Source organism: Pseudarthrobacter sp. SSS035, from assembly GCF_023273875.1.
Lineage (GTDB): Bacteria > Actinomycetota > Actinomycetes > Actinomycetales > Micrococcaceae > Arthrobacter.
The window spans coordinates 1,826,622-1,884,292 of record NZ_CP096882.1 but is presented as its reverse complement, the minus strand read 5'-3'; the positions used below and the strand labels follow the sequence as shown (position 1 = coordinate 1,884,292).

Genomic DNA, 57,671 nt, shown 5'->3' with positions numbered 1-57,671 from the left:
CCAGGTAATCGGCGGCAACGTCGCCTTCCTCTTCGAGGCGGCTGGCAGCGGATCCCTTGGGCGAAGCATCGGCGTCCGTTGACGCTTCGTCCTGATCGTCAATGACCTCGTCGGAAAGGGCGTGTTCGGTGCTTTCGGCTGACATTACTTTTTCTTCCTGTTCTTACGCTGGGGCTGGACGCGCTGTGCCTTGTGCTCGATGACCGCAGCTGCGGCAGCCGCCTCCGCTTCGGCGTCGGCCTTCTTCCCGCCCAGAATGGACAGGGCCGGCAGGCCCTTGGCAGCCCTGCGCTCGGCGAGGGCCTTGGCGGCGGGGGATCCCGGCGTCGGCATGCGGCGGATGACGAAGAACTGCTGTGCCATGGTCCAGAGGTTGGTGGTGGTCCAGTAGATCAGGACGCCGATGGGGAAGTTGATGCCACCCACACCGAAGACGACCGGCAGGATATACAGCATCATCTTCTGCTGGCGCATGAACGGGCTGGCCATGGCCTCTTCAGACATGTTCTTGGCCATGATCTGCTTCTGCGTGATGAACTGCGACGCTGTCATGGCCAGGATCATCACGATCGACAGGATCCACACGGCAACCGCATTGCCCTCAGGGTTATGCAGCAGCGTTGCAGACAGCGGCGCCCCGAAGATGGTGGAGTCGTCAAACTGCAACACCTGTTCGTGGCTCATCGCCCCCATGCCCTTGCCCTGGTCACGGGCCGTGCTGATGCCGGACAGAACCTGGAAGAGCGCGAAGAAGAACGGCATCTGGATCAGCATAGGCAAGCAGGCAGAGAACGGGTTGGTTCCGTGCTTCTTGTACATGGCCATCTGTTCCTGCGCCATTGCCTGGCGGGAGAGCTGGTCGGTCTTGCCCTTGTACTTGTCCTGGAGTTTCTTCAGGTCCGGCTGCAGCAGCTGCATGCCACGCTGCGCCTTGATCTGCTTGACGAATACGGGGATCAGGGCGGCACGGATCACCAGCACCAGCCCGATGATGGACAGCGTCCACGTCCAGCCTGAGGCCTCAGGCAGCCCGATGCTGCTCAGGCCTTCGTGGAAGCCCACCATGATGATGGAAACCAGCCACTTGAACGGAAACATGATTGTTTCAAAGAAGTCCATACGATATCCCTATTCGTCAGGCCGCAAGGCGGCCTTCTCCATCAGTCTGAGCAGCCAGGTACTTGTCCGGGTTGTTCAGCACAACAATTGTGGGGGTCCGGTGATCGGGCCAGTGGCGGTGGCCGGCGGGGACATGGTCCACACCGCCGGCATTCCACGGATGGCAGCGCGCAAGGCGACGGGCCGCAAGCCAGCTGCCCTTCACTGCCCCATGGACAGTGATCGCCTCAAGGGCGTACGCCGAGCAGGAAGGAAAGAAACGGCAGACCTGGCCATACAAGGGAGAAATCACCTTGCGGTAGGCCATCAGCAGCAGAATAAGAATGTTTCTGGGCAGGTTCCAGAGGAAGGTACCCACGGCGGCAGCACCAGGATGAAGGTAGTGGACGACGGCGGCAGTTACCTTACGCACGCTGTGTCCCTTCCTGTGTTGTACCGGTTGAACCGTTTACAGCAGCCCGCGGAAGGCGGCTGCCCAACCGGCTCATAGTTGATTCCAGTGCGGCGTTGTAGTCCGCCAGCAGTTGATCCCAGCTGGCGGCAGCGGACGCAGGCAACGCCCGGACCACTATGGCGAACCCGGTACCGTACTCGCGCAGCGAGGCAGCACCGGCTTCTCTCAGTCTCCTCTTAACGAGGTTCCTGACCACAGCGTTCCCGACACCTTTGGAAACGATGAACCCGATCCGGCTGGGTTCGTCGGCAGCAATAGCTGCCGCATATAACACTACGTTCCGGCGTCCATTGCGGACACCGGAACGTACAGTTGTTGAAAAATCGGTTGCAGTCCTCAAACGGTTACGGGTGGCCAGCACCTTAAACTCGCAAAGAAAAGTTGAACCGACGAGTCAGTTATCTAGGCCGACAGTTCGGTGCGGCCCTTGCCACGACGGGCTGCCAGGATGGCACGGCCGGCACGGGTACGCATACGAAGGCGGAAGCCGTGCTTCTTGGCTCGACGGCGGTTATTCGGCTGAAAAGTCCGCTTGCTCACGTTAGTTACTCCAGTGGATCAAAGGTGCGCCCACCCGATCAGTAAAGGGGAAGAACTGGCCGACGCTAAGTTTTGTGTATGCACGCCTCCCCCGGCTGCTCAAACGCGGTGCGTCAGAGAGATTCAGATGGGGCCAAAAAGCGTACACAAAGGACTTCACAACACTAGGGCAATCTGCCTCCGAGAGTCAAACCGGGGTACCCCTGGGGCCCTGTCCACGGCTGTGGTTAACCTGGCCCCACAGCCTGTGGATGAAGTGGCTCACAAGTGCTGTTTTCGAACCACAACCGTGTAATTATCCACAAGCTACTTCCCAGCTATCTTCTGGTCTTTTGATCCCCTAGAGTGGCTCAGTAGCCGATTATCCACGGACTGTGCATAACCCTGTGGATGAAGCTGAACCAGCATCCTGGTTCGGGACTTGGGGCTGCACGTAATGCAGGCACGCAAGTTTTGAGGAACTGATTGATGACAGTAGACGAAGCCAACCACGCCAATACTGTCGGAAGTTCCTGGCGTCGGGTTGTGAGCCTGCTCGAGCAGGACGACCGCGTTTCACCACGGCAGCGGGGCTTTGTCATTCTGGCGCAGGCCCAGGGCCTGATCGGATCCACCCTCCTGGTGGCCGTTCCCAACGAGCTGACCCGTGAAGTCCTTCAGACCCAGGTCAAGGACGCCCTGGATGACGCCCTGCATAACGTTTTCTCCGAGGACATCCGCTGCGCGATCGACGTGGACACCGATCTGGTGCCGCTCCACACGGAGCCGGAACCCGTCGTCGAACCTTCCTACTCGCCGGACCAGCTGATCGAACAGAAGCCGCAGCCGATGCTGCCGAGCACTTCCCACGAGTTCGGCCGGCTGAACCCCAAATACGTCTTCGATACGTTTGTGATCGGTTCGTCCAACCGCTTTGCCCATGCAGCTGCCGTGGCCGTAGCCGAAGCGCCCGCCAAGGCCTACAACCCGCTGTTCATCTACGGTGATTCCGGGCTGGGCAAGACCCACCTCCTGCACGCGATCGGCCACTATGCCCGCCGCCTGTACAGCGGAATCCGGGTCCGGTACGTGAACTCCGAAGAGTTCACCAACGACTTCATCAACTCCATCCGCGATGACGAAGGCGCCAGCTTCAAGACCACGTACCGCAACGTGGACGTGCTGCTGATCGATGACATCCAGTTCCTGGCCGGCAAGGACCGGACGCTGGAGGAGTTCTTCCACACGTTCAACTCCCTGCACAACAACAACAAACAGGTGGTCATCACCTCGGATCTGCCGCCCAAGCAGCTGGCAGGTTTTGAGGACCGGATGAAGTCCCGCTTCGAGTGGGGCCTCCTCACCGACATCCAGCCGCCCGAGCTTGAGACCCGCATCGCCATCCTGCGGAAGAAGGCCCTCAGCGAAGGCCTCTCCGCCCCGGACGATGCCCTGGAGTACATCGCTTCCAAGATCTCCAGCAATATCCGCGAACTCGAAGGCGCACTGATCCGGGTGACGGCATTCGCCAGCCTGAACCGCCAGCCGGTCGATGTTGCGTTGGCTGAGATGGTCCTGAAGGACCTCATCACGGACGACGGCGCCCAGGAAATCACGTCGAGCCAGATCCTGATCCAGACGGCGGAGTACTTCAAGCTCACCATGGAGGAACTCTGCAGCAAGTCCCGGACCCGCACGCTGGTGACCGCCCGGCAGATCGCCATGTACCTCTGCCGCGAGCTCACGGACATGTCCCTGCCGAAGATCGGCCAGGAACTCGGCGGCCGCGACCACACCACGGTGATCCACGCGGACCGCAAAATCCGTGAGCTGATGGCTGAGCGTCGTGTGATCTACAACCAGGTCACCGAACTCACCAACAGGATCAAGCAGCAGCAGCGCAACTCCTGAGCCGTCGCCTCTATACCTTATTAACAGGTGCATGTGGATAACCCTGTGGATACTTAAGGGGACAACCGAGCTTAATGGGCTTAAAACCCTTAAGCCGCCTGTGGATCAGCGAAAACCCAAAAATTGTTATCCCCATCCACAGCCTGTTTAAAACCTGCGTCACCCACAATCCATGAACAGGGCTTAACCGCTGGATCCTGCGGCCGGATCGAGTTATCCACAGTATCCACAGCAGTTATTAACACTACTAATCCCAAGAAATTGATTTCCCTCAAATAACAATCTCGATCCGCACCCCGAACCGGCCCAGGCCCAAGGGCCTCCGGACCCCAGGCGTCCTGACCGGGGATGGGTTAATCAGCAGTCTTGCGGCTAAGCTGTCAGCAGCGCTCCCATCCTCGGGTTTCTTTGTGGTTCAGCACTCGATGAACCATGCAGGTTCCGTTGTTGGGGCGCCACTACTTTTGGGCTCCCTGTGGGAGTTTCCGGTTCAGACAAGGCAGCAGCAATGAAAGGCGGCACCCTTCCGTGAAGTTCAGAGTCGAACGGGACGTCCTGGCAGAAGCCGTCACCTGGACAGCCCGGTCGTTGTCTCCGCGGCCGCCGGTTCCAGTGCTGTCGGGCCTGCTCCTGAAGGCTGAAGCCGGCACGGTCAGCCTCTCGAGCTTTGACTACGAGACCTCCGCACGGCTGGACATCCCCGCGGACATCACCGCAGAGGGAACCATCCTCGTTTCCGGACGCCTCCTCGCAGACATTTGTCGAAGCCTGCCTTCCGCTCCGGTGGTCGTGGAGACCGACGGCAACAAAGTGACGCTGACCTGCCGCCGCAGCAGCTTCCACCTGGCCACCATGCCCGAGGCCGAATACCCGCCGCTGCCCGCGTTGCCTGCCATCAGCGGCACCGTCCCGGGTGATGCATTTGCCCAGGCTGTGTCCCAGGTGATTATTGCGGCCAGTAAGGATGACACGCTCCCCATCCTGACCGGCGTCCGGATGGAGATCGAGGACGACCTCATCACGCTTCTGGCCACCGACCGCTACCGTCTGGCCATGCGCGAAGTGCCGTGGAAGCCCACCACGCCGGGAATTTCCACCAGTGCGCTGGTCAAGGCAAAAACCCTCAACGAAGTGGCCAAGACCCTTGGCAACAGCGGCGACATCAACCTCGCCCTTGCTGACGATGACAGCCGCCTGATCGGTTTCGAAAGCGGCGGCCGCACCACCACGTCGCTGCTCGTGGATGGCGATTACCCCAAGATCCGCTCGCTGTTCCCGGATTCCACGCCCATCCACGCAACTGTCCAGACGCAGGAGCTTGTGGAAGCCGTCCGCCGTGTGTCGCTGGTGGCCGAACGCAACACACCGGTTCGCCTCGCCTTCACCGAAGGACTGCTGCACCTGGACGCCGGCACTGGCGAAGACGCTCAGGCCTCCGAAGAACTCGAAGCCCAGCTCTCCGGTGACGACATCACCGTCGCCTTCAACCCGCACTACCTGGTGGAGGGCCTCAGCGTCATCGAAACGAAGTACGTCAGGTTCTCCTTCACCACGGCGCCGAAACCCGCGATGATCACGGCCCAGGCAGACGCCGACGGTGAGGACCAGGACGACTACCGTTACCTGGTCATGCCCGTCCGCCTTCCCAACTAGTCCCCACCGCCACCCTCGCCTCGCAGGCTCGGCCAGGGAACCCTGGCGGCGTGGGCCCGGACAGTTGTCGTTCTGGGTCCCCAAAACGACAACCGTCACCCCGCGCAGAAAAGAGACCCACGTGCATATTGGACTGATCGGCCTTGGCAAGATGGGTTTCAACATGCGCGAACGCCTGCGCAAGGGCGGCATTGAGGTCACCGGCTTTGACCGCAACCCCGAGGTCACCGATGTTGCCTCCGTGGATGAGCTCATTGCGGCGCTTCCGGCCCCGCGGCTGATCTGGGTCATGGTCCCGTCAGGCGACATCACCGATGCCGTCGTCACCGAACTCGGGGACAAGCTCGACGCCGGCGACCTGGTGATCGACGGCGGCAACTCCCGCTTCACCGAGGACCAGAAACATGGTACCGCTCTGGCTGAGAAGGGGATCCGTTTCGCCGACTGCGGTGTTTCCGGCGGAGTGTGGGGCCTCCAGAATGGGTACGGGCTCATGGCTGGCGGCGACGCCGCCGATATTGAGCGGGCACTGCCGGTTTTTGATGTGCTCCGTCCCGAAGGCGAGCGGGCGGACAGCTTTGTCCACGTCGGAGGAATCGGTGCCGGACACTACGCCAAGATGGTCCACAACGGCATCGAATACGGCCTGATGCAGGCTTATGCCGAAGGCTACGAACTGCTGGCTGCCAAGGACATTGTTGACGACCTGTCCGGTACGTTCCGCGCCTGGCAAAAGGGCACCGTGGTCCGGTCTTGGCTCCTGGACCTCATGGTCAAGGCCCTGGACGAGGACCCGGGACTGGAATCCATCGATGACTACGTCGAGGACTCGGGCGAAGGCCGCTGGACCGTTGAGGAAGCCATTGCCAACGCTGTCCCGGCACCGGCCATCACGGCTGCACTCTTCGCGCGCTTCTCCTCCCGCGAGGAAAACTCGCCCGCCATGAAGATGGTTTCAGCGCTGCGCCACCAGTTCGGCGGGCATGCCACCCGTCCCGCCAAGTAACATCCACCCCGGGACCCGCAGGTTCCGAGAATTGTCGAACACCGCGTGTACCTAGAACACCTTTCGCTCACTGATTTCCGCAGCTACGCCCAGGTTGACCTTCCCCTCGAACCGGGTGTCACCGTGCTCGTCGGGGCAAACGGCATCGGCAAAACCAACCTCATGGAGGCCATCGGGTACCTGGCCACCCTCAGCTCGCACCGGGTCAGCTCCGACGCCCCGCTGCTGCGGTTCGGTACGGACCGCGCGCTGGTCCGGGCCCGCCTGGTCCGCGGCGGGCAGACCACGGTCCTCGAACTTGAGATCAACGCCAGTCGCGCCAACCGGGGGCGGATCAATCGCAGCAATCCCGTCCGCGCCCGGGATCTCCTGGGAATCTGCCAGACGGTGCTTTTCGCCCCCGAGGACCTGGCGCTCGTCAAGGGAGATCCGTCCAACCGCCGCCGGTTCCTCGACGAGCTGCTTGTCAGCCTCATGCCCCGGCATTCGGCGACGCGCACGGACTATGACCGTGTCCTGAAGCAGCGCAACGCCCTGCTCAAATCCGCCCGGGCCGGAAAATTCACTGTCGGGCACGAGGCCACCCTCGATGTCTGGGACCAGCACATGGCCCGGGCGGGCGCCGAGCTGCTGCACGCGCGGCTGGAACTGGTGGAACTGTTGAGCCCGCACCTGGCCAAGGCGTATGCCAAGCTCACGGATGGGTCCAAGGACGCCAACGCCGTCTACCGGTCCACCCTCCAAAACCTGATGGACGACGACGGCGGCGCGGCACCGGGTGCCGGTGGCGGTTCGTTGACGGAAGGGTCCGCCGCTGCCGAAGATCTGCGGGACCTCACCGTTGAGGACCTCACCGGCCGCTATGTCCAGGCCTTTGCGGCCTCCCGCCGCAAGGAACTTGAGCGCGGAATTTCCCTGGTGGGGCCGCACCGGGATGAGCTCGAACTGATCCTCGGCGAAGCGCCCGCCAAGGGGTACGCCTCGCACGGCGAAACCTGGTCGATGTGCCTCTCCCTCCGGCTTGCCTCCTATTACGTCATGCTCGATGATGCGAGGACCGGCGGATCTGCCCCGATCCTCATCCTTGACGACGTTTTCGCCGAGCTGGATGTGCAGCGCCGGCGTAAACTGGCGGCAATAGTCTCCGGCGCGGAACAGGTCCTGGTGACCGCCGCCGTCGACGCCGATATCCCGGAGGAGCTCTCCGGCCGGCGGGTGAAGGTCATCCCGGGAGGAATCGATGAATAAGGATGAAAAGGGCGGGCTGCAGCCTGGCCGGGATCCTGACAACATCGACGCGCCGCAGGCCGCGCTGAACCGCATGCGTGAGGCCGCGGCCGCACGCGGCGAAATCCGTCGGAAGGCACCCCCCAAGGCCGGCGCCGCCAAGACAAAGGGTGGGATCCGGGATACTCGGGGTTTCAGCCAGTTCCATTCCACCGGCCGTGATCCGCTGGGGCTCGGCAAAGTGGTGGGACGCCTTGTGGCCGAACGTGGCTGGAGCTCTCCGGTAGCGGTGGGCTCGGTCATGGCAGAGTGGGCCACGCTGGTGGGCCCGGAAATTTCAGCGCACTGCATCCCGGAGAGCTTCACCGATACCACCCTTCATGTGCGCTGCGACTCGACGGCCTGGTCCACGCAGTTGCGCCTGCTGAGCAACAGCCTGCTGGAGAAGTTCCGCACGGAACTGGGCGATGGCGTGGTCACCAGCATCCAGGTACTCGGCCCGTCAGCACCCAGCTGGCGCAAGGGCGGACGTACCGTCAACGGCCGCGGGCCGCGCGATACTTACGGCTAGGCACGGCCGTCGACCCTTGAATATTCGTCCGGCGGCGTGTAGGGCGGGCTAACGCCCTTGGGGCGTATAGGAACCCGGAGGCGGGACCTTGAGGGCGCCCTAGGCGGGGTCAATGGCCTCGCATCGGCACATCAAGGTCCCGCGACGCCCGCCGGAATGCGGGTTTGCAGCCCAATTCACGATAGAATCACAGCAGATAACTGGGCGCCGGTGAAACGTTGACTGAGTCCGTTTTCCGCACGCTCTCCGCAGGCGGACTTCGGTCCTGCACGTCGACATATCCGTCAGCGCCATCAGCTTGTGCCTGTTGGCGGATGCTTTCCCCTGGAAGGCTGCCGCCGGCCATCATCGAAAAAGAGGAGTCGACAGCACCTGTGGCTAACGACAATACAGATACCCAGGCAGTGGAACGCGCAACGGAGGACGTCCCTACCCCCGATACGCCGGCGGAGGCCGTGACACCCCGGGAATACGGCGCAAGCGACATCACCGTACTTGAGGGCCTCGAAGCCGTCCGGAAACGCCCGGGCATGTATATCGGCTCCACCGGGCCGCGCGGCCTGCACCACCTGGTCTATGAAGTGGTGGACAACTCTGTTGACGAGGCGCTGGCCGGGTACTGCACGCACATCGAAATAGTCCTGCAGGCCGACGGCGGCGTCAAAGTCGTAGATGATGGCCGCGGCATCCCCGTGGACATGCATCCCACCGAGCACAAGCCCACTGTTGAAGTTGTTATGACTATCCTTCACGCCGGCGGTAAGTTCGGCGGCGGCGGTTACGCAGTCTCGGGCGGCCTGCACGGTGTGGGTATCTCCGTGGTGAACGCGCTCTCCAGCAGGGTGGACACTGAAGTCCGGCGGCAGGGCAACGTCTGGCGGATGTCCTTCGCCGACGGCGGCAAGCCCCAGGGCGGGCTGGTCAAGGGCGAAGAGAGCGCCACCACCGGCACCACCCAGACCTTCTACCCCGACGCGGGAATCTTCGAATCCACGGAGTTTGATTTCGAGACGCTCCGCGCCCGCTTCCAGCAGATGGCCTTCCTGAACAAGGGCCTGCGGATCACGCTCACGGACGAGCGCACCGCAGCGTCGAACGCGGACGCCAATGAGGACCTCAACCTTGACATCGTGGTCACCGAAGGTGAAGTCACCGCTGAGCACCGCACCGTGGTGTACCAGTACGACGACGGCCTGCTGGACTATGTGAAGCACCTGAACTCGGGCAAGAAGGTTGATGTTGTCCACGAGGACGTCATTTCCTTCGAAACCGAGGACACGGAACGGCACATCGCGCTGGAAATGGCGATGCAGTGGACCAACGCGTATTCCGAGAGCGTCCACACCTACGCCAACACCATCAACACCCACGAGGGCGGCACCCACGAAGAGGGTTTCCGCGCCGCGATGACCTCCCTCATCAACCGCTACGCGCGGGAGAAGAGCATCATCAAGGAAAAGGACGACAACCTCACCGGTGACGATATCCGTGAAGGCCTCACGGCGGTCATCTCGGTGAAGCTGGCAGAGCCGCAGTTCGAGGGCCAGACCAAGACCAAGCTCGGCAATTCCGAGGTCAAGGGCTTCGTCCAGCGCGTTGTCACCGACGGCCTGGGCGACTGGCTGGAACGCAACCCCGGCCCCGCCCGCGATGTCATCCGCAAGGCTATTTCCGCGGCCCAGGCCCGGATGGCCGCCCGGAAGGCCCGTGACAATGCGCGCCGCAAGAGCCCGCTGGAATCCTTCGGGATGCCCGGCAAGCTGTCGGACTGTTCCTCGAAGGATCCCGCCCGCTGCGAGGTGTACATCGTGGAGGGCGATTCCGCCGGCGGTTCCGCCAAGCGCGGCCGCAACCCTGAAACCCAGGCCATCCTGCCGCTGCGCGGCAAGATCCTGAACGTGGAGCGGGCCCGGCTGGACAAGGCCCTGGGCAACACCGAGGTCCAGTCCATGATCACCGCGTTCGGCACCGGCATCGGCGAGGACTTCGACCTCAGCAAGCTCCGGTACCACAAGATCGTGCTGATGGCCGACGCTGACGTTGACGGCCAGCACATCACCACGCTGCTCATGACGCTGCTGTTCCGCTACATGCGCCCGCTGATCGAAAACGGCTACGTGTACCTGGCGCAGCCCCCGCTGTACCGGATCAAGTGGTCCAACGCGCCGCACGACTACGTCTTCAGCGACAAGCAGCGCGATGCCAAGCTCCTGTCCGGGCAGGCCGCCGGCCGCCGTATCCCGAAGGACAACGGCATCCAGCGGTACAAGGGCCTGGGCGAGATGGACTACACCGAACTCTGGGACACCACCATGGACCCGGACCACCGGACCCTGCTGCAGGTCACCATGGACGATGCCCTGGCAGCGGACCAGACCTTCTCCACCCTGATGGGTGAAGACGTGGAGTCCCGCCGAAACTTCATCCAGCAGAACGCCAAGGACGTCAGGTTCCTGGATATCTGACCGGTTCACCGAGTAGATATTCCAAGTCCGACATATACCTGAAACGGAAAATATAAACGATGAGTGACGAGACACCCGAGAATCCGGCGGAATCCGCCGATCTTCCGGAAACCGTTCTTGAAGGCGACGTGCTGGTTGACCGCGTGGAGCAGGTGGACCTGCAGACGGAAATGCAGCGCTCGTACCTGGACTACGCCATGGCCGTTATTGTGGGCCGCGCCCTTCCCGACGTGCGCGATGGCCTCAAGCCCGTGCACCGCCGCGTGCTGTACGCGATGTTCGACGGCGGTTACCGGCCGGAACGGTCCTTCAACAAGTGCGCCCGTGTGGTGGGCGAGGTCATGGGCCAGTACCACCCCCACGGCGACACCGCGATCTACGATGCGCTGGTCCGCCTGATCCAGGACTGGACCATGCGCTACCCGCTTGCCCTGGGCCAGGGCAACTTCGGTTCGCCGGGCAATGACGGTGCCGCCGCCCCGCGGTACACCGAAACGAAAATGTCCCAGCTGGCCATGGAGATGGTCCGGGATATCGACGAGGAAACGGTCGACTTCCAGGACAACTACGACGGCAAGAACCAGGAACCCACCATCCTGCCGGCGCGTTTCCCCAATCTGCTGGTCAACGGTTCGTCCGGCATTGCCGTGGGCATGGCCACCAACATTCCGCCGCACAACCTCCGCGAAGTGGCTGACGGCGTCCAGTGGTACCTGGCCAATCCGACGGCCAGCCGAGAGGAACTGCTCGAAGAGCTGCTGCTCCGTATCAAGGGACCCGATTTCCCCACCGGGGCAACGATTCTTGGCCACAGGGGCATTGAGGACGCGTACCGGACGGGCCGCGGCTCCGTCACCATGCGCGCCGTGGTCAACGTCGAGGAACTCCAGGGCCGCACATGCCTGGTTGTCACCGAACTGCCCTACCAGGCCAACCCGGACAACCTGGCCATCAAGATCGCCGAACTGGTCAAGGACGGGAAGATCTCCGGCATTGCGGACCTCCGCGACGAGACCTCCGGCCGCACCGGCCAGCGGCTGGTCATTGTGCTCAAGCGCGATGCCGTGGCCAAGGTGGTGCTGAACAACCTCTACAAGCACACCGACCTGCAGAGCAACTTCTCCGCCAACATGCTGGCCATCGTGGACGGGGTTCCGCGCACGCTGAGCCTGGACGCCTTCATCCGCCACTGGGTAACGCACCAGCTGGATGTCATTGCGCGCCGTACCCGCTACCGTCTGCGCAAGGCCGAAGAAGAGGCGCACATCCTGCGTGCCCTCCTGAAGGCACTGGACGCGCTGGACGAAGTCATCGCGCTCATCCGTGCGTCCAACACCACCGAAGCCGCACGCGACGGACTGATGCAGCTGCTGGACATCGACGAGCTGCAGGCCCGGGCCATCCTGGACATGCAGCTGCGCCGCCTGGCAGCCCTGGAACGCCAGAAGATCCAGGACCGCCATTCCGAACTCGAGGCCCTGATCGCCGAGTACAACTCGATCCTTGCCTCCGAAGAACGCCAGCGCGAAATCATCAGCACCGAGCTGGGCGAGATTGTGGCCAAGCACGGTGATGACCGCCGCACCAAGATCCTGATGGGCTTCGACGGCGACATGTCCATGGAGGACCTGATCCCCGAAGAGGAAATGGTTGTCACCATTACCCGCGGTGGTTACGTCAAGCGCACGCGCAGCGACAACTACCGGTCGCAGCAGCGCGGCGGCAAGGGCATCAAAGGCGCCCAGCTCCGCGGCGACGACGTGGTGGAGCACTTCTTCGTGACCACTACCCACCACTGGCTGCTTTTCTTCACCAACCTCGGCCGGGTCTACCGGGCGAAGGCGTACGAACTGGTGGAGGCCGGCCGTGATGCCAAGGGCCAGCATGTCGCGAACCTGATGGCCTTCCAGCCGGACGAGCACATCGCCCAGGTCCTGGACATCACGGACTACCAGCAGGCGCCGTACCTGGTGCTGGCCACCAAGCGCGGCCTGGTCAAGAAGACCCGCCTGGAGGACTACGACACCAACCGTTCCGCCGGCGTCATCGCGATCAACCTGCGTGACGAGGACGAGCTGGTTTCCGCCCAGCTGGTCTCCGAAACGGATGACCTTATGCTGGTGTCCCGCATGGGCCAGTCCATCCGCTTCACCGCCACCGACGATGCCCTGCGTCCCATGGGCCGGGCCACGTCCGGTGTGACCGGCATGAAGTTCCGCGAGGACGATGAACTGCTGGCGGCGGACGTCGTTACGGACGGTTCGTTTGTCTTTGTGGTCACCGAGGGCGGGTACGCCAAACGCACCGCGGTGGAGGAATACCGCCTGCAGGGCCGCGGCGGCCTCGGCATCAAGGTGGGCAAGTACCAGGAGGAACGGGGCCACCTCGTGGGCGCCCTGATTGTCCAGGAAGAGGACGAGGTCCTGGTGGTCATGGAAGGCGGCAAGGTTGTCCGTTCATCCGTGGCCGGCGTACCTGCCAAGGGCCGCGACACCATGGGTGTTATCTTCGCGAAGCCGGACAAGAACGACCGCATCATTGAAGTGGCCAGGAACAGCGAACGCGGCCTCGAGGGCGAAGAATCCGTGGACGATGACGTAACGTTGGCTGAAGAGGCCGGGTCCCCCGAGGGATCCGCAGGGTCAGCAACAACGGCAGATACGTCACCGGCTGTTGAGTCAGAGGACGCCTCCGGCGACGCTGAGCCGAACGAAGACTACACCGGAGGTAACGAGTGAGTAATCCCGACTCATATCCCAAGCCGAGCAGCAATGTCCCCGGCGGAACGCCGCCGCCCGCGGCCGCACCCCGGGTGAACGCCCCCGTCCGTCCGCAGCAGCGCCCACCGGCCCCTGCGGGCGCGCCGGGGCAGCGGCCGGCCGCTCCCGGCCAGCGCCCTGCGCAGGATCGGGTTCCGGCAGGCCAGGCCGGCCAGCGTGCCAGCCAGGGCAGGCAGGCGGCAGCACAGGCCAGCCAGCGCCCAGTGCAGGGCCGGTCTCCGCAGGCCCAGCCCGGCCTGGTCAAGCCCGCACCCAAGGCCAAGGTCAGGCGTGCACGGCTGCTGGTCAGCAAGGTGGATCCCTGGTCTGTCCTGAAGATGGCATTCCTCCTGTCGGTGGCGCTGGGAATCGTCACCGTGGTGGCCGCCATCGTCCTCTGGACTGTCCTGGACCTCACCGGAATCTTCGACCAGGTGGACAGCCTCCTGGGCACCCTGGCAGGCTCCGAAGGCGGCGGGTTCGAACTGAAGAAGGTCGCATCCCTGGGCCAGGTGGCTTCCTTTGCCACGATTATCGCCGTGGTGAACGTTGTCCTGCTGACGGCGCTGTCCATGCTGTCAGCGGTGCTTTACAACATCTCCGCAACGCTTGTTGGCGGCATCGGCGTCACCCTCACGGACGACTGAAAACCCTTAATTTCACCGGAAATTCTCCGGCGAAATGCCTCGATTTGAGATCGGGCCGGGATGTGCTGTAAAGTCATGTCTCGGCCCGATGAGGCATCGGGGCGTATAGCTCAGGCGGTTAGAGCGCTTCGCTGATAACGAAGAGGTCCCAGGTTCAAGTCCTGGTACGCCCACGGAACCTGTGCAGGTTCGAAGGAAGGTTCGGTTTGCTTCACGGCAGGCAGGATCGGAACGGGGAGCATGTGAAGAAGTTGCTGGTACTTGCAGCTGCGATCGCAGGCGTCCTGCTCTACAGGAAAGCACAGGAATCCGAGGCCCGGAAAACAGTCTGGAGCCAGTCGACCGACAAGGTCGAATAGGCCGGATCCCCGGACCGGGAGCTTGCAAAAGGCTCCACGGTTCTAGGGTATGATTGACGGGTTGCTTCTTATGGGGGCATGGCGCAATTGGTAGCGCACCTGCTTTGCAAGCAGGGGGTTCGGGGTTCGAGTCCCCGTGCCTCCACCATAAGGAAGTCCCGGACAGCCGCAACGCTGTCCGGGACTTTTTCGTTAAAAGCAGAACAGTAGGGTTGAACGGTGAACTTTCTTCTTGCGGCCGTGGGCGTCCTGGGCGTGGCGTCGTCCGGGCCGTTGATCGCCGCGACCCTCGGTGCCACCACCGTCAGTGCCCTCGCCATCGCCTTCTGGCGCAACGCCATCGGGGCCGCCGTCATGGCCACTCCCACCGTGGTCCGCGAACCCCGGCAGTTCGGCCGGATCACCGGCCCCGAGTTCCGCTGGTCGCTGCTCGCCGCCGTCGCCCTGGCCCTGCACTTTGCCTGCTTCATCACGTCCCTCCAGCTGACGTCCGTGGCTGCCGCCACCGCCCTGGTCTGCCTGCAGTCGGCCTGGATCGCCGTCTTCCAGCTCTTCCGGGGCACCAGGCACCGCTGGCAGGTGCTGGCAGGGCTGGGGATCGCTTTTGGGGGCGTTGTCACCATCACCGGGTTCGACATGGGATCCTCGCCGGACGCGCTCGTGGGCGACCTGCTGGCCGTCGCCGGCGGGGCCCTGGCCGGCCTCTACACGCTCGCCGGCGGCAAGGCCCGGCAGACCATGACCACGGGAACGTACACCACGCTCTGCTATGGGATGTGCGCGGCATTTGTGGCGGTGCTGGCGCTCTTCAGCGGCCAGCCGCTGGTGGGGTTCGACGCCGTTGGCTGGGTGGGGATCCTGGCCATCACCGTGTGTGCCCAACTGGTGGGCCACACAGCCTTCAATCACCTGCTGGCCACGATGAGCCCGCTGCTGGTGTCGATGATCATCCTGCTGGAGATCCCCGGCGCAGCCGTGCTGGCCGCGGTCTTCCTGCAGGAGACCCTGCCCGCAGGCACCTACGGCGGGCTGGGGCTCATCCTCGTGGGCCTCGCCGTCGTGGTTCTGGGACAGCGGTCAGGCTTCAGGAAACGGCGCGAAGGTTCCGGCGCGCGTGGGGATGAACCGCCGTCGGACCGTCTGGCTGAACTCGGAACGGACTGAGGCCGGGCAAGGGCCGTAAAGCGGGCCTATTGTCCGCCGCGGCGGACAGACTGGGCGGTGTTGACCGTGTGGATGGCCCGCAGGAGCTTCGCCGGGAAGTAGACCGAGAAGAACACCACCATGGGTGCCTTGAGGGCCATTTTCTTGACGTTGTGCGCCTTGTACGTACGGTCGAAGCGGGTCACGTAGTACCGGTAGTCCCGCGGTGAATCCTCGAGCCGGCGGGCGGACATCCCGGACACCATCTGGGGCCAGTACTGGACCTTGAGTTCGTGGTCGGCGAGGTGCAGGGAGAGGTCGATGTCCTCGTGCATCTCGTCCTTCTCGTCACGGCAGGTTTCGTCCCGAATGGTTTCCCATGCCGTAGCCCGCAGGGCCATGTTGGATCCGAACAGGAAGTGGTACTGGTGCTTGGCGAGCTTGAGCATCAGCTGACGCATCTTGTCGTCGGCCTTGAGCCCGAACCGCCGCATCGGCATGTCGTAGTAGACCACCGGTCCGGTGGCTGCCTGGACTGACGGATCAAAAAAGGCCTTCTGGACCTGCTCCACCCAGTCCGGCTCGACAACCGAATCGGCGTCAATGCGACCCAGGACGTCGCCGGTGGCATGGTTGAGGCCAAAGTTTCGGGTGGGAATCAGGCCCTGGTCCTTGTGCTGGCTGAGCAGGATGACGGGACTCTCCGGATACTCCAGCTGCATCTGCGCCACGATGGCGGCGGTGCGGTCAGTGGAAAGGTTGTCCACCACGATGATTTCGTGGGCCGGCACCGACTGGTATACCGCGGCGATGAGACACTGCCGGATGACACTTTCCTCGTTGTAAGCCGGGATGACAATGGACACGCGCGGCAGCTGTGCTGCGTCGTTCAAGGCATCCCCAGAGGATTTATCGGCTGACATCAGTTCAAATTTAGCACCGATCATGGTTCGTCCCGCCAGCGACTGGGCCCGGCCCGGACAAACACTGGGAAAACACTGAAAGGGCCCCGCACCAGGCGGAGCCCCTTCGGTGGGCGGCGCGAGGGCGCCGGAAGTGCTAGTTGCTGCTCTTGTCCGCGGAACCGTTCATGTTGGCCGCAATGTTCTTGATGGCGGTCTTGGCATCGGTGGACGCCTTGGCTGCTGCGTCTGCCGATTCATCGGCGACGTGCTTGGCCTTCTCCGTTGCATCCTCTGCGGTGTCCTTGGCGTCCCCGGCAACATCCTCTGCCTGGCCGGCCACGGCGTCAGCGGCCGAAGCGGTGGCGGCTGCAGACTTGCTGGCTGCGTCCGCGGCCGCGTCCTTGGCGTCGTTCACGGTGGTGGCAGGAACCGGCGCCGGAGTGGGCGTGACCGGGGAAGGGGTCTTCCACGGGTCTTCCACGGGCTTGGAGGCCTTCCAGGCGGCCACGCCGGCGGCGACGGCTGCGGCGATGATGCCGAACACCAGCCAGCCGCGCTTCTTGGGCTTCTGCGGCTGGGCGATCTCGACCCCTACGGCCTTACCGGCTTCGTGCGCGGCGGCCTTGAGCTGCGTGCCGGCCGTCTGTGCCTGCTCCTGGAGGGAATGCACGACGCCGGAATCGGCAAGCCGTTGGGCGACGGCGTCCACGTGGGACGGCGCGCTTTCCAAGGTGCGGTGCACGGCGTCGGACGCGTGGCCGATCTGGTCCGAAAGGCGCGGCAGGTATTCCACCACCACGCGGTCCCGGGCGTTCTGGATGACGGGAGTGGCCTTGTCCAGGGCTTCGTACAGGCGCGGAGTGGCGACCTCAACGGCGTCGTGGATTTTCGGGGCAAGCTGGGCGAGCCCCTCCTGGATGCGCGGTGTCACTGTTGCGACGCCGTCGGCAAGGTTGTGGGCCGCCGTCTTGAGCCCTTCCTGAATCCTGGGAGAAGCGGTGTCCAGGCCATGCTGCAGGCGGGGAACTGCCCAATCCACTGCTGCTTCCACGCGGGGGGATGCCCAGTCCTTGGCGTTCTCAACCGCGCTGTTGACTGACTGTTCAAGGTCACGGGCAATACGATCCGATTTCTTCACAACTACCTCCCGATTAATGTGACGGTTCTGTTGTTAGCCTACGTGCCTTGACCTGCACGGGCTATTCTTCCCGCGGATTTCCGGCTGATTTCACCCAGCGCGGAACTGCCGGTCCAGCCCCTTTCACGTTGACCTGCCGTGAAAGAATAGGCGGCATGACTGCAATCGCAACTGCAAAAGCAACCATCCACACCAGCCTCGGCGACATCGTCGTTGACCTCTTCGGGAACCACGCTCCCAAGACGGTCAAGAACTTCGTTGGCCTTGCCACCGGTGAGCAGGCCTGGACCCACCCCGAGACCGGTGAGGACAAGACTGGCACGCCGCTGTACGACGGCACCATCTTCCATCGGATCATCAAGGACTTCATGATCCAGGCCGGCGATCCGCTGGGCCGCGGTGTGGGCGGACCCGGCTACAAGTTCGACGACGAGATCCACCCCGAACTCAGCTTCAACGCCCCCTACAAACTGGCCATGGCCAACGCCGGCATCCAGGCGGGCAAGGGCACCAACGGTTCGCAGTTCTTCATCACCACCATCCCCACCGACTGGCTGCAGGGCAAGCACAGCATCTTCGGCGAGGTTGCTGACGAGGACTCCAAGAAGGTCGTCGACGCCATCGAGGGCGTCCGCACCGGAATGGGCGACCGCCCGGTTGAGGACGTCACCATCAACAGCATCGACATCGAGCAGCTCTAACCCATCACATGAGCTACGGAATTCCGGCGGCTGAGCCGTCCGCGCAGGTTCCGGTGTGCCCCAGGCACCCGGACCGGCCCTCCTATGTGCGCTGCCAGCGCTGCGGCCGCCCAGCGTGCCCGGACTGCCAGCGGGCGGCCGCCGTCGGATTCCAGTGTGTTGACTGCGTCAACGAAACAAAGCGCACGACGCCGGCGGTCAAGACTGTCTACGGCGGCGCCGTAGCAACCGGCAAACCAATAGTGACGTTTGGAATTATCGCCCTGTGCGCGGTGATGTACGTTCTGCAATGGGTGGTCCCCGGCGAGTGGATCTACCAGAACCTGGCGTTCGCCAATGTTTTTGCCACTCCCGAATTCGGTGAGTTCGAACCGTGGCGGATGCTGACGGCGGCGTTCCTGCATTCCCAGGGATTCATCCTCCACATTGTGCTGAACATGTACATGCTGTGGATTTTCGGCCAGGCACTCGAACCGCTTCTGGGCCGGGTCCGCTTCCTGGCGTTGTACCTCATCTCTGCCATCGGAGGGTCTGTCGGCTACCTCTTGCTGACCCCCGGCTACGTGCCCGGCGTGCCTCTTGCCGGAGTGGTGGGCGCCTCGGGCGCAATCTTTGGACTCTTCGGGGCGATGCTGCTGGTACAGCGGCACCGCGGCGGGGATACGCGGCAACTGTGGATCCTGATCGCCATCAACGGCGTGATCGGATTTGTGGTCCCCCAGATCGCCTGGCAGGCGCACCTGGGCGGGCTCGTCACCGGCGCCCTTTGCGCTGCCGTGATTGCATACACCCCCCGGGGCCCACGGCAGCGCCTGCTGCACGCGGCCGGGCTGGTCGCCATCGTTCTCCTGCTGGCCCTGGCGAGCTGGCTCCGCGTCACGGCCGGTTGACCGTCCGGGTCCTTGGGCCCGGCTCCAACAGAGCACTTAGACCCCGGTGTCCCAACGGACACCGGGGTCTTTTCTGTGCCTCGTGAGGCCTCCGCACCGCACTGCCCGTTCACGCGCTGGGTGCGTCCCGGCGTGCGAGCAGCCCGTGGTCCGCGTCAGGCCATGACGACGGCGCCGAAGTTATCCACAAGGGTTATCCACACTGTTGGTAACTTACACGGGTGTAGTTCAGGATTTCGATGAGCCCCTGCTCCCGCATCTCCGCCCTTTTGCCGGTTTTGATCATCCGGTTGTCCACAATTGTGGACAACACCTGGGGATGCGCCTGTGGTTAAGTGGAAAAACACGCCATTTGAGCCCGACCTGTGGATAACCTGGCCATTTCCCGCGCCGGGGACCCAGAGGAGGGGATCCGGGCTGCCCGTATCAACAGGGTTATTCACAGTGTTAACAACTTACAGACATGTAGTTAACCTTCGGTGTTTCCCCGGCTGGGGCACCTGAGGGGTCCGCTCGGGCCGTCCTGTGGATTGTTATCCACAACTGTGGATAACTTGTGGGTAGTCCAGTGTTAGTAAGTGGATAACACGCGTGTGTGCGAGGGTGTTCCTACGCAGCATCGGACCCAACAAGCTTCCAGCCAGGAGGACCGCCTTGAGCGCCACCGCCACAACCCAGCACATCTACCTCGACAAGCAGCACCCCGCGGTATGGCGCGCCCTCAACGGTCTGGGGCTGAAAGTGCGCGAAGCCGCCGACGCGGCCGGGATTGACCGCAAGACCATAGAGCTGCTCAACGTGCGGATCTCCCAGATCAACGGCTGCGCCTTTTGTCTCGACATGCATGTGCGGGACGCTGTGGAGGCCGGGGAGAGCCACCAGCGGCTAGCTGTGCTGCCGGCCTGGCGCGAGACGGCCCTGTTCACGGACAAGGAGCGGGCGGCCCTGGCCCTGGCCGAATGTATCACCGAACTGCCGGACCACCGGGCCCGCGAGCTTGAGGAAGGACATGCCCGTCAGCACCTCAGTGACGATGAATTTTCTGCGGTCAGCTGGCTGGCGATCACCCTGAACGCCTTTAACCGGGTGTCCATCACCAGCCACCATCCGGTCCGCCGGGATCGCTGACCGGGCCCGGAGCCGGTAACGGACCACGCAGGACCCGGGCAGGGCAACTGAGATTGCCGCAGGCCTTTAACGGACTGCCGGGTGTGCCTCTGGGTGGTGACTCCAAGGACGCCGTCGCCGGGTCAATGTGAATTATCCACAGCCAATCCACACTGTTAATAACTGTCCGTCCGAGCGCTTTGGATCCGGTCCCGCGCGCCATGGCCTGCACGGGCGGCAGTCGCTTCCGGCGCCGGAAAAGTTATGCACACTGTGGATAACTTTCCCAACAGCTGTGGACAACAGGCCTTGGCGGAGCGTCCGGTCAGTTCCCCGCGGAACGGCAGGTCAGCCGGTCCAGACGCCTGAGGATCCGCGCCGGTGGCTGTCCAGAAGATGGGTGTCCACCATGCCGATGGCTTCCATCAGCGCGAACATGGTGGTGGGGCCAACGAACGAGAATCCCTGCGTCCGCAGCGCCTTGGACAGCGCCGCCGATTCCGGTGACTGCGTGGGGATCTCCGCGTGCGTGACCGGCTGGGGAGTGGCCCGGGGCTGGAACTGCCACACGAAGTCAACCAGGCCTTCCCGCTCGCGCAGCGCGATGGTGGCCCGGGCATTGGTGATGGCGGCACGGATCTTGAGCCGGTTGCGGACGATGCCGGGATCCTGGAGCAGGCGCTCTACATCCGCTTCCGCAAAAACGGCAACAGCGTCCGGCTGGAAGTCGAGGAAAGCCTGACGGAAGGCGGGGCGCTTCCGGAGGATCGTTGCCCACGAGAGACCTGCCTGGAAGCCCTCAAGGCAGATGCGCTCGTACAGGCCTTGTTCGTCCCGGACGGGCAGGCCCCATTCGGAGTCGTAGTACTCGCGCAACAGCGGATCCACGGCGGCCCACGGCGGACGGGCGAGGCCGTCGTCGCCCAGGACAGTTCCGTCCACACCCTCGTTTAGGGGCTGGTCGGCGGACGCGGGAGTCATACGGGTCCTGCGGTCAGGTCAGGAACGCCAGCGCGTGGTCATCAGGAAGCCGATGATGGCAATGCCGAAGCCGGCCACGATGTTCCACGACTCCCACGCCTGGACAGGAAACCGGCCCTCGCTGATGTAGAACGTGATGATCCAGAAGAGCCCGATGATCATCAGGCCGAACATCACCGGCTTGAACCAAACAGCGTTGGGCTTATACGCCTGCGCCCCGGAAGCGGGCTGTGCGGCGCTGGAAGTCTTCTTGCGAGGCTTTGACTCGGGCACGTGCTCTCCTTGGCGGACTGGAGCAAGCTCGGCGCCGCGGGCTTGATATCCTGCAAGAAGGAAGTTGCCAGCGGTCTGCGCGATCTTGGTCAAATCTGGATTCTTACTAGCAGTCAATTCTAGCCGTAGTTCAGGGCATTCAAACGCCCATCGCGGCCACCCGGAGGAGAGCGCGTGGTAGTGCAGGAGAAGGCGAGGCGCGCCGCTACGCGGCCCGCCCGTGCGGCGCCCGCCCGCGGCTCCATTCTGCGTGGCACAGTGCAGGTGCTTGGCGAGCTGCTCATCACGGCCGGCATTATCCTCCTGCTCTTTGTGGGCTGGCAGCTGTGGTGGACCAACATCGAATCCGACGCCAAGCAGAGTGCCGTCATCAAGGAGTTCGCCCAGGGGCTGGGCGGCGCGGTGCCTGAAAGCCCGGAACCGGATCCATCGGCAGCGCCCGTGGATTACGGCACCCCGGCCGTTGCCGCGGCACCAGGGCATGCCGGCACCATCGGCATCATGTATATCCCCCGCTTTGGCCCCAACTACACGCGACCCATCGTGCAGGGAACCACCGGGGATGTCCTGGATACGCTGGGGCTTGGCCATTACGCCAACACCGCCATGCCCGGCGCCGTCGGTAACTTCGCGGTGGCCGGACACCGACAGACGCACGGTGCCGTCCTGGACAATATCCACACCCTTGTCCCGGGGGACAAAATCTACGTCCAGACCAAGGACGGCTACTACATCTATGTCTTCCGCAACAACCAGATTGTGATGCCGTCCCGGACCGATGTCCTGGAACCGGTCCCCACCCGCCCCGGCGTCACTCCCACCGAAAGCTTCCTCACCATGACCAGTTGCAATCCGCGCTTCGGCGCCGAGGAACGCATCATCGCGTACGCGCTGCTGGATAGCTGGCAGCCTGCCTCCGCGGGCCCGCCGGCCGAGATCGCCGCCCAGGTGGCCGCAGCGGTGGGAGGAAACTGAGTATGTACGGCTGGATTTTCCGCCACCTGCCAGGCCCCCTCTGGCTGCGGATCCTCACGTCGCTGGTGCTCATCGCCGGCGCACTGATCCTGATGGTTCAGTTCCTGTTCCCATGGATGTCCGGGTTCACCGCATTCACCGACTCAACGATTGGTTCTGCAAGCCAGCCATGACCACAACCAAAATTCTGGTCGTAGACAACTACGACAGCTTCGTTTACACCCTGGTGGGCTACCTCCAGGAACTCGGCGCCGAGACCACCGTTGTCCGCAACGACGACGTGACCCTCGCTGAAGCCATCGAGATGGCACAAACGCGCGACGGCGTCCTCATCTCACCCGGTCCGGGAAACCCCGCCGAGGCGGGCGTGTGCATTGAGCTGATCAAGTGGTGCGGGGCGAACAACAAACCGATGTTCGGTGTGTGCCTGGGCCATCAGGCCCTGGCCGAAGCCTATGGCGGCACAGTGACCCACGCGCCGGAGCTAATGCACGGCAAGACCTCACTGGTGGAGCACAACGGCACCAGCGTCTTCGCCGGGCTCCCCTCCCCCGTGACAGCGACGCGCTACCACTCGCTGGCAGCGGTAAGGGACACCATCCCCGACGTCCTGGAGATCACCGCAGAGACCGCGACCGGCGTCGTGATGGGCCTGCAGCACCGCACTGCCCCGCTGTGCGGGGTGCAGTTCCACCCGGAGTCGGTCCTGACCGAAGGCGGCTACCAGATGCTGGGCAACTGGCTCGAGTCCCTGGGAATGGCGGGAGCCGCCGCCCGTGCGGCCACGCTGAGCCCGCTCATCCAGCACTGACCGGAACACACGAGCAACGCGGGGTCACTTCGCGCCCATGTTCCCCTTCGGGATGGGCGCGAAGTGACCCCGCGTTGCTTTAAGGAGCGGGTGGAGGCTTAGCCCTTTTTAGTGGGTGTGGGCGTGGCCGTAGGCGATGGTGAAGGCGGAGGGGCCGGTGCCTTGGCCACCACAATATTGATCGTTTTGCCCTGATCGACGGCGGCGTTCACTGGGTCACTTTGATCCGTGACCCGGCCCGCCTCCACCTCAGAGTTCTCCACTTCCTGGACGTTCGGGACCAGGCCAAGTTCCTTCAGCGCCGTTTCCGCCTCGGCACGCGTGCGGCCGCGCAGTTCAGGCATGGACACCTTGCCGGTGGAAATCACGATCTCCACCGTGGTGCCCGGGCCTACCATCTGGCCTGGTGCCGGGCTGGTGGTAATCACCCTGCCGCCGGGAACGGTGGCGCTGTTGGCGGTGGTGGTGGAAGGGGCTCCCACGAGTCCTGCCTGGCGCAGGATGTCCCGCGCCGCGGCTTCTGTCTGGCCCGGAAGGTTCTCCGGAATCTTGACGGCGCTGGGGCCTTCAGAGATATTCAGGATCACCTCCGCATTGGGGTCAAGTGAGGTTCCGGCCACCGGGTCAGTGCCGATGGCCGTCCCGCTGGGTATGGTCTCGTGCTTGTTCCGTTTGATCTGCGGGCGCAGATTGGCACCATAAAGTTCTTGCAGCGCCGCCGATTCCGTCAGAGTCGCCACCGCCGGAACCTCCACCTTGGGCGGCGCGGCAGGGGGCTGGTTCACGACGTTGTAGAGCCAGAGACCGCCGCCGCCAAGAACCAGCAGGGTGAAGATCACCAACGTGGCAATCCACGTACGACGACGGGACTTCTGCCGGGCGGTCCGCTCACGTTCCGGCGCGAAGCCCAAGGGCAGTTCATCGACATCCGACTGTCCCAGGGTGGCGGCCGCCATGACCGGTACGCCGTCAGTCCGGGTGTCGTCCGCGTTGCGCTGCCGGCCGGTGGGGGCATCGTCCAGGAAGCCGGCTCCGGTGAGCCCGAACGCCTCTGTCACGGGCGGGCGTTCCGGCGTCGGGACATGGTCGTTGGGATCGGTGGGGGCTTCGGTCGCGGCCAGCGCGGGCACGGACACGCCCGCCCGGGCGGCGCGGAGCGCACGCCGGAAGGCGGCCGCGTCCTGGAAACGGTCCGCCCGGTTCTTCTGCAGAGCCTTGGCCAGGACACTGTCCAGGGCGGCCGAGACCTCCGGGTTCACGCTGCTCGCGGGCTCCGGGATTTCCCTGACGTGCTGGTACGCCACGGACACGGGACTGTCACCAATAAAGGGCGGGCGGGCGGTGAGCATTTCGTACAACAGGCACGCTGCGGAGTAGAGGTCGCTACGCGCATCCACTGTTTCGCCCCGGGCTTGCTCGGGCGAGAGGTACTGGGCAGTGCCCACCACGGCCTGGGTCTGCGTCATGGTGGCGGATGAATCGGCGATGGCCCGGGCGATCCCGAAGTCCATGACCTTCACGGAATTGGAGCCGTCGCAGTACATCACGTTGGCGGGTTTGATGTCCCGGTGGACGATGCCCGCCTTGTGGCTGTATTCAAGGGCAGAAAGCACGCCCAGGCAGAAGTCGATGGCCCGGTCAATGCTGACTTCCTTGGCCCGGATCAGGTCGCGGATGGTCCGGCCCTCAACAAACTCCATCACGATGTACGGCACCCGGACACTGTCCTCCGAGCCATCCGGAACCGTATGTTCGCCCGTGTCGTAAATGGCGACGATGGACGGATGGTTCAACGCCGCCACGGACTGCGCTTCCCGTTTGAAGCGTGCCTGGAACTGCGGATCACGGGCCATATCCGGGCGAAGTAGCTTGATGGCAACGGTCCGGCCAAGGCGGGTATCCACTCCGCGGTGGACATCCGCCATCCCCCCGCGGCCGATGATTCCGCCGAGTTCGTAGCGGCCGCTCAGGACGCGCTGGTTATCCACCGGGAGGCTGTCCTCCCGGTGGAGCGGGGTGCGGGCCGAATCACTCACTGTCAATCCCGAACGCTACGGCGCGCAGGTAGGAGGCAATCCCGGCAGCTGGCCGGGGTTGCATTTGGGGAGGGTGGACGTTGGTGCAGCGGAGGCCGGCGTGGACGGCGGAGCGGTTGGCGTGCTGGCCGGGACCGGGACGGCGTAGGTCACGGTCACTTCAGCCCCCTTGGGCACGGTGCCGGTGGGGTTGACCTGCAACACCGTTCCGGCGGCGGAGGTACTCTGCTGCGGGATGACCCGGACGGACAGGCCCATGGTTTCCAGCGAACCCTGGACCTGACGGTAGTCCTTCCCGAGGTAGGCCGCCGAAATGATGTCCACCGTGGTGGGGGTGGGCGTCGGCGTGGGCGCGTCGGTGGTCCGAGTGGGGGTAGGCGTAGCGGACGCCGAGGTTTTTGACGGGCTGGGGCTGGTGGACGGCGGGTTGCTGGAAGCCGAGTTCGTGACGGTGCCGGACGGGTTAAAAATCCCCTGCTGCGTCAGGAAGAAGCCCACCAGCGCGAATAGGACCAGCACGATCAGGGCGACCAGTGGCCAAGTCCAGGGGCTCCGGCCGCGACGCTGGGGCTCGTCCTCCGGTTCGTCGTCGTACTTTTCTTCCTCCTGCACCCAGCTGCGCTCCGCGGCAAGGGCGTCCGCACGCGAAAGCGTGCTCCCGGCTCCAGTGGCTGCGCCCGCGGCGGCGGCGCCGACTGCAGCTCCACCGGCAGCGGCACCCAGCACGGGCAGTGCGGACGTCGACGTCGTGTTGCTGTCCTTCTGGGCAATGACGCCGGTGGGGGCGGTGGCAATGTCCACCGGCGCGGTAATGGGGCCCGTGGTTGCCTCGAAGAGCAGCATGCCGGGAACCGCTGCGTGCGCGGCGTCAATATCGCCGTTGCGGATGGCCTCGGCGGCTTCGGACAGTTTGATGGCGTTGGCCGGGCGGTTCTTGGGGTCCTTGGCCAGCATGGACATCAGGAGCGCGCGGACCGGTTTGGGCAGGGTCTCCGGAAGCGGCGGCGGGGCGTCGTTGACCTGGGCCAGGGCAATGGCGATCTGGGATTCGCCGGAGAAGGGCCGGTGCCCGGTGAGGCACTCGTAGCCGATCACGCCGAGTGAGTAGATGTCCGAGGCGCCGGTAGCGGTCTGGCCGGTGGCCTGCTCGGGGGCGAGGTATTGGGCTGTGCCCATCACCTGGCCCGTCTGCGTCAACGGGACCTGGTCGGCCAGGCGGGCGATGCCGAAGTCGGTGACCTTGACCCGGCCGTCGGGGGTGATCAGCAGGTTGCCCGGCTTGATGTCGCGGTGGACCAGCCCCTGGGCGTGGGCGACGGAAAGCGCGCGCGCGGTCTGCGCCATCATGGACAGCGTCCGGTCCGGGGACAGCACCTGCTCGTGCTCGATGATGCTGCTCAGCGGCTGGCCCGGAACGAGCTCCATGACCAGGTAGGCGGAGCCATCCTCCTCGCCGTAGTCAAAGACGTTGGCGATGCCCACGTGGTTCAGCAGTGCGGTGTGGCGTGCCTCGGCGCGGAACCGCTGGAGGAAACCGGGGTCCCCGGTGTATTCCTCCTTGAGCACCTTGATGGCGACAACGCGGCCCAGGACCTGGTCCTTGGCCTTCCAGACCTCTCCCATCCCGCCGATCGCAATCCGCGTGGTCAGCTGGAATCTGCCGCCGAGGGTGATTCCTGTTGTAGGCCTCACTTATTCAACACCGCCTCAAAAATCTTCTTCGCGTTCGGACTGGTTAGCTGTGCGCCGGTGGTGATGTCTACGCCTTCCATGACGATGGTGACACTCACCTCCGGGTTGTTCGCCGGGGCAAACCCGGTGAACCATGAGTTGTTCAGGCCGTTGCCCAGTTCAGCGGTTCCGGTCTTGCCGGCCACTTGGACACCGGGGACGGCCGCCCCGCGGGCTATGCCCTGGCTCACCGCACTGGTCATCCACTCGGTGATCTGCCGGGCAATTTCCGGGGTGGTGGACGTCCGGAGCGCTTCAGGCTGGGGCTCGTCAATGACCCTGAGGTCCGGGGACCGCACGGTCTTGACCAGGCTGGGGCTCATCTGGACGCCGTTGTTGGCGATGGCCGAGGTCATCAAGGCGATTTGCAGCGGAGTGGCGCGCACGTCCTTCTGGCCGATGGCGGACTGGGCCAGGCCTGGCCCGTCCAGGTCATCGGGGAATCCGCTGCCCCTGGCGTAGGCGAGCTTGAGCTGGTCGCCCTGATCCTCGCCGAAGCCGAATTTCGCCGCCTGCTCGGCGATGGCGTCGCGGCCTAGGTCGAGGGCAATGCTGGCGAACGGCGTGTTGCAGGATTGCTGCAGGGCGAAGGCAAAGCTGGCCTTGTCCTGGGTGTAGCAGTTGCCTCCGGCGTAGTTCGGGAGTTTGTACTGGATCCCCGGGAACGGCATCTCGGCCGGGTTGGGGAGCACGCTGTCCTTGTTGTACTTCCCGGATGCGAGGGCCGCTGCCGTATCCACGAGCTTGAACACCGATCCCGGCGCGAGCAGTTCTCCCGTGGGGCCGCTCACATTCTGGTTCAGGTTGATCCCGGGGACCTTGACCAGCTCATTGATGTTGGCTTCCTCGGCGGCGCGGTCCTGGGTGGCGATCAGGTTGGGGTCATAGGACGGCTTGGACACCATGGCCAGGATGGCACCGGTCTTGGGGTTGGTGACCACGATGGACCCACGCTGGCCATCCGGGATGAGGTCGTACGCGAGCCTCTGGATGGCGGGATCGATGGTGAGTTCCACAGAGGCGCCCTTCGGCTGGTTACCCAGGAACAGCTGGCCGATCCGGTCAAAGAACTGCTGGTCTGAGCTGCCGGTCAGCTGGCCGTTCATGGCCACTTCCAGGCCGGTGGCACCGTAGCTCTGCGAGAAGTACCCGGTGAGGCCTGCGTACAGTGCCGGCTGCGCGTAGGTCCGCTGGAACTGGCAGACCTCCGAGGTGCCTTCCACCGATTCGGCCACAGTGTCCCCGCCCACGATGATGGAGCCGCGGTCGTTGCAGTAAGTCTGCAGAATGGCGCGCTGGTTCAGGGGGTTGTCCTTGAGGTCATCTGCACCCACCACCTGGACGAAGCTGATGGCGCCGAAGATCAGGGCGAACATGGCGATGGCTGCCACCCAGGAATTACGGATTGCTTGGTTCACGCTTGTTTCACCGCCTCGGTGGGAGTATCAATTCCTGCAGGTTCCGCAGCGCCGCCGGGAGGAAGTGGTGTGGTGTCCACTGGTCCCCGCGCCGTATGGGAGATCAGCAGGAGCAGGCCCACGATTATCCAGTTGGCCAGCAGCGACGAACCGCCGGCGGCGAGGAACGGTGTGGTCAAACCGGTCAGCGGGATCAGTCGTGTGACTCCACCGATCACCACGAAGCACTGAAGGGCGATGGCAAAGGAAAGTCCGCAGGCAAGCAGTTTCCCAAAGGCATCCCGGGTGCCGAGGGCCGCCCGGAAACCGCGGGTGAACAGCAGCAGGTACAACATAACGACGGCGAACAGTCCGATCAGGCCCAGCTCCTCGCCGATGGACGCGATGATCATGTCGCTGTTGGCGAAGGGGACGAGGTCCGGCCGGCCCTGGCCCAGGCCGGTACCCACCAGGCCGCCGTTGGCCATGCCGAAGAGTCCCTCGATGACTTGCCGGCTGCCGGTCTCGTACACGTCTGGGCTGAAGGCGTTCAGCCAGCCGTAGATGCGGACTTCGACATGGGAAAACACCTGGGCTGCCACGAAGCCGCCACCCAGGATGAGGCCCAAGCCAATGACGACCCAGCTGATACGGCTGGTGGCCACGTAGATCATCACGATGAACAGGCCAAAGAACAGCACGGAAGACCCGAGGTCGCGCTGAAAGATCAACACGCCGATGCTCACCAGCCAGGCGGTGATCATGGGCCCCATGTCCTTGAACCGGGGGAACTGCAGCGGGCCGATCTTGCGGCCGGCCAGCAGAATGAGGTCGCGGTTGGAGGAAAGATAACCGGCGAAGAATATAGCGAGGGTGATCTTGGCGATCTCACCCGGCTGGAACGTCATGGGACCCACCCGGATCCAGACCCGGGCCCCCAGGATTTCGCCGGCCGAGATGCCGGGCACCAGCGGAAGAATCAGCAGAAGCGCGCTCACAGCCAGCGAGATGTAGGTGAAGCGGCGCAGCACCCGGTGGTCCTTGAGGAACCAGATCACGCCAATGGCCACGGCCATGGCGATCAGGGTCCAGCGCAGCTGGTTGTTGCCGGTGTCCTCACCTGGGGCGTCAAGGCGGTGGATCATCGCGAGACCCAAGCCGTTGAGTGCCACCACCAAAGGAAGCATTACCGGATCGGCATATTTTGCCCGGATCCGCAGGACCACGTGGAAGACCAGTGCGGCCACCGCGAGGAGGCTGGACTGGAACCAGAAATCGGAGTCGAACGCCTTCGCCTGGTCAACGCCCACCAGCATGTTGGCGCCGATGCCCACAGACAGGGCAAGGACCAGCAGCAACAGTTCCACGTTGCGCCGGGGCTTGGGGATGGTGCTGAGCTGGCTCACTGGCCCCCCTCACAGACCGCAGTGGGGGTGGGTGAGGCGGCCGGGGCAGGTGCCGCCGCCGGAGCGGCTGGGTCCGGCGATGGGGCAGGCGCGGTGGGTGTTGCAGCGGGCGCAGTTGTTGGCGCCGGAGTGGGCGAGGGGGTCAAACACTCATCCGGCGGAGCAATGGTGCCGGTGCCTTCGAGGTTCTTCACGATCCGCTGGGCGTCGTAGAGGTCACGCGCGGGAACTGTCTGCCGGACGCGCTGCTGGGAGAACTGGGGCAAGGAATCCATCCGGATCTCTGTTACGGCTTCGAGGGTTGAAAGCTGGAGTGGGCCGAGCCGCTGGGACACACCGTTGTAGATGGCCACACGGGAATCGAATTCTCCGATGTAGTAGCGGGTCTGGGTCCAGGCATAGCCGAGCCAGAGGCCCACTGTCAGCACCAGCAGCACTGACGCGGCGATGGACATGGTGACCCAGCGGCGGGGTTTGGGCCGCCCCAGGACGTCATCTACCTCCGCAACGGGCGCGTCGGCCTTGTGTGTCAGGACGGTGGCGGCCCGCCGGGCCACGGTACGGCCGGCGATGGTGGGAATCGAGCCCGACTCGGCCGCGGTGGCCGCAGCACCGACCAGTTCGTGCGGGCGCGATGCGAGTTCCTGCCGCAGCACTTCGGCCGAAAGGTGCTCGCCGAGACGGGGGTCGGTGGAGTGCGGCGGTTCTGCGGCAGCTGGCTTTTCGGGGGCTTTGTCGGCGGCGGGCTTTTCGTCGTCGGCCGCCTCGGGGTCCGGTGAAGCGCTGGCGGCGTCGCTGGCCGCGGCGGGGGCTTCGGTGAGCAGCTGCAAAGGGATGATGTCGACGGCGGCGGTACTGACGTCGTCGGACGTTTCCTCGGTGATTTCCACCATGACCACGGTGACGTTGTCCGGTGAGCCGGCTTCCAGAGTCAGGTTAACCAGGGTTTCGACGCACTCACGCAGATCTTTTGTCTCGCGGACGGTCCGCTCCACCACATGTCCGGCCACATAGTTGAGCCCGTCCGAGCACAACAACCAGCGCTCCCCGGGTTTGACGTCCAGAGTGTCCAGATCCAGCTCGGGGCTGGCGTCGACGTCACCTAGAACACGCATGAGGACGTTTTTGTGCGGGTGGGTTTCGGCCTCTTCGGGCCGGAGCCGGCCCTCATCGATCAGCCGCTGGACGAACGTGTGGTCCACGCTGACCTGTTCAAACTCGCCATCACGCAGGCGGTACGCCCGGGAGTCGCCGATATGCGCGAAGTGCAGCTTGCCCTCGGCGAGCAGCAGGGATGTGACGGTGGTGCCCATGCCGGCGAGCTTGGGGTTGATGTGCACCAGCTCCGATAGCAGGGAGTTGGCCGTCTGGATCTCGTCGGCGAGGACCGTGCCGGCGTCGCCGTCGTAGTCGCCGTGGTCCAGGTGCAGCATGTCCAGCACGGTGGCGGCGGAGGCAACATCGCCGCCCGCGTGGCCACCCATGCCGTCCGCGACCACTGCCAAATGGCGGCCGACGTACGCCGAGTCATCATTCTTGGCCCGGATGCGTCCCACATCCGAGCGTGCGGCATAGCGCATGATGAGGGGCCGCTGGACGGGTGCGGCCCCGCCGGCGGGAATGTCAGCGGCCATGGCTACGGCCTCAATTCGATGACCGTCTTGCCGATCCTCACGGGTACACCAAGCTCAACGGGCAGAGCCCGGGTAAGTTGCTGGTCGGCCAGGTAGGTGCCGTTAGTGGAGCCAAGATCCTCGATGAACCATCGACTGCCTTGCGGGAACAACCGCGCGTGGCGGCCGGAGGCGTAGTCGTCCTCAAGTACCAGTGTGGCTTCCTGAGCGCGGCCCAACAGGATGGGGCTGGCGGCCAGGGGGATGGTGGTTCCCTTGAGCGGGCCTTCGGTGACCACCAGTTGGTGGGCCTGCTGCTTGAGCGGCTGCGGCGGAGCCTCGGCCAGTTCCGGGTTTTTGCGGACCTGACGGGCGGTGGGGGTTCCGGCGGCGGCTTTGCGGCCCACCATCAGGTCCCGGCGCATGGCCGAAACGATGCTGAAGATGAGGACCCAGAGCAGGATTAGGAACCCAAACCGCAGGGCAGTGATGGTCAGGTCGCTCATGGGCGGCCCCCAGGGTTGGCGGGAAGCAGGCGGAAGATGATCTTTGTCCGTCCCATTGTGATGGTGGAGCCGTCGGTCAGTTCGGTGCTGCCTGCCAGTTTATGGCCGTTGACGTAGCTGCCGTTAGTGGAGCCGAGGTCCACAGCGCTGGTGACGCCGCTGGCGGTGCGGATCTCGAGGTGGCGGCGCGAGACGCCGGTGTCGTCAATCAGGATGTCGGCCTCGGAGGACCGGCCCAGGACGATGGAGGGGGCATTGAGGGAGTAGCGCTGGCCGTCGATGTCCAGGACGGGCTGCAGCCGTACGGGCGGGCGGCTCGGGGCTGCCGGCATGTTGGGCCTGGCCGAGGAGACTCCGGGTCCGGCTTTGGACTTCTCAGTGGAGGAGACGATTTCGAAGTCCCCAGCGCGCAGCTCCTCGGAACGGCGGAAAGAGATCCGCACCGAGCCCTGCAGGGTGTAGCCCTGGCTGCGGACGTGGTTGATGACGACGTCGCAGAGTTCTTCCGCCAGCGGCGTGCCCCAGTCCTGTGCCCTCCTGAAGTCGTCGTCACTGAGTTGGACGTCGAAGACATTGGGGGCCAGTGTGCGGCCGGCGGCGATGGTGAGGGCTTTGTTGTCCACCTCGCGGCGGAGCCGGCTGGCGATTTCCACAGGTTCAACCTGGGCGCGCGAACCGGTGGAGAAGACACCGCGGACGGCTTTTTCGATGCCGCGCTCGACCTTGTCCAGCAATCCCATGGTCCTTCTCCTTTCCCCCCGACTGCGGGGCAGTTTTCGTTCCAGAACTCAGCCAACAATGCAGTTCAGAACCCAGCGGCCTGCCTGGCAGTGGCAGGCACTACTACATCAGATACTACTGGGCAGGCCTGTGAATGACCTTAATCCACAACGGCCGGGCCCCCGGAAAAGTTCGCTAGGGGTTCCCTGCCGGCCCCCTCCCGGCGTTGAATTTGACCACTCCCGGGGCTCAATTGGTGTTTTGCCGTCGATGTCCGTTATGCTTGATCTCGCTGCTTTTACAAGGTTGCGGATCCGGGAAACCGGCCGTAATTCATGGAAAAGAAGTTGCGCGCGAGTGGCGGAACGGCAGACGCGCTGGCTTCAGGTGCCAGTGTCCGAAAGGGCGTGGGGGTTCAAATCCCCCCTCGCGCACGCAATCAAAGGAACCCCGGTCTTCGGACCGGGGTTCCTTTCTTTAACGCTGGGTCGGTCCCTAACGCTGGGCCCCGAAAACGCTGGGCCCTGAATCCGGCATGCCGCGGGCGTAACCGTGGGTATAGCATGCGAACGACACCATCTGTTCATGCTCCCGGAGGAGTGCTCATGCTGTCATTGAGCTCAATTGATCTGGAAATGCTCCAAGAAGCCCTCGAATCCCAATCCGACTGGGATTCCAGGTACTGGTTCGACCCCCGCACGGGAAAGACCAACCTCTGGCTGAGGGACTCGCTTGACGAAGCCGAAGAGTCCGAGGAAGACCTCGAAGCAGGCGGTGCCATCCTGGTGGAACCGACAAGACCGCATGAGGCATACCGCGACATGGAATCGTTCATCGCGGATGTGCAGGATGAACGCGCCAGGGACCTGCTGTGGCGCGCAATAGACGGCAAGGGAGCGTTCCGGCGTTTCAGGAACACGCTCGCCGAGTTCCCCGAGCTTGAGACCCGATGGTTCTCTTTCCATCACCGAGCCATGCGGCGGCGCGCCATAGAGTGGTTGGCGGCATCTGGTTTAGTGGAACAGGATGAGGCTGAAAACGCCCTGCGCCTACTCGCGTAACGCCCCGAAGCCAGCAATAAGGGCCTCAAGCCCCAGGCTGAACGCCACGTCTGCAGGTTTCTCGTGCCCCAACGCGGCCAGGCTCCGGACGGCACCCGTGAAGCTCGGCGTCGATTCCGCCATGCTGCCGGAATCGAAAATGTCGGCTGGGGCCGTGACATCGTAGGCGGATCCGAAGATGAAGGATTCCAGGGCTACGATGGCGGACACGATCCGCTCCTCCGGGAAACCGGCCGCCCGGAATCCGGCACTGACGGTCTCATACATGGCGAGGGTCTGCGGTGCGTCAGTGACGGGAAGTACTGCGATGACGGGAATCAGGGGCGTGTGCTCCGCGAAGACGTCCCGGTAACTCCAGGCCCACTTCCGCACGGCGGACTCCCAAGGTTCCGCCGCGAATGCTGTCACGTCCACCAGGGCAGTCAAATGGTCTTCCACGAGGAGGAGCACGTCCCGCTTGGATTCCACATGGTTATAAAGGGCCGACGGCGCCACGTGCAGTGAGCGGGCCAGCGCGGCCATGGTGAGACCGTCGTAGCCGTGCTTGCCGATGAGCCGCAGGGCTGCTGCCGTGATGCCCGCCTGGTCCAGGACAGCCGCGGCGGGCCGCCCCGCGCGGCGCCGTGCCGCACCGGTTTGCGGCACGGGATCGCGTTCCGTGGCAGTTCGTGAAGCGGCTGGTGATGCCGGCATTGCTGGCCTTTCTGCGGGCAGATGTCTCCAGCATTATTCCACCCGGCTCTTCCTTGCGGACCGCAAAACAGCTATAGTTCTAATAAATGAATGACATTCATTTAGTGGTTCGTGTCACTCGACCGGCCATAGAGAGGACATCATGCTGAATCTTGACCGTGACGTTGTGATCGTTGGCGCCGGACCCTCCGGGCTCACCGCTGCCCGCGAGCTGAGGAAGGCCGGCCTCAGCGTGGCAGTGCTGGAAGCACGCGACCGCGTGGGGGGACGGACCTGGACCGACACCATTGACGGGGCCATGCTGGAAATCGGCGGCCAGTGGGTCTCCCCGGACCAGACCGTACTGCTGGAGCTCCTGGACGAGCTCGGCCTGAAGACATACTCCCGCTACCGGGAGGGCGAGTCCGTCTACGTCGGCGCCGACGGCAAGAAAACCCGCTACACCGGTGATTCCTTCCCGGTGAGCGCAGCCACCGGGGCGGAAATGGACAAGCTGATCGGCATTCTGGACGGCCTCGCCGCGGAAATCGGGGCCACCGAGCCGTGGGCCCATCCCAAGGCCCGTGAACTGGACACCATCTCCTTCCACCACTGGCTGCGCCGGAACTCGAACGACGAGGAGGCCTGCAACAACATTGGCCTGTTCATCGCCGGCGGCATGCTCACCAAGCCCGCGCACGCGTTTTCGGCACTGCAGGCGGTCCTCATGGCAGCCTCCGCCGGGTCCTTCAGCCACCTCACCGACGAGGACTTCATCCTGGACAAGCGGGTCATCGGCGGGATGCAGCAGGTGTCCCTGCTGCAGGCAGCGGAACTGGGTGCCGACGTCGTACTTAACAGCCCGGTGCGCACCATCCACTGGGAGGATGCCGGCGAAGGCGGACACCGCGTCAGCGTTGTCTCGGAGCGTGCCACCGTGAACGCGCGTTTTGTGATCATGGCCGTGCCACCGAACCTTTACTCACGTGTCACTTTTGACCCGCCGCTTCCGCGGCGGCAGCACCAGATGCACCAGCACCAGTCGCTGGGCCTGGTGATCAAGGTCCACGCCGTCTACAGCACGCCGTTCTGGCGTGAAGACGGACTGTCCGGCACGGGTTTCGGTGCCGGTTCGCTGGTCCAGGAGGTCTACGACAATACCAACCATGGTGATTCACGTGGAACCCTGGTGGGCTTCGTCTCGGATGAAAAGGCCGACGCCGTCTTCGAGCTGAGTGCCGAGGACCGCCGCCGCGCCATCCTGGAATCGATCGCCGGGTTCCTCGGGGACAAGGCCCTGGCACCCGAGGTCTACTACGAATCCGACTGGGGTTCCGAGGAATGGACCCGGGGCGCGTACGCGGCTAGCTACGATCTGGGCGGGCTGCACCGCTACGGCAAGGACCAGCACACTCCTGTGGGCCCGATCTACTGGTGCTCCTCGGACCTCGCCGCCGAGGGCTACCAGCATGTTGACGGAGCCGTCCGCATGGGCCAACGTACAGCGGCGCGCATCGTGGACGCGGCGGACGCTTCCCGTGCGGCAAACGAGGCCGTGGCCGCCGTCGGCTGAGCGCACCAGGTCCAACCCATTCAGCGTCGAATGAAAGAGAGGCAAGGCCATGAGTCCCAAAGAAGTGACAGCACAGCCACCAAGCGCCCCGGGCAATGGCCTGGCTGAAAAGGGCCTGAGCGGGAAGGGCCTGAAGGCGGGCGCGGTGGGATTGCTGGGCGCCGTCGTGATCGGTGTCTCCTGCATCGCGCCTGCGTACACGCTGACCGCGGCGCTGGGGCCAACGGTTTCGGAAGTGGGGGTCCAGCTGCCGGCGATCTTCCTGGTGGGATTTATCCCCATGATCCTGGTGGCGTTCGGCTACCGCGAACTGAACAATGCCATGCCCGACGCCGGCACCTCGTTTACGTGGGCATCGCGCGCCTTTGGTCCGTGGATCGGCTGGATGGGTGGCTGGGGGCTGATTGCGGCCACCATTATTGTGTTGTCCAACCTGGCGGCCGTCGCCGTCGACTTCTTCTACCTCATGCTGGCCCAGCTGTTCGGGAACCCGGAACTGGGCGAACTGAGCAAGAACCTGCCGCTGAACATCGCCACCACCCTGGTGTTCATCGCCCTGGCTTGCTGGATTTCCTACCGGGGCATGGAAGCCACCAAGGGCGTGCAGTATGTACTGGTGGCGTTCCAGCTGCTGGTGCTGGGCTGGTTTGCCGTTGCTGCCCTCACCCATGTGGCCAACGGCACCGCGTTTGATGCGACCGCCATTTCGCCTGACTGGTTTAACCCGTTCGCTGTTGGATCCTTCTCAGCCTTTGCGGCCGGGGTTTCCCTCTCCATCTTCATTTACTGGGGCTGGGACGTCACGCTGACCATGAACGAGGAAACCAGGAATCCTGAGAAGACTCCGGGACGGGCGGCAACCGTCACCGTCGTCGTGATTGTGGCGATCTACATGACCGTCGCGCTGGCCACCCTGTCCTTTGCAGGGGTGGGCGAAACCGGCCTCGGTGCCGGGAATCCGGACAACCAGTCGAGCATCTTTGCCGTCCTCTCCGGGCCGGTGATGGGGCCGTTCGCCATCCTGATGTCCCTCGCCATCCTGAGCAGTTCGGCCGCCTCGCTGCAGTCCACGTTTGTGTCGCCGGCGCGGACCATGCTGTCGATGGGTCACTACAAGGCACTCCCGGGCCGCTTCGGCAAGGTCAGCCCACGCTTCAAGTCCCCGAGCTACGCCACGATCGCCGCGGGCGTCGCCGCCGCAGCCTTCTACGTCATCACCCGGACCACCTCCGAAAACGCGCTCTGGGACACCATCACGGCGCTGGGCATGATGATCTGCTTCTACTACGGCATCACAGCCCTGGCATGCGTCTGGTTCTTCCGGGCCCAGGCGTTCAGCAATGGCCGCGCCTTTTTCTTCAAGTTCCTGGCGCCGCTGCTGGGCGGAGTCATCCTGCTGGTGATGTTCTTCAAGACCGCCGTCGATTCCATGGACCCCGAGTACGGCTCCGGATCATCGGTGGGCGGGCTCGGGATGGTGTTCATCCTGGGCATGGGCGTGATCCTGCTGGGCGTGGTGATCATGCTGGTGATGTCCCGGCTGCGGCCCGAGTTCTTCAGGGGCCAGGTGCTGGCCCGAGGTCGCGAGGAGGGCTGAGTGCGGGCGGTGCCTAAGCGGGTGGGCGTACCGAAGCCTTGAACCGCCGTCGGGAATTTGCGAGGTGGCTGCGCATGGCGGCCGAGGCGGCGGTCTCATCACCGTCGGCGATGGCGGCGGCGATGGAGCGGTGCTCGTGGACCACCTGGTCAAAGTGGTCCCGGGCGTAATGTTCGACGCCGGTGAGCAGCCGGGTGCGCGGCATCGCGATCATCGTCTGGCCCAGTGCGGCGAGGCAATCTGAGTAGAAAGGGTTGCCGGAGGCGGCCGCGATGGCCCGGTGGAACTCGAAGTCGGCCTTCATGGCGTGGCCGGGGTGGTCGGCGCTGGCAGCGAACTGTTCCAGGGCAGCATTGATGGCCCTGAGCTGGCGGTCGGAGTGGTTGCGGGCGGCCAGGGCCGCAGCCTCGGACTCCACACCCATCCGGAATTCCAGCAGGTGAAGGCGGTCTTCGACGCTGGCGACCGGGCGGCTGCCCGGGACTGGCTGGGGGCCGTCGTCGGGCGGGGTCAGTGCGAAGCTGCCCCGCCCGCGTTCGGTTTCCACCAGCCCTTCGGCCTGGAGCCGCGTCAGTGCCGAGCGCACTACTGTGCGGCTGACGCCGAAGTCGCCCATCAGCGTGTTTTCGCTGGGAAGCTTGTCGCCGGGCTGGATGACGCCGTCCACGATGCGGGTGCGAAGGTCGGCGGCGAGGTCCGCGGTCAGGTTCCGGCTCATGCCTTCAAGGTTACGCGCCGAACTCCACGGACTCGGTGGTCCAGGCGCGGGCCTGGTCACTGAGGGTCACGCCCAGGCCGGGACGGTCCGGGACCAGCATGCGGCCGTTCTTGGTTTCGAGGCGCTCGTTGAACAGCGGATCCAGCCAGTCGAAGTGCTCCACCCACGGTTCCCGCGGGTACGCCGCGGCGAGGTGCAGGTGGATCTCCATGGCGAAGTGCGGCGCCAGGCCAAGGCCGCGCTCGTCCGCGAGGGCGGCAAGGCGCAGGAACTGGGTGATGCCGCCGACGCGCGGTGCGTCCGGCTGGATGATGTCGCAGCCGTTGGCGGTGATGAGGCCCTTGTGCTCGGCCACGGACGCCAGCATCTCGCCCGTGGCGATGGGGGTGTCCAGGACGTTGGCGAGGTGCGCGTGGCCCTCAAAGTCGTAGGCATCCAGCGGCTCTTCGATCCAGATGAGGTTGTACTGCTCCAGCTGGCGGCCCATGCGCAGGGCGGTGGCCCGGTCCCACTGCTGGTTGGCGTCCACCATTAGGGGAACATCCCAGCCGATGTGTTCGCGGATTCCGGCCACGCGGCGCAGGTCTTCCTTGCTGTCGGGCAGGCCCACCTTGATCTTGATGCCGCCGATGCCTTCCTCCAGGAGGATTGTGGCGCGGTCCTTGACCTCTTCCAGGGAGGCGTTGAGGAAGCCGCCGGACGTGTTGTAGGTCTGAACGGAGTCCCGGTAAGCGCCTAGGAACTTGGCCAGGGAGAGGCCGGCGCGCTTGGCCTTGAGGTCGTACAGCGCGATGTCGATCGCGGCCAGGGCCTGCGTGGCCACCCCCGAGCGGCCCACGGAGGCGCCGGCCCAGAGGAGCTTGGTGTAGATCTTGCCGATGTCGTTGGGGTCCTCGCCGATAAGTCCCTGTGCGACCTCCTTGGCGTGGGCATACTGGGCGGGGCCGCCGGCGCGCTTGGAGTAGCTGAAGCCGATACCGCTGTAGCCCAGTTCCGTGGTGATCTCCGCGAACAGGAAGACCACTTCGGTCATGGGCTTCTGGCGGCCGGTGAAAACCTTGGCGTCACTGATGGGGACGGCCAGCGGCAGCCGCGCGGTGGAAAGCTTGACGTGCCGGATGACATCGACGGTACTCATGGTTGCTCCTCAAAAAGCAGGCTGGGCGGGCTGCGTTGCCCTGCTACTTAGATTACAAGTATCAAACTTGTATTACAAGTAATGCCGGGGGTGCCGGTCTTTCTGGGACGTCCCGCTGTCAGGCCAGGGCGATACACTCCCGTTGCCGTTCCATGATCCTGCTCCCGCTCCTTGATAAAGGCCCGTTCGAATTCGGCGAAGGCGCCCGTTCACCGAGAGTATGAGATCGGATTTCGGAGACCTCGCCGGTGAGGACCAGGCGTACTTGACGAACGCCACACGCGCACCCTTGTTGGTAGGAGCCTGGGCTAGTGAGCGCAGGCCGTCCATATTTCGATCGAGCCGGTCCATGCTGTGGACCACCACAGCGTTTCCGTCCCGGGTAAACCGCATCAGCTCGGCAACTGTGGCCTGGCAATCTCCCTGCCGGACGTCGTGTCGCTGAAAGTCCTATCCAGGGCCTGACCGTCGAGCTGGCGCTTGTCGTTCTGGTCCACGGTGCTGACCTTGCACAGCCGATCCTCTGATTTGCCATAGAATTCTTCTGCGCCAAGGGCGTCAGGATGAAATCTATGACTGCCTCCGAGGGCTGTCTAGAAAACGGCGAATCGATCCTATTCTGACAACTACTTTGGCAATGCCTGACGTCAGGTTGGGGTGTGCGTCAAACTGACAGCTTGTATCAAGAAGGCAGGCGGTGAAGGGACTCAGAATTGGGAGGTCGACTGCTTGTAAGGGCAGGTGGACCTATCCGTGAGTAGCCGCATCGTGGCGAGGATCGGGCGAGCTGTCAGCCCCGAGTTAATGGCCCTAGGGGCCAGGTCACGCTGCTTCTGGAAGAGGACCCGCGGACTGAGCTCGACGAATTCACACTACTTGACGCATCTTGCTGCCCCGGTTTCGCTACGGTAGACGCAACTCCCGGCCTGGACGGCAGCTCACACAGGTCAACCAGCTGCGATCAGTTTGCAGACGGGGCCTCAGGGGCGCTGAACGCCACCAACCAGCAGTTTGCCGACCTTCGCCTTTCTGCAGAAGTGCTCGGACTTCGGCGGCGGGTCACCTTACGGGATCTGTCCGCACCGCAATCCGCTGGGCGGTCTTCGTGGAGAAAAGGGTCGACGTCCGACTGAGGTGAACCTCCCGCACTCTCCAGATATTCCGTCCACCGGACATGCAGCTGGAGTGGCGGATCATTGGATAACCGGGGTAAGGGCGTGCTTGGACTCCCATACGCCGGATCTCGAAGATGCAAGAAGATCGGTGCGATCGAACCAGGCCTGCGACCGCGCGATCGCGCCGCCCGGAGCGTCGAGGGAGAGCACGAGGAAGAAGCCGCCGCCTGGTTGCACCGGTACGGTGTGCCACTGGCCCTCGGAGTCGCCGTCGTTCTCGACATCGACGCGGATGCGCACCGAGAGCGGGAGCTGGCTCGCCAGCTGGACGCTGGTGTCAGTGTCGAGGGAGAGCACGCCGTGCAGAACGAAGTGATCCTCGTACCAAGAACCTCGAGACCAGTCCAGGCGTGTGCGAACGCGGGGCCGGAGCCAATAGAAGCAACTTCCCCACCGCTCGTCCGCGTCGTTGGCGACGCGCCATGCGGTGAGCAGAAATCCTTGGTCGTTGTCGCAGCCCGGCCGGATGATTTGGTCGTCGACGGTGAGCGTGCAGTGGAACACCACCGCGGTGCCGGGCTCAACTGCGGCACTGCTCGGGGTTACTTCCAGGCGAGTGCCGAACGGCAGATGCTCGGGGGTCAGGTACGCAGTCTCCGAAACGCTGGCGTCGTTGTGCACCTGGAAAGGGAAGTGGATCGTGTCGTATGTCATGTCGCGGCCTCGAAATCGAACACATTTTTTTGGGCGTTGCCGTTCTGCAGCTTGACGTCGTCACCGGCAAGCGCGACGGTGTCACCCGTCGCGGGGTCTACCCCGTTAGGGATGCGCCAGTCGATGATTTCGGCCCGCAGGCACTGATGCGAGCTGGTGTCGGGGGTCACGGTCCACGAGAACGGGATCGCCTCCCAGCTGTCTCCGTCCAACTGTGGGAGTGTCACGGTGTCGCGCTCGACCCAGCGGCCCTCGTCGCCAGCGCCAGGCGGGTCGCAGATGAACCACTTCACGCGCACGTTCTCGGCGTGGATGTTGCCCGCGTTGTGAGGACGGACCACTAGGAAGTGGGGCTCGGTGCCGCTGCTTGGGTACCGGACCGTCTCGCCTTGATCGGTCGGGGTGCCCTCGGGGTAGATGCGAGGTTCGTCGGGGTCTGGGTTGTCTTCGGGCCAATCCACCCAGATGTCGGGACTGCGCCACGATGGGATCGGGTCTTGGAAGTGCAGGTCGATGAATTCGGCCGCTTCCCGTTCGATCCGCAGGCGGCAGATGGGGATCGAACCTCCGCGGATGGTCTGGATGTCGACGATCTCTGCGACGCATCCCTTGATAGGGAACTCTGCTCCATCGGCGAAGTCCCAGCGATCGCCGGGCGCGGTCAGTTCTGTGCCGTCATTGAGGAGGTGCGCGTTCCGTCGGTATAGGCCGTTGACCGCCCATCGGCGGTCGGTGGCGGGATCGAGTACGTTGGTCACGACTACAGTGGGCACAGGGTTGGTGTTCTGGGAGTACACGTCGCCCCGCGCCCGGAACTCGGCGATGTCGATCACCCCGCCGTCGCTGCCGAGGTCGATCTTCATCATCTGGCCTATCGGCAGACCCGACCCGACGGCGGCGACGACGTCGGAGCGCATCGAATTGTCCCAGTACTCCACTGGCACGAGCCAGGCCTCCGTCCGGCTGACCCCCGTCGGCTCGGGCATCTGCACCTCGATGACCCGGTTCACGTTCGGATCCATGCTATCGGGGATCCACCCCACGGCCCACTTGGACCATGCGCAGAAGTGGTTGAAGTTGGTGTTGCTGCCGGCCATGTTGCACCATGCATCCACATACTGCACGTCATCCCGAAAGCCAGTTGCGTAATAGAGGTCCGGAAGCCCGAGCCCGTGCCCAATCTCATGGGTCATCATAGCGGCGTCAAACCTGTCGAAGCGCTGACCGATGACCGGGCTGCTCGGCATGGCCACCGGTGTGGCGCTGGGATCAGGGTCGTTTTGGTCGGTTGCGGAGTGCCACCGCACGAACATCCGGAATCGGTTCTGGTCGACGGCATTCGTGCACTGCCATCTGTCGGCGGCGGGCACAATCGACGGGCAAGAGCCGACGAACGCAATCATCAGGCCGTCGAACAGGGCGAACTGCGAGCGAATTGCCTCCCGATCCCATATTCCCTGCGAACGGATGCGATTCATTGCGGCGGTGAAGGTGTCGTGGGCGAGCTTCTCGCTGTCGCGCACGGTGTTGCGGCCGTTGAAGCTCGTCTCACTCCCGACTTGTGGAGTCGAGGTGCTCCACCCCGTTGACACGAGGCCCGAGGATGACACCCGTTCGATGTTCGCAAGCTTACCCCCGTACTCGTTACTGAGCCGTATAACGGCCCTGACGATCCGCGCTCCCGAGTCTTCCTCGGTGGCGGGTTCGTTGGACAGCTGTGTGTCGTTGAGCCCTGGTCCTTCGCCCGCGTCGCGGATCGTAGCGTCGAGGCAGTGCGACAGGTAGGAAGCGATCCGGGCTCGACTGTCGGCAGTTCCGGACGATGAAGTAGTGCCCGTTCCTGCCAAGCCCAGGGCGACGAATCCCGCAGGGATCGTGCCGCCCGGTGGGACGGTTTGGATGCTTCCCTTGCTGCCGCCGCCTCCGGCGATGCGCCACTGACCGAGCAGGTGCCCGAACTCGGTGTCGTCCGACGACGTGCGCACACGGCGGAACACTACATCCTCAATGACCTGTCCAGACCCTGCTGTCGCTTCGGCCGCCCGGATCGCAGCAGTCAAGTGCTGGCCGATCCTCGTGAGGAATGCGTTCTCGTCATCGCCTTGGGCGAGGCTCTCATTGAGCACACCAAAGTTGAGTATGAGTGTGCGGGTTGTGCCCCCTCCATCCGTCACGGCGACAGTCAGCGTCTCGGTGCCCGTGAGGTTCACAGTAACGGGGTAGCTGCTGTGTGTCCGACGCGTCCACAGCGCAGCGAACCGCACGTTGTAGTCGCGGGACGAACCTTTCGACGGATGGGTTCGTACTCTCAGCTGCTCACGGCCGTCGAAGACGACAGGAGCGGGCCATACGGCGGGCATCACGGCAAGCAAGCCACCGGCGCGGTAATCATCCCAGAAGTAACTCGCGAACGAGGCGGGGAGAGTTAGCGGCTTGCCGGTTCCGCCGATGTCGACGCCGAGAACTGAAAATTCGGTCGTCAGCGTCCCGAAGCTGTTTTCGCGGTAGTAGTCCTGCGCAATCGAATATGCGTTCTGCTGCATGAGGGCGTGCAACTTGGACTGGTCGGCGTCGCTGAAAACCTGTCCTGGTTCGATGACGGGGCACACCACGATGCGCAGGTGCGGGTTGGGTGAGGCGGGCGAGGTCGGCTGGCCGTAGAAGACGGATGTCGTCAGCGGCGGCGCCGTGAACTTTGGTGTGAAGGCGGGCCGGATTCCCGCGGCGACGACGTAATCCTGCAAGTCCCAAGTCTCGAGCAAGCCACCCCGTCGGTCAAGAACGGCGATGCGATCGGATGCCGGTGTGCCGAGATCGATGGCCGAAGAGCCCACGTACCGTTCTACGAGCACGTTTAGATCGGCGTCGAGGACGGCGACGCGATCTCCCTTCGCAGAGATCGCCGTGATGTACGGACCGGTGCGTGCCAGCGTCGCCACCGACCAGGCAAGGCGGGCGCGGTGCTTGCGCCCGCAGGGCTCGTCGTCGCTGGGCCCACCGACGTGTCGATCGGGCTTGCCGGGACCGGGTCGGCCCAGTTCGTTGCACTCGCAGGGTTCTTCCGGCTTCGGCCGATTGGGCTCGTGGCCGCCCGGGTGCGTGTTGCACGCGCACCCGCAGGTTCGCAGGGCATCCCTCAGCCGCGCGCAGACTTCGTCGAGCGACGCAGCGGATGAGGTGTCGAATCGAACCTTCTGCATCTCGCCGCCCTTGCGCGCGATGATACGCCACCCGCCCGGAGCCTTGGTGACAGCGGTGACGCGGTCTGCATCGTCGAGCATCGTCACCTCGAGCGTGGGTGCGTCGCTGCTCGTCGTGAAGCGCGTGAGGTGAGCGCCGTGGCGCTCGTCGACCACGATGAGCGTGCCCTCGTCGTCGAGCGCGGACAGATGGGAGATCCGTGCAAAAGGCAAGACTGCCGACCTGCCGAGCCTGCCACCGCGCATGACTTCGATGAGCCTGGTCTCACTCGCGGATTCCGTGACCACGAGAACGGCTCCGCGGACCGGGAAGATTGCGCGTGCCGTGCCTGCGAACTCTGCGAGCAAGTCGGTTGTCGGACGCGCACCAGGAGACGGCGAGATTCGCCATAGCGTGCCATCGTCGAGCCCGGCGATGACAGCGTCGCTGTGACCTGCGAGTCGGACGACCGGATTCTTCAGCACGACCTCCGTCGTCGGCTTCGTATCACCGGCTTCGAACTCGTCCACGCTGTAGATGCGGACGACCTCGCCGAACGCCGCAGCCAGCAATGTATCGTCGTGGAAGAGGGCAATACGCTCGGGTGCGCGGTGTCGCGGGGGAGGAGCGGTCGGCGGCTTCTTCCTGCCGTTGCCCGCGGCGACCTTGGACGACCGTGTGGGCTCGCTTTCGCTCGCTGACTGTCCTGGCGGCTCGAGCCGCACAGTCCGGAGACCGGCGATGTTCGGGCGGCGACGATCGGCTATGAGCGGCTCGTTGGTGTCCATTCCCACCCCGCAGTGTCTCGCGACCAGCCCCAAGTATCCCCGGGGATTTTCGGTCCAGTGTCCCGCCGCATCTGAGCGATGTCAACGGGCGGGCCGCGTTGACTCATCAATGAAGCCCGCTTAGCCACGTGTCCGTCGGGCGGTGTCTGCCACGTCGCACTGCGAAGCATGACGCTTCGACTGAGTGAATACAGGGCTGTCACGAAGGTCATCGCTACCCTCAAAACCCGATCGGAATGGGAGTGAAGGAGAAGCTCGGGAACGTTTTCCTCGTAAGAGGGCATCAGCACATCTAGACAACCCGGAGCTAGCCGAGGACTATTTGTGTGAAGGATTTCTCTATCAGTGGGAGCCACAGATGTCCGTTGCGATACTTTCTAGCGAAGTAGATGTCGGCATTCCCCGTGGAAGTTACCAGCACAACAAACGCTTCCTCGATGTGATCGGCGTAAAGGAGTTGCGCCACGTCTTCTATAACGAAGTGCGCCCCGAAATGGTGGAGGAGCTCGCAGAGATCCTCCACGAAGAAGTGGCTCCCCACCGAGATCTTCGAGACATTATCTGGGTCTTCATGTTCGCTAACGGTCCGGGATGCTCGGACGAGATCGTGACGAAGGAATCCGTCCACGCAGTTAGCGTGTTCTGTCGCTCCGCCGATGGCATGGATCACCGGTACTTCGAGCGCGCTGGCGACAGTTACAGCGAAATCAAAGAACTTGCGGTCACCGTCAGGGCCATGCCGGACCTTGACGACATCCGGCTACTTCACTTCGCCGCGTTCAAGCTCAACCAGCTCCCGGCCGAGTCTGTAATTTATGAGTTCAAAGCAGGTTTCTGGGGCATCGAGCACCGACTCAAGATTTCGGATCAAGGGCTACGTAAAGCGGTCCTCGTCGATGGGCAGAGGCTGGCCGGCGCCCCGGCAATTGGGCTCTATGGTGATGAAATCTACACGGCGCTGCTGCGGCGACCTCCGGGGGGAATAGGCGGTAACTGCGGAAACAGCACATCCTGCGGCGGCGGAAGCGGCTCCTGCGAGGCCGTCCCCCCAAATATGTCTGCGGGGTACTACTGCAAGACCGATTCAAGCGGTGACCCGTTTGTGGGAGTTTTCACTAAAGCCATTCGCCTAGGGCTGGTCTCATCAGACCAGGTGGATTTTTTAAGGGTAAGAAAATTCATCACAGAGTTCCTTCCGCAGTCGCAAGCGGGACGCGCGATCCTGGCAAATTACTACACAACTTCGGCAATGGTCCGTCGGGACAGAGAAGCGCTGGACGAATACGTTCGTGCGCTGCCATTGATCCAGCGTTGGGTCCGCGATGTACTAGAGGGTCCCAACGACTTAGTGCTTCTTACGGACGACATTCGGGAGATATCGTCGCGAATTTTTGCTCTACATCGACACGTGCGGCTGCCAGACCTCCCGTCAGCAAACAGCGCGATTGGGCCAAATCATTGGTCTACAAAGGCTGACCTGATGGATTTCCTCCACATCGGCACAGTCGATGGGTCAGGCGGGGGCGGCGGCTGATGAGCACTGTTAGGCCCACCAGGGCGCCGACCTCGTGGAGGATCGCGTTTCGTACAGGCTGCAGGCATCCTCAAGCTGCTGCCCACCGATCGACCTGGTGGTCCGCATCGTGTACATCCTCTGCACGTTGAACAGTGCTAAGGAACATCGCGACACCATCTGCGGAGTGCAGTTCCCGGCAAGGCGGCCTACGAAAAGATGCTGGAATGCTATTCCAATCATCTAGACGACCGGTCAACAATGCTCGACGCGGGAGGTAGGAATCATGACAATAGATCCTTTGGGGCTAGGTCTTCAGACCGGTAAAGGCCTTTTGGAAATTACGGAAAAACTCGGGTTTCTGGAGAAGGATTAGGCGCAAACTAATAAAACAGCCGGATGTGGCGGCGCAAAAACTCCAAATTGTCCTCTTTGAGCTCGGCAAGATTCATGCCATCCTCTTTCAGACCGTCAACGATTATCTATCCCTTTGGCTAATACCGGACGAAAAGAATGTCAAATTTCATGAAGAGGAAATTAAGCTTCGGAGCTTCGCGTCCGGTGGACATGAGGCCGAGATGCGCAAGGCAAAAGGCGACTGTGCAAAGATCTGGTCGATTTACGCAGCCTATCTTCAGCCTTGGTTTAGTCGAGTTCTGCATCCGGAGGAGGCTGATGAACTCTCCAGACTATTTCGAGAATTATCTGATATCGACTCTATAATGGTCGACGCTATACAAGCAACCTCTAATTGGCTCCGAGAGGAAGCAAGCGTCGCCTTCGGTCTCATTCAGGATTCTAACTACCTGGGCGCCGACGAGTATGTTCGCAGGGGATGGGAGAAATGGCAACCATCAGCGAAGATAATTAGAGATAACATGAATCGTCTGTATGACTTAGAAGCGTCTTTTATCAACGCGACTCGAGCAATATAGCGATCTGGGCTTTTCGGTACCCGTGGGGAATACCGCGTCAGAAGAGCTAATTGCACGCGGCCTGCGGAAGTCCGCGGCAGAGAAGAGTGCCCATGTGTCCCGTCTCATTTAAGTCGACCCACGAAAACCACGGAATCTCGGGGGTTGGGTCAACGGTTGTGAGAAAGATTCTTCCGGTTTGTCTCACTACAGTTGGACCAAAGCGAAGAATCCCTGGGTGAGCTGTCGAACCAAAAACCGCCGGCAATACAAGGAACTTGGACCGTTGGGTCAACTGTTGAGTATTTGAAGGTTTGGAAGCCAGCCGATCTTGCCTTTCGGGGCCATTGATATTGCCGGTGGGGGCCAGTGGCCGTGGTTGTGGGGGCCGCCGGCTCCCACCGACGTTTTCTTACTGCTTCATGGTGGCGTGTTGGCGCATGTTGTGGTTGCCGGTATCGACCCAGATGGTGTTGTGAACGATGCGGTCCATGATTGCATCGGCGTGGACGCCGGAGCCGAGCCGTTGGTGCCAGTCTTTCTTGGCGTACTGGGTGCAGAACACGGTTGATGCTGTGTCGTACCGGCGCTCGAGCAGTTCCAGGAGCATGCTGCGCATGCCCTCGTCGGGGTGGTCGAGAAGCCATTCGTCGATCACGAGGAGGGTGAAGGCCGCGTACTTGTTCAGGAATTTGGTTTGTCCCTGTGGTTTGTCCTTTGCCAGTGCCCAGGCTTCCTCAAGGTCGGGCATGCGGACGTAGTGGGCCCGGATCCGGTGCTGGCAGGCCTGCTTGGCCAGCGCGCACCCCAGGTAGGATTTCCCGGATCCGGTGAATCCCTGAAACACGACGTTCTGCTGCCGTTCGATGAACGAACACGTGCCGAGCTGGGCGATCACGTTCCGGTCCAGACCACGCTCGTCCACGAGGTCGAGCCGGCGCAGATCCGCGCCCGGGTAGCGTAGCCCGGCCCGCCGGATCAGTCCCTCAACCTTGGCGTGGTTGAACCCGGAGTGGGCCTCGTCCACGACCAGCCGGAGCCGTTCCTCGAAGGCCATGCCGAGCACGAGCGTCTCGTCCTGGGCCTCGAGTGCCTCCAGCATCGGGGCGGCACCCATCTCACGGAGCTTGCGTTTGGTTTCGATATCGATCCCGCTCACTTGGCACCACCTGCGTAGTATTCGGCGCCGCGGACGTATCCGCCGTGTTCGACCGGTTCATCCCGTGGTGGCCTGAGTCCGGCGGCTTTGTCCTGCTCTGTGGCCAGGATCGGCTGCAGATGGGCATACCGCGGGGACCGGACGCGGCCTGCCAACGCAAGCCGGCAGGCTGCCTCGACCCGTTCGGCCGAGTAGCGCCGGGAGAGCCGCAACACGGCCAGTGCTGCGTCCAGGCCCTGCTCGTCGACCGGGACGGACTCGAAGATCCGGTTGACCACGGTCACCGCTGCCGGGCCGATCCGTCCGGCCCACTCCCGCACCCGGGCCGGGTCCCACTGCCGGTACTTCTCGCCGGCGGGCAGGTCCGCGTCGTTGGTGCGGTACTCGTTGGCCGCGCCCTCGGGCAGCAGCAGGTGGCTGGTCAGCCGTTCGCTGCCCTGATAGGCCTGAATCACCCGATCGGTGATCCGCAGGTCCACCGTGGTGCCGATATTGGCAAAGGGCACCGAGTAGTAGTTTCTCTCCCAGACCACGTGCCCGTTCCGGCTAACCCGGCGCCCGTATGCCCATCTGCTGATCTCGTAGGCCGCCGCCGGCAATCCCGTCAGCAGCGGCTGCTCCTCGGTTGCGAACACGCTGGCTCTGGACCCGGGCCGCTTCTGGAACGGCTCCGCATTGTAGGCCGCCACCCGCTCGATGATGGCGGCCCTGAGCTCCGGCAACGATGTGAATTGTCGCTGGCGCAGCCCTGCGATGATCCAGGTAGCCACGTGGGCGACCGTGTTTTCCACGCTCGCCTTATCCTTCGGTGCCTGACACGTCCGGGCAGCACCGCCGCTGAATAGTGCGCCGCCATCTCGCGGTAAGCGTCATTGAGCACGACCTCGCCCTCGCGGGGATGCTTGATGACACCGGTCTTCAGATTGTCCGGCACGATCCGCGGCACCGAACCGGTGAAGGCCTCGAACATCGCCACGTGGGCCCGCAACCAGGTGTCCTGCTTCATGTCCAGGGCAGGTTCAACGAACGCATACCGGCTGAAGGGCAGGCATGCCACGAACAGATACACGGTCCTGGACTTGCCCGTGGCCGGATCGGCCAGCTGCATCGTCGGCCCCGACCAGTCGACCTCCACCGTCTGCCCGGCCTTGTGCCCGACCCGGGATGCCGCCCCCGTTACCAACACATGCCGCTGGTAGGTCCTGCAGAACCGGTCATAACCCATCATCGGCTCACCGGCAGCGGCGCATGAATCGGCGTACTCGCCATGCAGCAGCTTCAGCGTCACCCCGACCCGGGCCATCTCCCGGTGGACCTGGTCCCAGTCCGGCTGCGCGAACACGCTTTGATGCTCACCGCGGCCCGGGAACAACCGGGCATACACCTCGCGGTCCGTACTTTCGGCGATCTCATCCCAAACCACACCGGCCGCGTCGGCGGCCTCCAGCACCGCCGTGATGCTCTTCCGCGACATTCCCTGCGATGCCGCGATCGCCCGCCCGGACAGGCCCTCGGCGCGCAACTGCAACACGAGCTTCGCTCTGATCTTCCGTACCATTGATGATTACTCCTTCCGCCGTGCGCCCTATACACACGACGGAAGGAGCCTAAACTGGGTGGCCCCCAGGCACGCCACTGCCGGCACCCAAGACCGCTACTGCGCGCTCTGCCCACCGGCCCCCAAACACACGACAGATGGACCCCAAAAGCGCGAATATTCACTGTAGTGAGACAGATCGGTGGGATGGGCAACTGTAGTGAGAGGGCGTCGACTTGGATGAGACAGTTGAGTGAGTGAGACAGGAGATCAACACATAATGAGACCGGCCATTAAATAGAAGGGCGTGTGCAACTATTAGCATACTTACTGGTAACCGTGCATATTCACTTTGGAACTATTCAGCGTCGGTCGACGGAAACCGCTCCGGATGCTTAGGATCTCTTCCTCGTTCTCGCCAGTACTCGTCCCTCTGCCATAGCGAGAATCTGGTTATTTGGACGCCCATTACGAGGACGGCGATGCCGAAGAGAATGGTCCGAGTCCAGAGCCATGGCTCCGAATCGACACCAACGAGGCTTAGGACGGTGGAGATCAGCATGATGACCATTACTGGAAGGAACCAGCGGAGGATGCGTTGAAGCCTCCGTTGCAGTTCTTCCTTTGTTGCCACCATTGCCTCCATTAGTCGGGCTGCCATCCGTTAGTCGGGCTGCCATCCGTGAGGCCCGTCCCAGATCTCTAGGGAGTGGCTATCGATCGATTCCGATGGTGTCAGTCATTATCCGCGTCGCCTAGATTCTTGGATAGCGGGACCAGGGCTCGGCGGCCGCGGTTGCGTGCTTCTGGGTCACTTGATAGCTGTAGCCGAGCATTTCGGCGACGAGCGGGGCCGGAACTTCGGTGACGAGCGCGCGGAGGGATGCGTTGCGTGCACCGAGGAGGTTGATGCCGATTTCCCTGAGGCGCTCCATGAGCGTGTTTGGGTGGATGTGTTGCCCGGGCCGGTAGCCGGGGAACAACCATTCGCTGCCTGAACTGCTGCCGGTGCGCAAGTTGGGGCGTGCGGCCAGGTGTTCTGTGAGCAGTGACGCGAACGGCTCCGGTACTGGTGCAGGGTCGCCTTCGCCGAGGGACAGGCGCAGGCCGTCGGGCGTGAGGATCACGTCGGTGCTTCTCATCGCGGCGATCTTCACGACCGGCTGGGCGTAGAGCAGCAGGAGAGTGGCGGCGACCCGGTAAGGCAGGGTGTCTATGTTGTCGGTCAGGCAGGCTTTGAGCATTCCGAGGCGCTGGCCCTGGGTGAGCAGTGGCACGGTCTTGGCCTGCCGGAATCCGATGGTGATGTTGGTGCAGGTCCGGTTCGTGACCGCCCAGACGAAGAAGGTTCTGATGGCGTGCCTTGTGGTCGGGCCGTCGGCCAGCCAAGCGTCGACGTCGGCCTGGACGCACGAGGCGACGGTCCGTCCGTGGGTGAGCTTGAGCCAGTTGAGGAATTTTATGGTTTCGCTGATTTCCTGCTTCGCGCTGTGTACGGGACCGCGGGTGGGCTTCCCCTCTGCGGAGAGGCTCCGGATGCGTCGCAGGTGGTGCCACCGGGCAAAGGATTCAACGGGTCGTCTGATGTCGACGTCGTCAACGTTCGCGAGCTTGCTCGTGAGCCAGCGTTGAAAGAGCGCGAGGTAGTGGTCCCTCTCCGGGAGTAACTTGTGGTGGGTGAGCAGGCTGCGCATGTGTTCCACCCGCAGGCTGTTTGGTTCCTTGTCCAGAGCTTCATGGCTGAGGGCGATCTCGCCGGTGGCAAGCCGGGCTAGCAAATCGCGGACACCGGTTTTACGCAGCCACGTGAGGATGCTTTCGGGGCGCTGGGCTCCGCAGAGCGCGCCAAGCAGTTTCGTCGCCGTGGTTTCCGATCCCCGGGCCTCGTCGACGCGCAACAGGACGGTGAGGTCGTCCCGAAGTGAGCAGCGTGCGCAAATGTTCTGGCGGTAATGCTCGGTTTCCGTGCCGCAGCCGGAGCAGTGGTAGTCCTGGGTGATACCTGCGCAATCGACACAGACCGGTTGGTCGCTGTGGGCAGCAGACCTTCCCGGGAGCATGCGCTCCGTTCGGCAGCCGGGGCAGGGCCCGTGAGTGCGCATGGCGACGGTGAAGCAGGTCCCGCAGATCCTGCCTTCTGGCCAGCTGGCGCGGTGCCTGCCGGCTGTCCGTGAGCATCTGTCGCAGGTGAAGTCTCCTGTCGTGCGGGGCCGGCCGCGGACGACAAGCCGCGGTGTGATTTCAGCCGTCATCGCGGATCACGCGGGCACGTTTTGGCCGGATGGTCTTGTTCAGGTCCACGACGTTGGCGTCGGAGGCGACCTTGCGGACCTTGGCGTCTGTTGCAATGACGGTGACCAGGTCCTCGGGTCCGCAGGAGAAGATATCGCAGAGAGCAGCGACCATCATCAGCGAGACACGTTCCGGGCGCTGGGTGACCAGCCGATATACCTGGGAGGCCGAGAGCTCGATGCCGCGTTCCTTCAGCAACGGGCCCAGGTCGGTGCTGTTGTGCATTCCGCGGGCTGCCATGAGTTCGGCGAGCCGCCACCGGTAGTCGATCTCTCGTTTCATGAGGTTCAGTCTTCCATTCCGGCAAGGGCGTCCCGGACGGTGGAGTCCAGGGCCCGGCGCAGCGTTTTGATCCGGTAGTCGCTGGAGACGGAGGTATAGAGGGCCGTGGTCGAGGCGTGTTCGTGTCCAGCCTGGTGCTGGACGAACAGGGGGTCCATGCCGGCTTCGATCAGGTGGGTGACGTAGGAGCGGCGCAGCGAGTGGATGTCCAGGCCGGGGGAGAGGCCCAGGTCTTGGCAGTAGCGGTTGAACCTGCGGTTCAGCGCGGTCTCGGAAACCAGGGTGCCGCGTTCGGAGGGGAACAGGTCCAGCCCGTCGGTCATGTGCGGGTGGCCGCGTTCCAGCCAGTCGGCGATGATCTCCGCCGACCAGTCAAACACTGTCAGGACGCTGCGGCGTTTCGGGGGAGAGCCCCGCATGGCCTTGCCATAGCGGACCTGCAGCACCCCGTACTTGCCAAACTCCCGCGCGTGGGGGTTCCTGGAAAAATCCACAGTCTGCAGGTGTCTGACCTCATTGCGTCGCAGCCCCCAGCAGTAGGCCACCTTGAACAGGACAGCGTCGCGGTAGGCCGGCAGCCAGCCTTTGCGGCCCAGAGTCGCGATCCGGTCCACCTCGTCATCGGCTCGGTCAAAGAAGGCCTGCAACTCCTGCCTGGTGAACGGGCGCCGGACAGGAGCTGACTCTGTCGCCTGCGCATGGACCGCGGTGTTCCAGTCAAAACATACCTGTGCAGGGTGCGTTCCGAAGTACTGTTCACAGACCCGGTCCCAGCCATACTCAGGCGACGCCGCATAGGCGCAGAACGCCCTCAGCGCTGCCTGGTAGCTCCGGATTGTGGACTGGGCGGCACGCTTCACGCTGCGCAGATCCCCGAAGAACTCGTCCACGTGGGCCGGCGTCCACTGCCACGGATACTCGTTCGTGGACTCCTGGAACCGCGTCACCAGCCGTTCCCGGCCCTCGATCGTGCCAAACGACAGGTTCCTACTCAGCTGCTGGTTGCGCCAGCCCGTGAGCATCTGTGTGAACACGTGGTCCTCCGGGTGAAGGAAACGCACAGCGCCGAAGTCGAGCACCCGCCCCGCTAAATCGACCGCCACGAACCCTCCTGATACATTGCATTGGATGCAAGAATCATGCAATTAATGCAGAATCCGCGCAAATCCGCGGATCAGAGGGCCCATTCCAGCTTGATGCACTCCAGCTTTTGAGGGCTGCTTGGTGGACCTACGAGTAGCCCCGCCGACCATTCGCGCGGTGTTTCCGCAGGTCACAGGCATATTTCTACTTCAAGTGACGCGGTACCGGGTGGCAATGGGCGGAGGAGGTGTGATCGTGCATCGGATGCAATAATCACTGTTCTACTTTACGTAACGTCCGTTATCGGTTTTCAAGGCACGGGAGTAGAAGTAGCTGCGAGAACTCCCGTTCCATGGAACTCAGTCTTTCCAGAGCTCAGGCTGAAGTCCGCAGGAGTTGGGGCATGCTCGCAGCCACAACCCGTCGGACCTGCCTTTGGACGTCGGGGGGACAGACGGGAGATCCGCCCCGGGTCTACCCAACCAGCCAGGCGACGGCCAGGAGTGCGCCCACACTCAGTACGGTGGTGCACAGGATGACGTCGCGGGCCACGGTCATGCCGCGGCCGTAGGGGGATGCAAAGAGGAACACGTTCTGGGCGGTGGGAAGTGCCGCCATGATCACGCTGGCCAGGAGATGCTGGCCTTCCAGCCCGAAGACAAAGCGGCCAAGCACCCACACAATCAGCGGCATCCCGGCGATTTTGAGGAACGTTGCCACGAGGGTTTCCGTCCGGCCGTCATCCTTCTGCAGCGGGGCGCGGCCGGCGAGGGAAAGGCCGAAGGCCAGCAGGACCATGGGCACGGCCCCGCCGGCCAGCATGTCGATGGGCTTCTGCAGCAGGTCCGGCGCGGTCCAGCCGGTCAGGGCGACGGCCACACCCAATGCCGAGGCGATGATCATGGGATTGCCCAACGGCTGCAGCAGCATCTTCTTCCACGAGATTTTGGAACCGGAGACCAGGCCCAGGACTGTCAGGTAGAACGGCGCCATCACCAGGAGCTGGACCAGCAGCACCGGTGCCACGTGCTGTGCCGTTCCCACGGCGTACAGGGACACCGGGATGCCGATGTTGTTGGCGTTCGCGTAGCTGCTGGCCATGGCCCCGACGGCGGTCTCCGCCGCCGGACGCCGGAAGAACAGGAAACTCGCCAGCCAATAAAGAAGCCCCACTATCGCTGCGGAGAGCAGCGCGAGCGGGGCATCGGTTCCCAGGGCGGCGCGGATATCGCTGCCGGCAACCACCGTGAAAAGCAGCGCCGGGTTGGTGACGTAGTAGGCAGTGCGGGTCAGTGCACCCTGGACTTCCGGCCCCAGGATCCGCAGCCGGGCCGCGAAATAGCCCACGGCAATGACCACGGAGACGATCAGGATTCCGGAGACAACGCCGCCCACAGTCCACCCTTCTATTTAGCTGTTGGAATTTCCGCACGGCCAGCCCCTCTCTAAGGGGACCGACCGTGCGGAAGCTATGGTTCTAGCGGACCAGGCAGGGCCGCTTCGGGTCGAAGGACCAGCCATCGACGTAATACTGCATGCCGATGCTGTCGTCCCGCGCGTCGAGGCCGTGCTGCAGGTACAGCTCGTGCGCCTTGTCCAGGGCGTCGCGGTCCAGTTCGATGCCCAGGCCGGGCGCATCGGGCACCGAGATGGCGCCGTCGCGGATCTGCAGCGGGTTCTTGGTGAGCCCCTGCCCGTCCTGCCAGATCCAGTGCGTGTCCAGCGCGGTGATTTCGCCCGGGGCGGCCGCGCCGGTGTGCGTGAACATGGCCAGTGAGATGTCGAAGTGGTTGTTCGAGTGCGATCCCCAGGTCAGTCCGAACTCGTTGCACAGCTGCGCCACGCGGACTGAGCCGGACATGGTCCAGAAATGCGGGTCCGCCAGCGGAATGTCCACGGCGTTGCTGCGGATGGCGTGCGACAGCTCCCGCCAGTCCGTGGCGATCATGTTGGTGGCCGTCTTGAGGCCGGTGGCGCGGCGGAACTCCGCCATGACTTCGCGCCCGGAGAACCGGCCTTCCGCACCGCACGGATCCTCGGCATACGCCACCACACCCTGCATCCGCTTGCCGAGGCGGATGGCTTCCTCCAGGAGCCAGCCGCCGTTCGGGTCCAGGGTCACCCGCGCGTCCGGGAAGCGCGCGTGAAGGGCGGTCACCACATCAACTTCGTCATCCCCGGACAGCACGCCGCCCTTGAGCTTGAAATCAGTGAAGCCGTACCGCTCGTGGGCGGCCTCGGCCAGGGCCACAACTGCCTCCGGAGTCATCGCCTCCTGCCGGCGCAGCTTCTCCCAGCGGTCCGACGGCGTCTCCTCCACCAGGTAGGGGAGGTCTGTGCGGGCCTGGTCACCAACAAAGAAAAGGTATCCGAGCATCGGCACCGAGGTGCGCTGCTGCCCGTCACCGAGCAGTTCGGCGACCGGAACGCCGAGGAACTGGCCATGCAGGTCGAGCAAGGCCGATTCGACGGCGGTGACGGCGTGGACCGTGGTGCGGAGGTCGAAGGTCTGCAGGCCGCGGCCGCCGGCGTCGCGGTCTGCGAACTCCGCCGCGATCTCCCGGAGCAGGGAGCGGAAGCGGGCCACGGGCTGGCCGGTGATCAGCGTCCCGGCCTCCTCGATGGTGGTTTTGATCTTCTCGCCGCCGGGAACCTCGCCCAGGCCGGTGCGGCCATCGGAGTCTGTCACGATGACCACGTTGCGGGTAAAGAAGGGCCCGTGGGCGCCGCTGAGGTTCATCAGCATGCTGTCGTGGCCAGCAACGGGGACCACTTCGACGCGGGCGATCGTGGGCTGGTTGCTCATGCGTTGACCTTATCTTTTGCATCGGCTGCGGCTTCAACGGTGCCGTCGATGCGGCGGTTCAGCTGCCAGGGGTTGGTGTCCCGGAGCGCGGCCGGCAGCAGTTCCTGGGGCAGGTTCTGGTAGGCGACCGGCCGGAGGAAACGGTTGATGGCCAGCGTGCCCACCGAGGTGGTGCGGGCGTCCGAGGTGGCGGGGAACGGTCCGCCGTGGACCATGGCGTGGCCCACTTCGACGCCGGTGGGCCAGCCGTTGACGATGATGCGGCCCACCTTCTGCTCGAGGGCGGGGAGCAATTGCGCCGCCGTCGGGTAGTCCTCTTCGGTGAGCTGCAGGGAGGCGGTGAGCTGGCCTTCCAGCCGGTTGGTGGCGGCAATCAGTTCGTGCACCGAGCCGTAGCGGATCACCAGGGACGCGGCGCCGAAGATTTCGGCGTGCAGCACGTGGTTGGCAACGAATTCCTTGACGCCGGTCCCGAAGATCGTCGGGGCGGGCGCGTTTTTGGTGGG

The 57,671-nt window shown here is 63.8% G+C and carries 50 protein-coding genes, 3 tRNA genes and 1 pseudogene (2 of these 54 cut by a window edge); 24 read left to right on the top strand and 30 right to left on the bottom strand.

Annotated features, from left to right (window positions below; genetic code table 11):
• The 5 genes in view from MUN23_RS08685 to rpmH are tightly spaced (at most 41 nt apart) and all read right to left on the bottom strand, a layout consistent with a single transcriptional unit that may run on beyond the window.
• On the bottom strand, window positions 1-145 hold the 5' portion of the coding sequence (locus MUN23_RS08685) for a R3H domain-containing nucleic acid-binding protein (RefSeq protein ID WP_248763434.1). It extends 422 nt beyond the left edge of the window; the window shows 145 of its 567 coding nt (coding positions 1-145); it begins with the start codon at window positions 143-145; its stop codon lies beyond the left edge, outside the window.
• Window positions 145-1,119: a membrane protein insertase YidC gene (gene yidC, locus MUN23_RS08680; RefSeq protein WP_248763433.1), complete on the bottom strand. Its 975-nt coding sequence runs from the start codon at window positions 1,117-1,119 to the stop codon at window positions 145-147. The genes MUN23_RS08685 and yidC overlap by 1 nt, the downstream gene beginning before the upstream one ends.
• Before the next feature lie 16 nt (window positions 1,120-1,135).
• Complete coding sequence (gene yidD / locus MUN23_RS08675) at window positions 1,136-1,531, bottom strand: membrane protein insertion efficiency factor YidD (RefSeq protein ID WP_248763432.1); 396 nt, start codon at window positions 1,529-1,531, stop codon at window positions 1,136-1,138.
• Window positions 1,524-1,934, bottom strand: a complete 411-nt coding sequence (rnpA, locus tag MUN23_RS08670) for a ribonuclease P protein component (protein ID WP_056342732.1) — start codon at window positions 1,932-1,934, stop codon at window positions 1,524-1,526. Before rnpA ends, yidD begins: the two co-directional genes overlap by 8 nt.
• A gap of 41 nt (window positions 1,935-1,975) precedes the next feature.
• On the bottom strand, window positions 1,976-2,113 hold the full coding sequence (rpmH, locus tag MUN23_RS08665; protein ID WP_003800212.1) for a 50S ribosomal protein L34: 138 nt from the start codon (window positions 2,111-2,113) through the stop codon (window positions 1,976-1,978).
• Window positions 2,114-2,581: 468 nt separating this feature from the next.
• Between rpmH and dnaA the strand changes: the two genes are divergently transcribed.
• The 12 genes from dnaA (at window position 2,582) to MUN23_RS08605 (ending at window position 15,854) form a co-directional block, all read left to right on the top strand.
• Window positions 2,582-4,003 (top strand): chromosomal replication initiator protein DnaA, encoded by a 1,422-nt coding sequence (dnaA, locus tag MUN23_RS08660; RefSeq protein ID WP_056342735.1) that lies wholly within the window; start codon window positions 2,582-2,584, stop codon window positions 4,001-4,003.
• A 528-nt stretch (window positions 4,004-4,531) separates the two neighbouring features.
• Window positions 4,532-5,656: a DNA polymerase III subunit beta gene (gene dnaN, locus MUN23_RS08655; RefSeq protein ID WP_058930635.1), complete on the top strand. Its 1,125-nt coding sequence runs from the start codon at window positions 4,532-4,534 to the stop codon at window positions 5,654-5,656.
• Between the two features lie 121 nt (window positions 5,657-5,777).
• Complete coding sequence (gnd, locus tag MUN23_RS08650; RefSeq protein WP_248763431.1) at window positions 5,778-6,662, top strand: phosphogluconate dehydrogenase (NAD(+)-dependent, decarboxylating); 885 nt, start codon at window positions 5,778-5,780, stop codon at window positions 6,660-6,662.
• A gap of 45 nt (window positions 6,663-6,707) precedes the next feature.
• Window positions 6,708-7,910 (top strand): DNA replication/repair protein RecF, encoded by a 1,203-nt coding sequence (gene recF, locus MUN23_RS08645; RefSeq protein WP_248763430.1) that lies wholly within the window; start codon window positions 6,708-6,710, stop codon window positions 7,908-7,910.
• Window positions 7,903-8,460: a DUF721 domain-containing protein gene (locus tag MUN23_RS08640; RefSeq protein ID WP_058930632.1), complete on the top strand. Its 558-nt coding sequence runs from the start codon at window positions 7,903-7,905 to the stop codon at window positions 8,458-8,460. The genes recF and MUN23_RS08640 overlap by 8 nt, the downstream gene beginning before the upstream one ends.
• 374 nt (window positions 8,461-8,834) lie before the next feature.
• Entirely contained in the window at window positions 8,835-10,925 is a 2,091-nt protein-coding gene (gyrB, locus tag MUN23_RS08635) for a DNA topoisomerase (ATP-hydrolyzing) subunit B (RefSeq protein WP_305886583.1), read from the top strand.
• A 59-nt stretch (window positions 10,926-10,984) separates the two neighbouring features.
• A complete protein-coding gene (gene gyrA, locus MUN23_RS08630; RefSeq protein ID WP_248763429.1) occupies window positions 10,985-13,663 on the top strand; it encodes a DNA gyrase subunit A in 2,679 nt (892 codons plus the stop codon).
• Window positions 13,660-14,331: a DUF3566 domain-containing protein gene (locus MUN23_RS08625; protein ID WP_248763428.1), complete on the top strand. Its 672-nt coding sequence runs from the start codon at window positions 13,660-13,662 to the stop codon at window positions 14,329-14,331. Before gyrA ends, MUN23_RS08625 begins: the two co-directional genes overlap by 4 nt.
• Before the next feature lie 99 nt (window positions 14,332-14,430).
• Window positions 14,431-14,504, top strand: a tRNA-Ile gene (locus tag MUN23_RS08620).
• 69 nt (window positions 14,505-14,573) lie between these two features.
• Window positions 14,574-14,690: a DLW-39 family protein gene (locus tag MUN23_RS08615; RefSeq protein WP_210412373.1), complete on the top strand. Its 117-nt coding sequence runs from the start codon at window positions 14,574-14,576 to the stop codon at window positions 14,688-14,690.
• A 72-nt stretch (window positions 14,691-14,762) separates the two neighbouring features.
• Window positions 14,763-14,838 (top strand) — tRNA-Ala (locus MUN23_RS08610).
• Window positions 14,839-14,909: 71 nt separating this feature from the next.
• Window positions 14,910-15,854: a DMT family transporter gene (locus tag MUN23_RS08605; RefSeq protein ID WP_248763427.1), complete on the top strand. Its 945-nt coding sequence runs from the start codon at window positions 14,910-14,912 to the stop codon at window positions 15,852-15,854.
• 26 nt (window positions 15,855-15,880) lie between these two features.
• Here the strand turns inward: MUN23_RS08605 and MUN23_RS08600 are convergent, their stop codons facing one another.
• Window positions 15,881-16,756: a glycosyltransferase family 2 protein gene (locus MUN23_RS08600; protein WP_248763426.1), complete on the bottom strand. Its 876-nt coding sequence runs from the start codon at window positions 16,754-16,756 to the stop codon at window positions 15,881-15,883.
• 136 nt (window positions 16,757-16,892) lie between these two features.
• On the bottom strand, window positions 16,893-17,876 hold the full coding sequence (locus MUN23_RS08595; RefSeq protein ID WP_248763425.1) for a hypothetical protein: 984 nt from the start codon (window positions 17,874-17,876) through the stop codon (window positions 16,893-16,895).
• Between the two features lie 155 nt (window positions 17,877-18,031).
• On the opposite strand from MUN23_RS08595, the gene MUN23_RS08590 reads away from it, so the two are divergent.
• The 3 genes from MUN23_RS08590 (at window position 18,032) to MUN23_RS08580 (ending at window position 20,595) form a co-directional block, all read left to right on the top strand.
• Window positions 18,032-18,577, top strand: coding sequence for a peptidylprolyl isomerase (locus tag MUN23_RS08590; RefSeq protein WP_185262060.1), 546 nt, complete (start codon window positions 18,032-18,034; stop codon window positions 18,575-18,577).
• 8 nt (window positions 18,578-18,585) lie between these two features.
• Window positions 18,586-19,467 (top strand): rhomboid family intramembrane serine protease, encoded by an 882-nt coding sequence (locus MUN23_RS08585; protein ID WP_248763424.1) that lies wholly within the window; start codon window positions 18,586-18,588, stop codon window positions 19,465-19,467.
• A 654-nt stretch (window positions 19,468-20,121) separates the two neighbouring features.
• Entirely contained in the window at window positions 20,122-20,595 is a 474-nt protein-coding gene (locus MUN23_RS08580) for a carboxymuconolactone decarboxylase family protein (RefSeq protein WP_248763423.1), read from the top strand.
• Window positions 20,596-20,922: 327 nt separating this feature from the next.
• On the opposite strand, the gene MUN23_RS08575 is transcribed toward MUN23_RS08580, so the two are convergent.
• Both MUN23_RS08575 and MUN23_RS08570 read right to left on the bottom strand, forming a co-directional pair.
• Entirely contained in the window at window positions 20,923-21,555 is a 633-nt protein-coding gene (locus MUN23_RS08575) for a DNA-3-methyladenine glycosylase I (RefSeq protein WP_248763422.1), read from the bottom strand.
• 18 nt (window positions 21,556-21,573) lie between these two features.
• A complete protein-coding gene (locus MUN23_RS08570; protein ID WP_056342777.1) occupies window positions 21,574-21,828 on the bottom strand; it encodes a cell division protein CrgA in 255 nt (84 codons plus the stop codon).
• A gap of 174 nt (window positions 21,829-22,002) precedes the next feature.
• Between MUN23_RS08570 and MUN23_RS08565 the strand changes: the two genes are divergently transcribed.
• From MUN23_RS08565 to MUN23_RS08555, 3 genes are read left to right on the top strand one after another with little or no spacing between them, the layout of a single operon-like run.
• Complete coding sequence (locus tag MUN23_RS08565) at window positions 22,003-22,803, top strand: class E sortase (RefSeq protein WP_248763421.1); 801 nt, start codon at window positions 22,003-22,005, stop codon at window positions 22,801-22,803.
• Between the two features lie 2 nt (window positions 22,804-22,805).
• A complete protein-coding gene (locus tag MUN23_RS08560) occupies window positions 22,806-22,976 on the top strand; it encodes a hypothetical protein (RefSeq protein WP_167349826.1) in 171 nt (56 codons plus the stop codon).
• A complete protein-coding gene (locus MUN23_RS08555; protein ID WP_056342783.1) occupies window positions 22,973-23,614 on the top strand; it encodes an aminodeoxychorismate/anthranilate synthase component II in 642 nt (213 codons plus the stop codon). Before MUN23_RS08560 ends, MUN23_RS08555 begins: the two co-directional genes overlap by 4 nt.
• Window positions 23,615-23,712: 98 nt before the next feature.
• Here the strand turns inward: MUN23_RS08555 and pknB are convergent, their stop codons facing one another.
• From pknB to MUN23_RS08520, 7 genes are read right to left on the bottom strand one after another with little or no spacing between them, the layout of a single operon-like run.
• Window positions 23,713-25,650 (bottom strand): Stk1 family PASTA domain-containing Ser/Thr kinase, encoded by a 1,938-nt coding sequence (pknB, locus tag MUN23_RS08550; RefSeq protein WP_248763420.1) that lies wholly within the window; start codon window positions 25,648-25,650, stop codon window positions 23,713-23,715.
• A 15-nt stretch (window positions 25,651-25,665) separates the two neighbouring features.
• Window positions 25,666-27,342 carry a protein kinase gene (locus tag MUN23_RS08545; RefSeq protein WP_248763419.1) on the bottom strand — a complete coding sequence of 559 codons (1,677 nt, stop codon included), beginning with the start codon at window positions 27,340-27,342 and terminating at the stop codon, window positions 25,666-25,668.
• Complete coding sequence (locus MUN23_RS08540; protein WP_248763418.1) at window positions 27,339-28,799, bottom strand: penicillin-binding transpeptidase domain-containing protein; 1,461 nt, start codon at window positions 28,797-28,799, stop codon at window positions 27,339-27,341. Before MUN23_RS08540 ends, MUN23_RS08545 begins: the two co-directional genes overlap by 4 nt.
• Complete coding sequence (locus tag MUN23_RS08535) at window positions 28,796-30,184, bottom strand: FtsW/RodA/SpoVE family cell cycle protein (RefSeq protein WP_248763417.1); 1,389 nt, start codon at window positions 30,182-30,184, stop codon at window positions 28,796-28,798. The genes MUN23_RS08540 and MUN23_RS08535 overlap by 4 nt, the downstream gene beginning before the upstream one ends.
• The gene (locus tag MUN23_RS08530; protein ID WP_248763416.1) at window positions 30,181-31,818 is read right to left on the bottom strand and encodes a PP2C family serine/threonine-protein phosphatase; all 1,638 of its coding nucleotides are present in this window, start codon (window positions 31,816-31,818) and stop codon (window positions 30,181-30,183) included. Before MUN23_RS08530 ends, MUN23_RS08535 begins: the two co-directional genes overlap by 4 nt.
• A gap of 2 nt (window positions 31,819-31,820) precedes the next feature.
• The gene (locus tag MUN23_RS08525) at window positions 31,821-32,303 is read right to left on the bottom strand and encodes an FHA domain-containing protein (RefSeq protein ID WP_056342800.1); all 483 of its coding nucleotides are present in this window, start codon (window positions 32,301-32,303) and stop codon (window positions 31,821-31,823) included.
• On the bottom strand, window positions 32,300-33,043 hold the full coding sequence (locus MUN23_RS08520; RefSeq protein WP_248763415.1) for a DUF3662 and FHA domain-containing protein: 744 nt from the start codon (window positions 33,041-33,043) through the stop codon (window positions 32,300-32,302). The genes MUN23_RS08525 and MUN23_RS08520 overlap by 4 nt, the downstream gene beginning before the upstream one ends.
• 331 nt (window positions 33,044-33,374) lie before the next feature.
• Here MUN23_RS08520 and MUN23_RS08515 point away from each other — a divergent pair.
• Together MUN23_RS08515 and MUN23_RS08510 are read left to right on the top strand one after the other, a co-directional pair.
• Window positions 33,375-33,457, top strand: a tRNA-Leu gene (locus MUN23_RS08515).
• Window positions 33,458-33,628: 171 nt separating this feature from the next.
• Complete coding sequence (locus MUN23_RS08510; protein WP_248763414.1) at window positions 33,629-34,084, top strand: UPF0158 family protein; 456 nt, start codon at window positions 33,629-33,631, stop codon at window positions 34,082-34,084.
• Here MUN23_RS08510 and MUN23_RS08505 read toward each other — a convergent pair.
• Window positions 34,073-34,777: a TetR/AcrR family transcriptional regulator gene (locus MUN23_RS08505; RefSeq protein ID WP_248763413.1), complete on the bottom strand. Its 705-nt coding sequence runs from the start codon at window positions 34,775-34,777 to the stop codon at window positions 34,073-34,075. The genes MUN23_RS08510 and MUN23_RS08505 overlap by 12 nt on opposite strands.
• Before the next feature lie 142 nt (window positions 34,778-34,919).
• Here MUN23_RS08505 and MUN23_RS08500 point away from each other — a divergent pair, with 142 nt between their 5' ends.
• Together MUN23_RS08500 and MUN23_RS08495 are read left to right on the top strand one after the other, a co-directional pair.
• Complete coding sequence (locus tag MUN23_RS08500; RefSeq protein WP_248763412.1) at window positions 34,920-36,329, top strand: NAD(P)/FAD-dependent oxidoreductase; 1,410 nt, start codon at window positions 34,920-34,922, stop codon at window positions 36,327-36,329.
• Window positions 36,330-36,378: 49 nt separating this feature from the next.
• On the top strand, window positions 36,379-37,926 hold the full coding sequence (locus tag MUN23_RS08495; protein WP_248763411.1) for an APC family permease: 1,548 nt from the start codon (window positions 36,379-36,381) through the stop codon (window positions 37,924-37,926).
• A gap of 13 nt (window positions 37,927-37,939) precedes the next feature.
• Here MUN23_RS08495 and MUN23_RS08490 read toward each other — a convergent pair whose 3' ends face one another.
• The 4 genes from MUN23_RS08490 to MUN23_RS08475 form a co-directional block, all read right to left on the bottom strand.
• Complete coding sequence (locus MUN23_RS08490) at window positions 37,940-38,644, bottom strand: FadR/GntR family transcriptional regulator (RefSeq protein ID WP_248763410.1); 705 nt, start codon at window positions 38,642-38,644, stop codon at window positions 37,940-37,942.
• 10 nt (window positions 38,645-38,654) lie between these two features.
• Window positions 38,655-39,782: a mandelate racemase/muconate lactonizing enzyme family protein gene (locus MUN23_RS08485; RefSeq protein WP_248763409.1), complete on the bottom strand. Its 1,128-nt coding sequence runs from the start codon at window positions 39,780-39,782 to the stop codon at window positions 38,655-38,657.
• A 1,193-nt stretch (window positions 39,783-40,975) separates the two neighbouring features.
• On the bottom strand, window positions 40,976-41,611 hold the full coding sequence (locus MUN23_RS08480; protein ID WP_248763408.1) for a hypothetical protein: 636 nt from the start codon (window positions 41,609-41,611) through the stop codon (window positions 40,976-40,978).
• On the bottom strand, window positions 41,608-45,579 hold the full coding sequence (locus tag MUN23_RS08475) for a hypothetical protein (protein WP_248763407.1): 3,972 nt from the start codon (window positions 45,577-45,579) through the stop codon (window positions 41,608-41,610). Before MUN23_RS08475 ends, MUN23_RS08480 begins: the two co-directional genes overlap by 4 nt.
• A 358-nt stretch (window positions 45,580-45,937) precedes the next feature.
• Between MUN23_RS08475 and MUN23_RS08470 the strand changes: the two genes are divergently transcribed.
• Entirely contained in the window at window positions 45,938-47,113 is a 1,176-nt protein-coding gene (locus MUN23_RS08470; RefSeq protein WP_248763406.1) for a hypothetical protein, read from the top strand.
• 380 nt (window positions 47,114-47,493) lie between these two features.
• Entirely contained in the window at window positions 47,494-48,027 is a 534-nt protein-coding gene (locus MUN23_RS08465) for a hypothetical protein (protein ID WP_248763405.1), read from the top strand.
• A 391-nt stretch (window positions 48,028-48,418) separates the two neighbouring features.
• Here the strand turns inward: MUN23_RS08465 and MUN23_RS08460 are convergent, their stop codons facing one another.
• The 9 genes and pseudogenes from MUN23_RS08460 to MUN23_RS08425 form a co-directional block, all read right to left on the bottom strand.
• Window positions 48,419-49,165: an ATP-binding protein gene (locus tag MUN23_RS08460; RefSeq protein ID WP_275216592.1), complete on the bottom strand. Its 747-nt coding sequence runs from the start codon at window positions 49,163-49,165 to the stop codon at window positions 48,419-48,421.
• Window positions 49,162-50,723, bottom strand: a pseudogene (gene istA / locus MUN23_RS08455) (IS21 family transposase). The gene MUN23_RS08460 and the pseudogene istA overlap by 4 nt, the downstream one beginning before the upstream one ends.
• 337 nt (window positions 50,724-51,060) lie before the next feature.
• Window positions 51,061-51,348 (bottom strand): hypothetical protein, encoded by a 288-nt coding sequence (locus MUN23_RS23630; protein ID WP_371876002.1) that lies wholly within the window; start codon window positions 51,346-51,348, stop codon window positions 51,061-51,063.
• A gap of 109 nt (window positions 51,349-51,457) precedes the next feature.
• The gene (locus MUN23_RS08450) at window positions 51,458-52,762 is read right to left on the bottom strand and encodes a hypothetical protein (protein WP_248760541.1); all 1,305 of its coding nucleotides are present in this window, start codon (window positions 52,760-52,762) and stop codon (window positions 51,458-51,460) included.
• A 181-nt stretch (window positions 52,763-52,943) separates the two neighbouring features.
• Window positions 52,944-53,276: a helix-turn-helix transcriptional regulator gene (locus MUN23_RS08445; protein WP_248760542.1), complete on the bottom strand. Its 333-nt coding sequence runs from the start codon at window positions 53,274-53,276 to the stop codon at window positions 52,944-52,946.
• A gap of 5 nt (window positions 53,277-53,281) precedes the next feature.
• On the bottom strand, window positions 53,282-54,379 hold the full coding sequence (locus MUN23_RS08440) for a site-specific integrase (protein WP_248760543.1): 1,098 nt from the start codon (window positions 54,377-54,379) through the stop codon (window positions 53,282-53,284).
• Between the two features lie 454 nt (window positions 54,380-54,833).
• On the bottom strand, window positions 54,834-55,754 hold the full coding sequence (locus MUN23_RS08435) for an AEC family transporter (protein WP_248763404.1): 921 nt from the start codon (window positions 55,752-55,754) through the stop codon (window positions 54,834-54,836).
• 82 nt (window positions 55,755-55,836) lie between these two features.
• Window positions 55,837-57,165, bottom strand: coding sequence for an enolase C-terminal domain-like protein (locus MUN23_RS08430; RefSeq protein ID WP_248763403.1), 1,329 nt, complete (start codon window positions 57,163-57,165; stop codon window positions 55,837-55,839).
• Window positions 57,162-57,671: the 3' portion of an aldehyde dehydrogenase (NADP(+)) gene (locus MUN23_RS08425; protein ID WP_248763402.1), read on the bottom strand. The gene runs 1,098 nt beyond the window's last position; only the last 510 of its 1,608 coding nucleotides appear in the window; the start codon falls outside the window, past its right edge; it ends in the stop codon at window positions 57,162-57,164. The genes MUN23_RS08430 and MUN23_RS08425 overlap by 4 nt, the downstream gene beginning before the upstream one ends.

What these genes read in the sequence shown, in the direction of transcription:
- MUN23_RS08505 (WP_248763413.1), bottom strand. Translation starts at nt 34,777, where the DNA reads ATGCCGGCATCACCAGCCGCTTCACGAACTGCCACGGAACGCGATCCC.
- MUN23_RS08490 (WP_248763410.1), bottom strand. Translation starts at nt 38,644, where the DNA reads ATGAGCCGGAACCTGACCGCGGACCTCGCCGCCGACCTTCGCACCCGC.
- MUN23_RS08450 (WP_248760541.1), bottom strand. Translation starts at nt 52,762, where the DNA reads ATGCTCCCGGGAAGGTCTGCTGCCCACAGCGACCAACCGGTCTGTGTC.
- MUN23_RS08575 (WP_248763422.1), bottom strand. Translation starts at nt 21,555, where the DNA reads ATGACTCCCGCGTCCGCCGACCAGCCCCTAAACGAGGGTGTGGACGGA.
- MUN23_RS08470 (WP_248763406.1), top strand. Translation starts at nt 45,938, where the DNA reads ATGTCCGTTGCGATACTTTCTAGCGAAGTAGATGTCGGCATTCCCCGT.
- MUN23_RS08600 (WP_248763426.1), bottom strand. Translation starts at nt 16,756, where the DNA reads ATGTCAGCCGATAAATCCTCTGGGGATGCCTTGAACGACGCAGCACAG.
- MUN23_RS08500 (WP_248763412.1), top strand. Translation starts at nt 34,920, where the DNA reads ATGCTGAATCTTGACCGTGACGTTGTGATCGTTGGCGCCGGACCCTCC.
- MUN23_RS08430 (WP_248763403.1), bottom strand. Translation starts at nt 57,165, where the DNA reads ATGAGCAACCAGCCCACGATCGCCCGCGTCGAAGTGGTCCCCGTTGCT.
- dnaA (WP_056342735.1), top strand. Translation starts at nt 2,582, where the DNA reads ATGACAGTAGACGAAGCCAACCACGCCAATACTGTCGGAAGTTCCTGG.
- MUN23_RS08520 (WP_248763415.1), bottom strand. Translation starts at nt 33,043, where the DNA reads ATGGGATTGCTGGACAAGGTCGAGCGCGGCATCGAAAAAGCCGTCCGC.
- MUN23_RS08525 (WP_056342800.1), bottom strand. Translation starts at nt 32,303, where the DNA reads ATGAGCGACCTGACCATCACTGCCCTGCGGTTTGGGTTCCTAATCCTG.
- MUN23_RS23630 (WP_371876002.1), bottom strand. Translation starts at nt 51,348, where the DNA reads ATGGAGGCAATGGTGGCAACAAAGGAAGAACTGCAACGGAGGCTTCAA.
- MUN23_RS08560 (WP_167349826.1), top strand. Translation starts at nt 22,806, where the DNA reads ATGTACGGCTGGATTTTCCGCCACCTGCCAGGCCCCCTCTGGCTGCGG.
- MUN23_RS08585 (WP_248763424.1), top strand. Translation starts at nt 18,586, where the DNA reads ATGAGCTACGGAATTCCGGCGGCTGAGCCGTCCGCGCAGGTTCCGGTG.
- MUN23_RS08475 (WP_248763407.1), bottom strand. Translation starts at nt 45,579, where the DNA reads ATGGACACCAACGAGCCGCTCATAGCCGATCGTCGCCGCCCGAACATC.
- MUN23_RS08555 (WP_056342783.1), top strand. Translation starts at nt 22,973, where the DNA reads ATGACCACAACCAAAATTCTGGTCGTAGACAACTACGACAGCTTCGTT.
- MUN23_RS08495 (WP_248763411.1), top strand. Translation starts at nt 36,379, where the DNA reads ATGAGTCCCAAAGAAGTGACAGCACAGCCACCAAGCGCCCCGGGCAAT.
- MUN23_RS08510 (WP_248763414.1), top strand. Translation starts at nt 33,629, where the DNA reads ATGCTGTCATTGAGCTCAATTGATCTGGAAATGCTCCAAGAAGCCCTC.
- gyrA (WP_248763429.1), top strand. Translation starts at nt 10,985, where the DNA reads ATGAGTGACGAGACACCCGAGAATCCGGCGGAATCCGCCGATCTTCCG.
- MUN23_RS08485 (WP_248763409.1), bottom strand. Translation starts at nt 39,782, where the DNA reads ATGAGTACCGTCGATGTCATCCGGCACGTCAAGCTTTCCACCGCGCGG.
- MUN23_RS08640 (WP_058930632.1), top strand. Translation starts at nt 7,903, where the DNA reads ATGAATAAGGATGAAAAGGGCGGGCTGCAGCCTGGCCGGGATCCTGAC.
- MUN23_RS08530 (WP_248763416.1), bottom strand. Translation starts at nt 31,818, where the DNA reads ATGGCCGCTGACATTCCCGCCGGCGGGGCCGCACCCGTCCAGCGGCCC.
- MUN23_RS08445 (WP_248760542.1), bottom strand. Translation starts at nt 53,276, where the DNA reads ATGAAACGAGAGATCGACTACCGGTGGCGGCTCGCCGAACTCATGGCA.
- yidC (WP_248763433.1), bottom strand. Translation starts at nt 1,119, where the DNA reads ATGGACTTCTTTGAAACAATCATGTTTCCGTTCAAGTGGCTGGTTTCC.
- MUN23_RS08590 (WP_185262060.1), top strand. Translation starts at nt 18,032, where the DNA reads ATGACTGCAATCGCAACTGCAAAAGCAACCATCCACACCAGCCTCGGC.
- MUN23_RS08480 (WP_248763408.1), bottom strand. Translation starts at nt 41,611, where the DNA reads ATGACATACGACACGATCCACTTCCCTTTCCAGGTGCACAACGACGCC.